The following is a 52955-nucleotide window of genomic DNA, read 5'->3' on the forward strand; positions in this document are numbered from 1 at the left end:
GCCGACGAGTTCGCCGGGCTGGCTCGCGCGATGCTCGTCGGCCCGGTTGCGCAGCGGCGGCAGGTCCACCCGGGCCGGGCAGAGCGCGGCCGCGCTGCGCACCCCGTCGGGCAGGTCGGCCTGCGGAGCGGAGGTGAGCACCACCCGGGGCTGCTCGGCGAGCCTGCGGGCCAGCCGGGCGCACAACGCGTCGGGCAGCAGCTCGATGCGCTCGACGACCAGCGCGTCGGCCGTCGCCGAGTCCAACCGCTCGGCCCACTCCCGCTCGCCCAGCACGACCAGGTCCGCTGCGTCGAGGACCGCCGCGCGACTGCCCACGACCAGGTGAGCGGCGCGGGTGCGCCCCGACCCTGGTTCACCGGCGATGAGCACCGGTTCGCCGCTGCCGCGCAGCTCCGCCAGCCGGCTGTCCGGAGTGGACCAGCGCGACCCGGTGGTGCCGCCGCGCGGAACCCGGGTGCGGGGCGTCAGCTCGACGAGCACGCCGTCCGGTGCGCTGCCAACCCTCAGCGCGCGCAGGCGGACTGGTGCGCCCGACCCCAGCACCAGGTCGCGCGCGAGTTCGCCGGACGCGGGTGCGGCCTCGGCGATGTCGCGCAGCACCGCGTGGTCCGAGGGCTCCAGCAGGTCCAGGGCCGCACGGTTGCTCAGCACGACCTCGCCGCCGAAGGCGACCACCGCCCGGCACCGCCGCTGGGTGGCGTGCTGGAAGGCCTGCAGCAGCCGCTTCTCGGACTGCCGCGCCCCCGCCCACAGGCGTTGTTCGATGTCCTCCACGGCGCGTTGCAGCAGCGGCGCGAACAGTGGGTTCGCCTCGGGGCCCACCCCGGTGATGTCCAGGACGCCCTCGATCCGCCGGGTCACCGGGTTGCGGATCGGGTGGCCGTAGCAGCTGAACGCCTTCAACGCCTCGATGAAGTGCTCCCGCCCGTGCACGGTGACACCGCGCATGACCTCCAGTGGCGTGCCCAGCGCGTTGGTGCCCGCGACCTCCTCGCTGAACTGCGCGCCCGGGACCGCGCTGACCTGGTCCAGTGCCCGCTCGGTGCGCAGGTCGGTGAACCGGCGGTCGACGATCCGGCAGGAGCTGTCGGCCAGCGCGACGCAGAAGGTGGTGCCGCTCAACCGCACCGCGAGCTCGTCCAGGACCGGGGTGGCCGCCACCCGCAGCCTGCTGCGGGGATCGAACTCGGCGACGTCCAACCGGTCCAGCGCCGACTCCGGCCGCAGCCCGCTCAGGGAGGCGCGCCGCCAGGACGACGCGATCTCGGCGCGCACCGCGCGACTGGCCTGGGCAGCGCTCGCGTTCACCCTGTCCTCCCGGCTGTGCGCGGGGGTGGGACGGGCCCACCCGTGTTGGCGGAAGTTGACGACGGATTATCTGCGGTCCCGTCACCTGGATCAAGCCCCTGCGCCCGTTCGCCCGGCGGCAGGTGCTCCGACCTGCGGTGGCGCGCCCGCCGAAGGGGTGTGGGACGAGGGCGGATCGCCAGCCCGCGCCTGTTTCCGGTCCTCTGTGGTCACTCGCCGCCATCGTGATCCGCGTGCGTGCGGCCGGGTTGGTGCGCAGGATCGGTGGGCTGGCGTTTCCAAGCGGGAGAGGTGGCCGATGTCCGAAGCAGAACTGGTCCTGGTCGGCGGCAACGTGCTCACCATGACCACCGACCAGCCACGCGCGAGCGCGCTGGCGGTCTCCGGCGGCCGGATCACCGCGGTCGGCTCGGACGAGGAGGTCCAGCGCTGGAGCGGTCCGGGCACCCAGCTGGTCCAGCTCGCTGGCCGGACCGTGCTGCCGGGCTTCGTCGAGGCGCACGGGCACCCCACGCTGGAGATGGTGATCGCCGGTCCGGACGTGCTGGACATCCGCCCGGTCACCTGCGCCACCGCCGAGGAGGTGCTGTCCTGGCTGCGCGCAGCGGTGGCCGCCGCCGATCCCGGCTGCTGGTTGGGCGCCTTCGGCTGGGATCCGCTGCTGCAGGAGGGCCTGCCGGCGATCAGCCGGGCCCTCCTGGACGAGCTCAGCCCGGACCACCCGCTGTCGGTGATGCACAACAGCGGGCACAGCGCCTGGGGCAACACCCTGGCGGTCCAGCGCGCCGGCATCACCCGGGACACCCCCGACCCGGTCGGGTCCCGGTTCGAGCGCGACGAGGCGGGAGAACCCACCGGCGCGGCCTTCGAGGCGCCCGCGACCGCGCTGGTGCTGGGCGGCGCGATCCGCCCGCCGGACGCGGACAACTTCGCCACCCTGATGCGCCACGAGCACAACCGGCTCGCGCGGGCGGGCATCACCACCGTCGCCGACCTGGGGTTCCGCCGCGACGCCCGCGAGCGCGCGCAGGACTTCTGCCGCTCGGCGCAGGCGAAGGTGCGGATGCGGGTCTATGAGGTGAGCGTGCCCGAGAAGCGCACCGACGTCGTGCCCGGCCAGGACCGCGACGACCCGATGTTCCAGCAGGTCGGGATCAAGATCTGGGCCGACGGGTCGCCGTGGGTCGGCAACATCGCCACCAGCTTCCCGTACCTGGACACCCCGCAGACCCGCGCGATGGGGCTGCCGCCCGGGCACTGCGGTGGCACCAACTACACCCGGCAGCAGCTCACCGAGGTCGTCGGGGCCTACTTCCCGCCCGGCTGGCAGATCGCCTGCCACGTGCACGGCGACGAGGCCGTCGAGATGGTGCTGGACGTGTTCGAGGAGGCACTCGCCGCGCACCCGGAGCGGGCGGACGCGCGGTTGCGGCTGGAGCACTGCGGCGCCATGACCCCCGAGCAGTACCGGCGCGCGGCGCGGCTGGGCGTCACCTGCAGCCTCTTCGTGGACCACCTGTACTACTGGGGCGACGTGCTGGTCGACGGCCTGTTCGGGGCCCGCGCCGAGTCGTGGACCTGCGCGGGGGCCGCGTTGCGGGCCGGGGTGCCGATCTCGTTCCACAACGACTCGCCCGTCACGCCGCCGGAACCGCTGCGCAACATCCAGGTCGCCGTCACCCGCGCCAGCCGCAGCGGCCGGGTCATCGGGCCGGAGCACCGGGTCACCGTCGAGCAGGCGCTGCGGGCCGAGACGATCGACGCCGCCTGGCAGCTCTTCGCCGACCACGAGGTGGGATCGCTGGCGGTCGGCAAGCGCGCGGACCTGGTCGTCCTGGACGCCGACCCGCACGCGGTGCCGCCGGGCGAGATCGGTGACATCCCGGTCCACTCGACCTACCTCGACGGTCGCCGCACCTTCCCGGGGTGAGCAGGATGGACACGCCCGTCCCGCAGCGCTGGCCCGCGAAGGTGGCCCACAGCCGCCACCGGCGCGCGTACGCGCTGGTCGGGTTGTCGCTGCTGTCCGCGCTGCAGGTGCTCGACCCGACGCTGAACTCGCTGGCACTGCCCGAGGTGGCCGAGGAGCTCGGCATGGACCCCAGCGTGCGGTCGTTCGCCTCCAGCGTCGGCACGCTGCTGCTCGCCGCGGCCATGCTGGGCATCGGGATCCTCGGCGACCTGCGCGGACGACGCCGCGTGCTGCTGGTCGGCACGCTCGGCATGGCCGTCGGCGGGGTGCTGTGCGCGACCGCCCCGGTGGCTGGCCTGTACGTGGTCGGCCGCGTGGTGATGGGGGTGAGCACAGCGGGGAGCTTCGGTATGAGCTTGGCGATCCTGCCGACGCTGTTCCGGCCCGAGGAGCTGCCGCGCGTGTTCGGCGCCTGGCTGGGAGTGCAGTCGGCGATCAGCGTGCTCGGCACGCTCGGCAGCGGTGCCCTGCAGGCCTCGCTGGGCTGGCGCGCCACCTGCCTGATCATCCCGGTGCTGGCCGTGGCGTTCACCGCGTTCGGCGCGCTGGCGGTGCCGGACAGCCGGGCGGCGCACCCGCGGCGCTTCGACGCGGTCGGCGTCGTGCTCGCCGCCGTGGCGCTGATCTGCCTGATGGGTGGGTTCACCCTGGCGGGCGAGCTCGGCTGGGGCAGTCCGGTGGTGCTGGGCGGTCTCCTGCTGGCAGTGGTGCTGCTGGCCCTGTTCGCGTTCTGGGAGGCGCGCAGCACCCGACCTGGGTTCCCGATCCGGCTGTTCGCGGTGCCCGCCTTCACCGCCGCCTGCGTGGTGGGGATCGTGTTCAACTTCGCCAACGGCGTGATCGCGATGCAGTTGCCGACCGTGCTCGAGAGCGTGCTGGGCCGCAGCGCGTTCGTCGCCTCGATCGCGCTGACCACCATGTCGGTGGGGATGCTGTTCGGCACCCTCGCGGCGGGCGAGGCGCAGAAGCGCCTGCGCCTGAGCGCCCGCACCATCTTCACCAGCGGCCTGCTCACGATCGCGTTGGGCATCCTGCTGCTCGGCCTGGTGCGCACGACCACTGGTTCCTGGTACTTCGCCGCCTGCGCGTTCGTCGTGGGCTTCGGGATCATGTGGGCGCAGAACGCCGAGTCGGCGGTGATCATGTCCGCGGCGCCCAAGGAGATGGTGGGTTCGGTCGGCGCGGTCAAACCGGCGGTCGGCCAGTTCGGTATGGGGCTCGGACTCGGCGTCGTGGTGCCGATCATCGTGGGTGTGCTGCGCTCGTCGGGGGCCACCGGGCGCGAGGCCGTCATCGCGGGGTTCACCGAGGTGATGCTCTGGATCGCGGGCTTCGTGGTGCTATGCGCGATCGGCGTGCACCTGCTCATGGTCAAGCAGGGGCGGCTGCAGAGCTTCGAAGCACCGCCGACCGGCTGACCGGGCGCGGGTCTGTTCGGTGCCAGGCTGGTTTCCGGGTCTTGACCGGGGGTGACCGGGTGCGTAGCTTGCTAGCGAGCAAGCGCTTGGTTTGCTGGGAGGTGTCGATGGCCGGGCCCGAACCGACTGCTCCCGGGGCTGATCGCGCTCGGCAGGTGCGGCGGGTGGCGGTCTCCGGCCTGCTCGGCACCGTCATCGAGTACTACGACTTTCTGCTCTACAGCACGATGGCCGCGCTGGTCTTCGGCACGCTGTACTTCCCGGCGTCGAACCCGGCGGCGTCGACGATCGCGGCCTTCGGCACCCTCGCGGCCGGGTACGTCGCCCGACCGCTCGGCGGCCTGCTGTTCGGGCACTTCGGTGACCGGTTGGGGCGCAAGTCGGCCCTGGTGACGAGCATGGTGCTGATGGGCGTGGCGAGCGCGCTCATCGGCGTCCTGCCCACCTACACGACCCTCGGGCTGGCAGCGCCGGTCCTGCTCGTGCTGCTGCGCGTCGTGCAGGGCATCGCGGTCGGCGGTGAGTACGGCGGGGCCGCGCTGATGGTCATCGAGCACGCCGACCCGCAGCGGCGCGGCGCCTGGGTGGGCATCATGCAGATGGGCTCCCCGCTCGGGTCCCTGTTGTCCAACGGCGCGGTGGCGCTGGTGACCCTGCTGCCGAGGGAACAGTTCCTGGCCTGGGGGTGGCGGATCCCGTTCCTGGCCAGCGCGGCGCTGCTCGTCCTCGGGCTCTACGTCCGGCTCAGCGTGGTGGAGAGCCCGCTGTTCCAGGAAGCCGTCGCGGCGGGGAAGGTCCGCGCGCGGCAGCCGATGCCGCTGGTGCGGGTGCTCAAGAAGCCCCGCGCGGTGCTGCTGGCCTGCGCGGCCGGCATCGGCCCGTTCGCGCTGACCGCCCTGGTCGGATCGCACAGCGTGGCCCACGCCTCCGGGCTCGGCTACGCCCTGCCGGACATCATGCGGGCCCACCTGCTGATCAGCCTCACCGGCCTGGTCGGCATCCCGCTGTTCTCGGCGCTGTCCGACCGCGTGGGGCGGCGTCGGGTGCTGCTGGCCGGGGCGGTCGGCGCGGCCGCCTTCGCCTTCCCGATGTACGCGCTGGTCGGGACCGGTTCGGTGGCGGCGATGACCGCCGCGCTGATGATCGCGCAGGTCTTCCAGAACCTGATGTACGCCCCGCTGGCCCCGATGCTGTCCGAGATGTTCGGCACCGGCGTCCGCTACACCGGGGTGTCCCTCGGCTACCAGGTGGCAAGCTTGCTCGGTGCCGGGTTCACCCCGATGGTCGCCGCCACGCTGGTGGCCACCACCGGCGGGTCCAGCCTGCCACTGAGCTGGATCATCGTGGTCGCGGTCGCGATCAGCACCACCGCCGTGCTGCTGATCGCCGAGACCCGCGGCCGCGACCTCCGGGACGAACCCGCCGAGCAGGGAGGAGAGCTGTGGGACGCAACCAGCGGTCCGAAGTCCAGATGACGCCGGAGGAGATCGCGGCCTTCGTGTCCGGCCAGCGCACGGCCACGCTGATCACGCTCGGCCGGAGCGGGCACCCGCACGCGGTCGCGATGTGGTTCGCGGTCATCGACGGGGCCCTGTGGTTCGAGACCAAGGCCAAGGCGCAGAAGGCGGTCAACCTCAGCCGCGACCCGAGGGCCACGGTGCTCATCGAGGACGGCCTGACCTACGACGCGCTGCGTGGCGTCTCGATGGAAGGGCGGGCCGAGCTCGTCGACGACGCCGAAGCGCTGTGGAACGTCGGGGTGAACATGTGGGAGCGCTACCACGGGCCGTACAGCGACGAGGTGGAGCCGCTGGTAAAGACGATGCTCCACAAGCGAGTCGCGGTGCGGCTGCACGTCGACCGCACCAGGTCCTGGGACCACCGCAAGCTCGGGCTGCCCCCGATGCCCCTCGGCGGCACGACGGCCCCTTCCCACCACGACGGCCCTGCGGCGTCGCGCTGACCTGGATCAGTTGTCGGCACCGGGTGCGACGCAGCAGGGCGCCGCTGGCCGCGGGTGGTGTTCGGCGGGTCCCTCGCCTGGGAGTCGTGCCTGGCGGTCGTGGGTCCGCAGTGGACCGGCAGCCGGGCGGCGCGGCGAGGCTAGGCGATGGGCGGTCGCCGTGCAGGCGAATCGTCGTGATGGGTGCCTTTCTGGCCGAAAGTACGAGGCGGTCTGCGTCGACCTCGGCCGATCGGTTGATCTTCGTTGGCAGTTCGGCCGATACGAGCGGGCCCGCCGGTGCATAGCGTTGGTCTGGTCGGGGGGGGGACGAGACCAGGATTGAGGCGGATCACGATGACGTCACCGGCGACTGCGCGCGCTGATCACGGCCTGGGGATCGACGCGATCCGGCGTGCTCGCGAACTCACCGAACCGGTGCTGCGCGAGCTCGTCGACCGGCTGGGCCCGTCGCTGGGCGGAATCGGCAGGTACCACTTCGGGTGGTGGGCCGGGGACTCCGGCGCGGCGGGCAAGGCCATCCGCCCGACCCTGGCCGTGCTCGCGGCGGAGGCGGTGGGGGCCGAGGCGGCGGACGCGGTGTCCGCGGCCGCGGCCGTCGAGCTCGTGCACAACTTCAGCCTGATCCACGACGACATCATCGACAACGACGAGCTGCGGCGGGGGCAGCCGACGGTGTGGAAGGAGTACGGGGTCCCGGCGGCCATCCTGATCGGTGACGCGCTGCACTCCGAGGCGTTCGGGGCCCTGCTGGGCAGCGGCCACCCCAGCGCGCCCGCGGTGGCGGTGCGGCTGTCCGCCGCCATGCGGGAGGTGGTCGTGGGCCAGGTCGACGACATCCGGTTCACCACGCGGCCGTGGACGGGGGAGCATGCGGTCGCCGTCGCCGAGTACCAGGCGATGGCGGAGGCCAAGACCGGCGCGCTGCTGGCCTTCGCCGCGGCGGGCGGGGCACTGCTGGGCGGTGCCGACGCGGCGGTCGCGGACTGCTTCGACCGCCTCGGACGCCACCTGGGCCTGGCGTTCCAGTGCACCGATGACGTGCTCGGCATCTGGGGCGACCCGGTGCGCACCGGAAAGCCGGTGTTCGGGGACCTGCGCGAGGGCAAGCGCACCCTGCCCGTTATCGCCGCGCTGGCCGCCGGGGGCTCCGCGAGCGAGCGGCTGGGGGTGCTCGTCGAGCGCGGTGTCCGCACCGACTTCGAGTTGCGGTTGGCGGCGGAGCTCGTCGAGGAGGCCGGTGGTCGCGAGTTCGCCGAGCAGGAAGCGGCCCGACACCTGGCCGAGGTCGACGGCTGCCTGGACTCGCTGTCGATGCCCGCCGGGACCCGCGCGACCTTCGACGCCCTGGCCCAGTCGCTGATCGGGAGGAGCAGATGAGAGCGTGATCACCACCGCCCGCCTGACGGCGTGGATCGCGGAGCCTGGTCGATGCCTGGGGAACGAGTCGATCCGCAGGGGGTGGGCGACCCGCCGCTGCGCTGGCTGCCGACCAGGGCCAGGGGGAGCCGCGGTCACGTGCCAGCCGGTGGATCGGCGAAGATGCCTTCCAGCATGCCGGTGGCCTGCCCGACCTCGATCAGGTAGCCGTCCGGGTCGCGCAGGTAGCAGCGGATCTCGGCCTTGCGGTCGATTGGTTCGGTGAGGAACTCGGCGCCCTTGCCGCGCGCCTCGGCGTAGAAGGTGGCGATGTCGGCGACCCGCACGTTGAGGAAGGCCGAGACCACGTCGGTGGTGCCCGGTGGCTCCAGCACCGTGCCGGGCTTGTCCGGGGTGGGGCCGCCACCGGGGTTCATGATGATCCAGCTGTTGGCGATCTTGACGATGCACGGGTTCTCCGCGAGCACCACCCGGCCGCCGAAGACCTCGGCGTAGAACTCCCGGGAGCGGGCCACATCGGACACGGTCAGGAAGTGGGTCAGCAGGAGCCCGGACTCGGGCGCCGGTAGGTCGTTGGAAGTCATCGTCGACGCCTCCTGCGGGTTCGCGGTCAGCCGGGTGGTTCTGTCCGGTCCGGGACCTCCAGGGCACGGCGGTCCCACCCGCCGGCTTCGGCGGCGGCCTCGTAGGTCGTCTGCAGGAACGCCAGCAGGGTCCCCTCCGGATCGTCGGAGGTGCGCACGGTGGCGTAGGGCAGCACGAACTCGCCGAGATCGGCGTCGTAGCCAGCGGCTTTTGGTAGCACGGGGTGCTCGGCGTAGCCGGGCGGTTCCGGGTAGGCGTAGGAGTAGAAGGTGCCCTCGCCGCTGGCCCCGGGCCAGAACCCGCAGCTGGACAGCTCGTGCGAGTAGGCCTCGACCATGACCCAGTCACCGCAGTTCGGCGCGCCCCCGGGGTGCGGCGGGGCGGTGCGCCCGGAGAACCGGGTGCAGGCCATGTCCATCGCGCCCCAGAAGAAGTGCACCGGGCTGACCTTGCCCACGAACCGGGACCGGAACTGGCTGAGCACCCGGTGCGTGGCCACCAGCTGCGCCCAGAACCGCTGGGCGTGGTCGGGGTCGTAGCTGCAGTGCTCGGTGTCCTCGGCGAACGGGATGGCGCGCTCGACCTCGACCGGGCGCGGGTCGAAGGTCACCTCGAGGTCGAGCTCGGCGAGCTTGGCCACCAGCTCGCGGTGGAACTCGGCCACCGACTTGGGTTCCAGCGCCACCCGCCGCTCACCACCGTCGCTGCAGCGCACCCGCAGCTGGTGGTCGACGAAGTCGAACTCGACGTCGAACAGCCGCCGGCCGTGCGGGATCGACGAGGTGGACAGGCCCCGCGGCGTCACGTACAGCACCACCTGCCACCAGTGCGGGGACATCGGGGCCTGGGCCAGCCGGATCTTGCCGACGACCTGGGTCCACATGTGCAGCGTGTCCCTGGTGCCGACCCAGTCGTCGACCGGGAGGCTCGGCCAGGCCTCGGTGAGACCGGACTCGGTTCGCCGGGTCATCGACGCCCCCCATCCCACCCGGTCGGAACAGTTCCCACGTGCCGCTGGGCTACCCAGGTCCGGGTGGTACCCATGCACGACCGACCAGGATGGACGAGCGCGACCTACCCGGTGAAGCGCCGAGCGACCTCCCGCACCGCGTGGAGGATGCCCGAGCCGCCACCGGCCTCGGCGGGCTCGCCGACCTCGGGCGTGGACCCGGGCCGGGGCGCGCTCCCGGCGAACTGCATGGCCCGGTACGGCCAGTTGCGCTCGGTGTTCCACTGGCTGACCACCAGGTGGAGGTCGTCCAGCGTCGAGCCGGGCACGATGTAGCCGCCGTAGAGCTGGGCGACCTGACCGCGGCCGTGGTCCTCGTGCTGCCACGACGTGCCCTGCAGCACGGTGCCGCGCGGGGCCTCGTACAGGTTCGCCGTGGGGCCGTCGAGGTCCAGCACGTCGATGCGGTAGTTGCCCGCGTCGAAGACGCACAGCAACCACCGGCCCTCGACCCGGCGCAGGCAGAGCTCCCCGAACGCGCCGGTGAGGGCGATGGTCGGCGGGTTGCCCCAGGCCCATGCCCCGTCGCGGAACCCCCACCCCTCCCACGCGTGCGGATCGCCGACCTGGTCGGCCGGAACCCGTTGCAGGACGAGCCCCTTGTCCCGCTGGAAACCGGTGGAGAAGGCGTAGACGTAGCCGTCGTCGCCCAACTCCCAGGTCAACATTTGGAACAGGCCGCCGTGGTGGTCACCGGGCCAGCTCGCCCCGGTGCGGTGCCAGGTCTCACCGTTGTCGGTGGAGCGGTGGACCTCCGTCCAGTGCACGTTGCCGAGCCCCTCGCAGACCATGACGTGCAGGTACATCTCGCTGCCGATGGTGATGACGTCGGTGGGGATCGTGGTGCTCACCCGCCGCCCGCGCACGATCGAGTCGTGCTCGTAGTCCAGCACCTGGTCGGCGTAGTGCGAGCGCGGCCCGGTGGACCCCGTCCACCGGATGCCGGTCCGGGCGGTCGTCGCGTCCCCGAAGAGCACCACGGGGGAGCGCCAGCCGGGGCCGCCCACGCCCGCCCGCTCGAAGGTGTCGCCGAACACCGACACGAGCCGCCCGTCCGGGGCGATCGTGGTCACCCCGAGGTCGGTACCACCAACACCGAAGCAGTCCGTGATCCCGGGCCCGGTCAGATCCTTCACCTTGCGCACCGGCAGCCACACCTTCCCCGCGCCGCGGCGTTCGCCGGCCGCAGCGCCGTCGACGACCGCGTCCACCAACCGATCCTAGGCGACGCGCGGACGAGTTCCGGCAACCCATTTCGACCTCGTCGGATACCGCGGCGGGCGGCGCGCGAAACCACCCGCGGCTAACTCGCGGCGAGTTCCGCTCGCACCCGGTCGGTTCCGGTGTAGACGTTCATGGACCGGCCGCGCAGGAAACCGATCAGCGTCAGGCCGGAGTCCGCGGCGAGGTCGACCGCGAGCGAGGACGGGGCCGACACCGCGGCCAGCACCGGGACGCCCGCCACCACCGCCTTCTGGACGAGCTCGAAGGAAGCCCGCCCACTGACCACCATGATGGTGTCCCGCAGCGGCAGCCGGTTGGCGCGCAAGGCGTCGCCGATGACCTTGTCCACCGCGTTGTGCCGCCCGACGTCCTCGCGCAGGCAGGTCAGCTCGCCGTCGGTGGTGAACAGCCCGGCGGCGTGCAGGCCGCCGGTGCTGTCGAACACCCGCTGGGCCTCCCGCAGCCGGTCGGGGAGGGCCGCCACGGTCTCGAGGTCGATGCCGGGCGAGTCATCGTCGAGGGGCCAGGTCGCCTTCGTGCGCACCGCATCCAGGCTGGCCTTGCCGCACAGGCCGCATGAGGACGTGGTGTAGAAGTTGCGCTCCAGCGAGGCCTCGGGCAGCGGCACACCAGGGGCCAGGGCGACGTCGACGACGTTGTAGGTGTTGCTGCCATCAGCGGTGGCACCCGCGCAGTAGCGGATCCCGACCACGTCCTCGGCAGCGCGCACGACGCCTTCGCCGACCAGGAACCCGGCCGCGAGGTCGAAGTCGTGGCCCGGGGTGCGCATGGTGATGGTCAGCGGGCGACCACCGACCCGGATCTCCAGCGGTTCCTCGACGGCGAGGGTGTCCGGGCGGTGCGACGGCACCCCGTCGCGGATGCGCAGCACCCGCCGCCGCGCGGTGACTCGTCCCATGGCTCGTCCTCTCAGGCGGTCGCTGGTTCCAACCGCACCACGATCCCCTTCGACGTGGGGGTGTTGCTGATGTCGGCCACGCTGTCCAGCGGTACCAGCACGTTGGTCTCCGGGTAGTAGGCGGCCGCCGAACCCCGCGCCGTCGGGTAGCTGACCAGCCGGAAGTTGCGCGCCCGGCGCTCCACCCCGTCGTGCCACACGCTCACCAGGTCCACCTCGGCGCGGTCGGCGAACCCGAGCTCGGCCAGGTCGTCGGGGTTGACCAGCACGATCCGGCGCGCGTTGCGGATCCCCCGGTACCGGTCGTTCGGGGCGTAGGGGATGGTGTTCCACTGGTCGTGCGAGCGCAGCGACTGCAGCACGAGGTGGCCCGGGGGCGCGGTGAGCATCTCGAAGTCGTTCCCGGTGAACATCGCCTTGCCGGTCGCGGTGCGGAAGACGCCGCTGTTCACCGGGTTCGGCAGCACGAAGCCGCCTGGTTCGGCCACCCGCGCGTTGAAGTCCTCGAAGCCCGGCACCACGCGCGAGATCCGGTCCCGGACGGTGCTGTAGTCCGCCTCGAACTCCTCCCACGGGATGGCGGGTTCGGTGCCCAAGGTCCGGCGCGCGAGGCGGCTGATGATGGCGACCTCGCTGAGCAGCGCGTCCGACGCGGGGTCCAGGCGGCCGCGGGAGGCGTGCACGGCGCTCATCGAGTCCTCGACGGTGATGAACTGCTCACCGGTGGCCTGGACGTCTCGGTCGCTGCGGCCGAGTGTCGGCAGGACCAGGGCGGTTTCACCGCAGACGGTGTGCGAGCGGTTGAGCTTGGTGGAGATGTGCGCGGTGAGCCGGCAGCGGCGCATCGCGCGCTCGGTGAGGTCGCTGTCCGGTGCGGCCCGCACGAAGTTCCCCGCCACGCCGAGGAAGAACTTCGCGCGGCCGTCGAGCATGGCGCGGATCGAGTCCACCGAGTCCCAGCCGTGCTTGCTCGGCGGGGTGAAGCCGAACTCGCGCTCCAGCGCGTCCAGGAAGGACTGCGGCACCCGCTCCCAGATGCCCATCGTGCGGTCGCCCTGCACGTTGCTGTGCCCGCGCACCGGGCAGGCGCCCGCGCCGGGCTTGCCGAAGTTCCCGCGCAGCAGCAGGAAGTTGATGACCTCGCGGATGGTGGGCACGCCGTGCTTCTGCTGCGTCAGGCCCATCGCCCAGCAGACGACGACGCTCCGGCTGGCCAGCACCCGGTCGCGGACCTGCTCGATCTCCTCGCGGGTCAACCCGGTGGCGGCGCGCACCTGGTCCCAGGACAGCTCGCGGGCGCGCTCTGCGAACTCGGCGAAACCGCTGGTGTTGGCCTGGATGTAGGAGTGGTCGAGCACGGTGCCGGGTGCGGCGTCCTCGGCCTCGAGCAGCAGCAGGTTCAGCGCCTTGAACAGCGCGAGGTCGCCGCCGGGGCGGATCTGCAGGAACTGGTCGGCGATGGCGGTGCCGCGGCCGAGCACGCCGCGGACCTTCTGCGGGTTCTTGAACCGCAGCAACCCGGCCTCCGGCAGCGGGTTCACGGCCACGACCTGGCCGCCGTTGCGCTTGGTCTGCTCCAGCGCGGACAGCATCCGGGGGTGGTTGGTGCCGGGGTTCTGCCCGACGACGAAGACCAGGTCGGCGCGGTGGAGGTCGTCGAGGCTCACCGTGCCCTTGCCGACCCCCAGTGCCTCCTGCATCGCCGAACCGCTGGACTCGTGGCACATGTTGCTGCAGTCGGGCAGGTTGTTGGTGCCGAAGGCCCGCGCGAACAGCTGCAGCAGGAAGGCGGCCTCGTTGTTGAGCCGACCCGAGGTGTAGAACAGCGCTTCGTCCGGCGAGTCCAGCGCCTGGAGCTCGGCGGCGAGCAGGTCGAGGGCCGCATCCCAGCTGATCGGCTCGTAGTGGTCCGAACCCGGGCGCTTGACCACCGGTTCGGTGAGCCGCCCCTGCTGGTTGAGCCACTGGTCGGACTTCCCGGCCAGCTCGGAGATGGGGTGCTCGCGGAAGAAGTCGGCGGTGACCCGGCGCGTGGTCGCCTCGTCGTTGATGTGCTTGGCGCCGTTCTCGCAGTACTCGTTGAGCGGCCGCTGGTCGGGCCCGGCCTCCGGCCAGGCGCACCCGGGGCAGTCGATCCCCTTTGCCTGGTTGACGTTCAGCAGCGTCAACATGGTCCGACGCGGTGAGGTCTGCTTCAGCGAGTACTCCAGCGCGTGGGCCACGGCGGGCACCCCAGCGGCCCAGGTCTTGGGCGCACTGACCGAGAGATCCTCCCCGCCGGAACCGTCGTTCTCGCTCATGCCGCGTCAGCCCTCCTCCACGCACCGGCCCCACGGTCGGCGACCACCGCTCCCACCCAAGACCCCGCGGCGAATCGAAGTCAAAGAACCACTCCCGATCACCCGATAACCACCACCTATCAACCCAAGCCCCAGACCCAGAACCCGTGGGGGGAGTGCCCCTCATCACAACCATGACCAGGCACTCCCGCCGACTCCCCGCGCGACTTCGGCCCACCGCATCGACCTCAGGCCCCACCGCGAAGAACTGCCTCACGCACGAAGGACTGCGCCGCGCGCTCACTTCCGGTATGCGGTCACGATCGTCCGGGGTGGTGACCAACGCGATTTCGATGGAATCGGCCGTCTGATCTCCAGGAAATCGCGTCGCACCACCGGCGTGTCGGGCGCCCGACACGCCGGAAATCCGCAGTTTCAATTGAAACTGCGGATCCTCTGGTGGCTCGCCCGAGCGGGCTCCGGTGAGATCACCTCATCGAGGTCGCGCCACCCCAGGCGACCGACCGTCACCTGGGGCCTGTGCGCCCGTCCACCAGCAGTGAAAGGGACCACCTATCGACCGGTAGGTACTACCGCTTGACCGGGCATCCGGGGTGGGGTGAACCTGAAACCCCGTCAGGCCATGCTCCCCCGATCCAGTGTGGACCGACCACACCGCACCGCCCGACACCCCGAACCGAAGCCCGGCCCGAGGAATCCGATGCACCTGGCAAGCGCCGCCACCGGCACCCCGACCGCGGTGGAACTCCCGCCGGTGCTGACTTGGGCGCAGGCTCGGGAAATCGCCCGGGCCGCGGCACCTCGCGCCCTGCCGCCGGTCCTGCGGGACATCCCCGACGCCCTCGGCCACGTCCTGGCTGAAACCCTGGCGGCCCGCACCGACCTCCCGGCCTTCGACACGTCCGCGATGGACGGTTGGGCGGTGGCGGGGCCCGGGCCGTGGGAGCTGCGCGAGGGCCGGGTGCTCGCGGGCAGCCAAGCCGAACCGCTCGCGCTGGGCAGTGCGCTGGGCATCGCCACCGGAGCTCAGCTCCCACCTGGGGCGACGGCCGTGCTGCGCCGGGAGCACGGTCACGTCGACGCCTCGGGCCGCATCCTGTTCGACCGCGCGCCGAACCGCTTGGCCCCGGGTCGGGACATCCGGCCGCGCGGCCAGGAATGCCGCGAAGGGCAACGCCTGGTCCCAGTCGGCACCGCGGCCACCCCTGCGGTGCTGGGCCTGGCCGCAGCAGCCGGGTACGACCGGCTCGCAGTGCACCGGCGTCCGGCGGTGGAGCTGCTGGTGCTCGGTGACGAGCTCCTCGACTCCGGGCCACCCCGCGGCGGCCGGGTGCGCGACGCCCTGACCCCGCTGCTGTCCCCGTGGCTACGGCGCCACGGGGAGCTGATCGGCAGCCGCCGCCTCGCCGACGACTTCGACCTGCTGCGCGCCGCGATCAGCGACTCCCCGGCCGACGTCGTGATCACGACGGGTGGCACCGCCGCCGGGCCGGCCGACTTCCTGCACCGGGTGCTGGCCGACCTCGATGCCCGGCTGCTGGTCGACTCGGTGGCAGTCCGCCCCGGCCACCCCGTGCTGCTCGCCGCACTCCCACCCGAGGGCGGCCGCCACCGTTGGCTCGTCGGGCTGCCGGGCAACCCGCTGGCGGCGGTCGCCGGAACCGCGACGCTGGTCGAGCCGCTGCTGAGCAGCCTCGACGGCAGCGGGCGAGGCGTGCCGCACCGGGTCACCGCTGCCGTTGACCTGCCAGGACATCCGCGCAGCACCAGGTTGCTGCCGGTCGCGCTCCGGGAGAACACCGCCACCGCGCTGCCCTTCGACGGTCCCGCGATGCTGCGTGGTCTGGCGCTCTCCGACGGCCTCGCCGTGGTCCCGCCTGGCGGAGCCCCCGCCGGTTCGACCGCCGAGTTCCTCGAAGCGCCGCGTTCCTGGTAGTCACTGCGCCAGCGGTTGGTCGCGCTGCCGGATCGCTACGTCCTGCGAGCGGGGGAGGGTTCCGCGCACGATGGGCCAGGGGCGCGGCCATCGAGGAGGAGCGGACATGACCGAGGACCACACCCGCAGTCGGTCGGAGGAGGCACGGGCGAGGTCGTCGCACGCTGGCTGTCGCGATGCACGAGCAGGGGAGCGGAATCGGGGGACGCCCGAGCGGTCCACGTCCCGGACGCGTGCGGTGACCTACTGGTCAAGGGGAGCGACTCGTGGAGTCCGAAGTGGATGGTGACGCGGGACCGTTGCGGGTGCTGACGTTCGGACATGGCACCGCCGACGCGGGCGGCGTGACCGAGCTGCTGCACGGCGCGGGCATCCGCCAGCTGGTCGACGTGCGCACCGCACCCGGCAGCCGGCGCAACCCCGACGCCGCCCGGGCGGCGATGTCGCGCTGGTTGCCCGAGGCTGGCATCGGCTACCGCTGGGAGTCGCGGCTCGGTGGCTGGCGCCGGGCGCACCCGGACGGCCCCGACACCGCGCTGCGCAACAAGTCGTTCCGCGGCTACGCCGAGCACATGCGCTCCGCCGAGTTCCGGGCCGCCGTCGACGACCTGCTCGCCGCCGCGGCCACCGAGCTGCACGCGGTGATGTGCGCCGAGTCGCTGTGGTGGCGCTGCCACCGCAAGCTGATCTCCGACCACCTGGTCCTGGTCCGCGGGGTGGAGGTCGGCCACCTGATGCACGACGGGAAGGTGCGGTCGCACCGCCCCAGCCCCGAAGCGCGCGTGGTCGCCGAGCGGGGCGTGCTCATCTACGACGCAGGCCAACCCCCGCTCGACGCCGACTGACCGGCGCGGTGCGACGCCGTTCCTGCAGGTCAACCGCTGGGTGTGGGCCGACTCGAACGGCGGGGCCCCGGTCATCAAGTCGAGCTCGAGGGCCAGACGGGCGGGCGCGGCGTGGTCGAATGGGGCATGCTCTTCCGCCAGCTCGAGTACTTCGTGGCACTCGCGCGCGAGCGCCACTTCGCCCGCGCGGCAGCCGCCTGCTACGTGTCCCAGCCAGCGCTGTCCGAAGCCATCCGCAAGCTCGAGCAGGAGCTGAAGGTGCCGCTGGTGCGGCGCGGGCGCAGCTTCGAGGGACTCACCCCGGAGGGCGAGCGGCTCGTGCTGTGGGCGCGGCGCATCCTGGCCGACCACGACGCCCTCAAGCAGGAGGTCACGGCCCTGCAGACCGGTCTCACCGGCGAGCTCCGGATGGGCGTGATCCCGGCCGCGGCGAGCACCGCCGCCCTGCTGACCGACCCGTTCTGCGCCGAACACCCGCTGGTGCGCGTGCAGCTGGAGACGAGCCTGCGGTCCTCGGAGGTCGTCGAGCGCATCCGCCGCTTCGAGTTGGACGCCGGGGTGATCTACCCGCACGGGCTGAACACCGCCGAGCTGGTGGTCACGCCGCTGTACGAGGAGCAGCACGTGCTCATCGCCAGCGGCGAGCTGCTCACCGGCCAGGCCGACACGATCAGCTGGTCGGATGTGCTGGGGCTGCCGATGTGCCTGCTCACCGAGGGGATGCGCGGGCGTCAGCTGATCGACGAGGCGCTGGCCACCCGCGGGCTGGCGGTGACCCCGCGCCTCGAGGCGGACTCCGTGGTGGCGCTGCTCGCGCACGTCGGCACCGGGCGGTGGGCGAGCATCGTGCCGCACACCTGGATCCGGACCCTGCGGGTTCCGGCCGGTGCCCGCGTGCTGAAGCTGCGCGATCCGTCGGTGACCGCCGAGATCGCGCTGGTCACCAGCGCGGTGGAGCCAGAGCCGGTGCTGGCCCGGGCCTTGGTGCAGGTCGCTCGGGCAGCCCGCGCGGCCGGTGGGCTCGACGTCAGCCCGACCGCCTCGACCAGCTAGGTGAGCCGCAGTGCACCGCACTGCGGCTCGACCTGGCTGGCTGGTCGCGGTCAGTGCAGGCGCTCGATGACCGCCTTGCTGAACGGGGTGAGCTCGGTGGCGCGGTCGGCGAGGACCTTCTCCACCCACTGCGGGTCGGCGAGCAGGGCTCGGCCGACCGCGACCAGGTCGAACTCGTCCTGCTCCAAGCGGTCGAGGAGCCGTTCGATGCTCTCCGCGGCCGCCTCCGCCCCCCGGAGCGAGTCGGGTTCGAAGATCTTGTTCAGGCCGACCGAGCCGACGGTGATGACCGGCTTGCCGGTGAGCTTCTTCGTCCAGCCGGCGAGGTTGAGCTCGGAGCCGGACTCGGGGAACTCCGGCGTCCAGTAGCGGCGGACGGAGGCGTGGAAGGCGTCGACCCCGGCATCGGCCAGCGGCGTCAGCACGGCCTCCAGCTCGCCCGGGTTCTCGGCCAGCCGGGCGTCGTAGTAGTGGCCCTTCCACTGGGAGAAGCGCAGCACCACCGGGAAGTCGGGGGCGACCCGCTCGCGGATGGCGCGCACGATGTCCGCGGCGAACTTGGTGCGGGCGGACGGGTCGCCGCCGTGGGCGTCTGTGCGCTTGTTGGTGCGCTCCCACAGGAACTGGTCGATGAGGTAACCGTGCGCGCCGTGCAGCTCGACGCCGTCGAAACCGATGCGCTCGGCCGCCTGCGCGGCGTCGGCGAAGGCGCGGACGACGTCGTCGATGTCGGCCAGCGTCATCGCCTGTCCCGCGGGGGTGCCGTCCAGCCCGAGCCCGGACGGGCCGACGCTGGGGGCGCCGGGGACCGGCGGGGCGCCCGCGGGGCGCTGGATGCCCACGTGCCAGAGCTGGGACATGATCTTGCCGCCGTTGGCGTGCACGGCCTCCACGACCCGGGCCCACCCGGCGAGCTGCTCCTCGCCGTGGAAGCGGGGGATGTCGTCGCTGAACCCGGCGGAGGGGTGGTCGACGGTGGTGCCCTCGGTGATGATCAGGCCGGTACCCGCTGCGGCGCGCCGCGCGTAGTACACGGCCACGTCGTCACCGGGGATGCCACCCGGGGAGAACTGGCGGGTCATGGGGGCCATCACGATCCGGTTCGGCAGCTTGGCCGATCCCAGCTCGAACGGGCGGGACAGTAGTTGAGCGGCGCGGGTGCTCACCGTGGCGGTCTCCTGTCAGACGGTGCCGGGAAGAAAATGTACAAGTCAAGAGTACAGTTTCTGTCGAGCTGGCGGAGCCCGGTGCCCCCGAACCCGACCAGGCCGCTTCGAGCAGCAGCCCGGCGAGCTCGGCGGGCATGGTGATCGTGCGGTCGTGGCCGCTCGGCAGCTCCGGCACTCGCTCACCTGCTCAGACCGGACGCCGGTCGATGCTCGCTGGCCGAGCTCCGACGCGGTGGATGCGCGCCACCAGGTCGTTCACCCGGTCCGGCTGCTGGAGGCCACACCTGCTGGCCGACAGCATCGAGCGCGACCAGGCGTGTCGCGCATCGACGCCGCCCGCGCGGCGTGCGACAACCGCGAGGTAACCGGGCTCTAATCAGCGCCCACCGGTTCCTGGTGCGTCGTTCCCCAACCGCCGGAGTCGCTACTGTGGGGAGGGTAGGATCATCGTCAGCCTGCGGCAGGGAGGTGGCGGCCGTGCTGGACATCCGGTTCTCCCGGGCGCTGAAGCTGATGCTGACCTTGGCGGTCGCCGAGGAGCACGACTCGCCTGCGTTGAGCTCGGCCCAGCTGGCCGGGAAGCTCGACGCCAACCCCAGCTTGGTCCGCAAGCTCCTGCTGCCGCTGGTCGACGCCGGGCTGGTCGTGTGCGCGAAGGGCCGGACCGGTGGGGCGAGGCTGGGACGCCCGGCGGAGCAGATCACCCTCGCGGAGGTCTACCGGTGCGCGGTCGGTGACAAGCCGCTGTGGGCCTGCTCGCCGCTCGGTGAACAGGTGTGCCTGGTGACCGAGCACGCCAGCGAGTACTTCGCGAAGCTCACCGCGGAGGCGGAGGAGGCGGTGCTCGCCTCCCTCGGGGACCGCACGCTCGCCGACAGCGTCCGCGAGCTCCGCACCCTGCGCGAGGAGCGCGGAACCGCTATTTCGCAGTGATGTCCTGGCGGTACTGGAGGTGCCTCCGCGCACCTGCGCGGTATACGCGATGTGCCTGTGGCACAGGAAATTCCGTACTTGTGCGGCTCCGGCGCGGCAGACGACGATCCCGGGGTGAACATCGAGAGCACGCCCCGCGCGGGGGGTTGGCGGTGGGCCCGGAACGGATGACGTCGGCACGGCGCGGCACAGGTGGTTGGTGCTCGCGGTCCTGAGCTCGACGCTGCTGCTGGTCGGCATGGACATGACGATCCTGCACGTCGCTGTTCCGACGCTGTCCCAGCACCTGCTGCCCAGCGCGTCGCAACTGCTGTGGGTGGTCGACAGCTACCCGCTGACCGTGGCGGCCCTGCTGGTCACCTGCGGGACGCTGAGCGACCGCATCGGCCGGAAGAAGGTGCTGCTCGGCGGCTTCGGTGTGTTCGGCGTGGCATCCTTGGGAGCGGCGTTGGCCGCCACGCCCACGGTGCTGATCTGCGCCCGGGTCGCGCTCGGGGTCGCCGCGGCGATGATCGCGGCCGCCACGGTGGCCACCATCCGCGTCGTCTTCCCCGATGCGCGGGAACGCGCGTTCGCCATCGGTGTGGTCGGCGTGCCACAGCGTGGGCACTGCCATCGGGCCGATCGCGGCCGGGCTGCTGCTGGAGCGCTTCTGGTGGGGGTCGGTGTTCCTGGTGAACGTGCCGGTGGTGGTCGCCGCGCTGGTCGTCGGCGCGGTCGTCGTCCCGGAATCCAGGGACGGGGCGCACCGCCGCTGGGACGCGCTCAGCGCTGCGCTGTCGATCTTCGGGCTCGGCGGCGTGGTGTACGCGCTGAAGCAGGTCGGCGAGCACGGTTCGATCTCCACACCGCACCTGCTCATCAGCGCGGTGGAGGTGGCACTGCTCGTCGCGTTCGTGCTTCGGCAGCGCCGGATCCGGGAACCCCTCCTGGAGCTGTCGTTGTTCGCCGACCGGAGGTTCTCCGTCGCCACGGGGGCGATACTGGCCAGCTTCGCGGCCTACATCGCGCTGATGTTCTTCAGCACGCAGCACTTCCAGCTCATCTCGGGCTACTCGCCACTGCTGGCCGGGGCGGCGCTGCTGCCGATGGCGGTCGCCAACGCCGTCGGCGCGATCTTCGCCCCGCACCTGCGGGCGGGGCTGACCAACCGGGCCGCCAGCGGATGCTGACCCGCCAGCTCCGCGAGCTCGAGGCCGACGGCATCGTGCTGTGCACGGTGCACCCGCAGGCCCCGCCGAAGGTCGAGTACAGCCTGACCGAGGTCGGCCGGAGCCTGGAGGACATCGTCCACCGCCTGTCGGAGTGGGGTGCCTGGTACCGCGACCAGCTGCGGTGACCGGCGGCCTCCGCGCGGTCAGGCGCCAGGTTCGCCGCGGATGAACCGCTCCACCGCTTCGCGCGCGGTCGCGTCGTCGTACTGCTCCGGTGGGGACTTCATGAAGTAGGCCGACACGGACCGGATGGGACCGCCGACCCCCCGGTCCAGCGCGATCTTCGCGGCCCGCACCGCGTCGATGATGACACCCGCCGAGTTGGGCGAGTCCCAGACCTCCAGCTTGTACTCCATGCTGAGCGGGACGTCGCCGAACGCCCTGCCCTCCAGCCGGACGTAGGCCCACTTGCGGTCGTCCAGCCACGACACGAAGTCGGACGGTCCGATGTGCACGTCGCGGTTGCTGAGCTCGCGGGCCAGCTGCGAGGTCACGGCCTGCGTCTTGGAGACCTTCTTCGACTCCAGGCGCTCGGCCTCCTTCATGTTCAGGAAGTCCATGTTTCCGCCGACGTTGAGCTGCAGGGTGCGGTCCAACCGCACCCCGCGGTCCTCGAAGAGCTTGGCCAGCACCCGATGCGTGATGGTGGCGCCGAGCTGGGACTTGATGTCGTCGCCGATGATCGGCAGGTTCCGCGCGGTGAACCTGGCCGCCCACTCCGGGTCCGATGCGATGAACACCGGCAGGGCGTTGACGAACGCCGTGCCCGCGTCGAGGGCTGCCTGCGCGTAGAACCGGGTGGCCTGCTCGGAGCCCACCGGGAGGTAGCAGACCAGCACGTCGACCTCGGCTTCGCGGAGCGCGGCGACCACGTCGACCGGCGGTTCGGCGGATTCCTCGATGGTCCGCCGGTAGAAGTGGCCGAGCCCGTCGAAGGTGTGGCCGCGGCGCACGGTGACGCCGAGCGGCGGCACTTCGGTGATCTTCACCGTGTTGTTCTCACTGGCCGCGATCGCCTCGCTCAGGTCGCGTCCGACCTTCTTGTCGTCCACGTCGAACGCGGCGACGAACTCCAGGTCTCGGACGTGGTACGGCCCGAAGCGCACGTGCATCAACCCCGGCACGCGGGAATCCGCGGCCGCGTCGCGGTAGTACTGCACGCCCTGCACCAGTGATGCGGCGCAGTTCCCGACTCCGACCACGGCCACCCGAACGCTGCGGTGGTCGTGTTCCCTGCTGGCAGCAGCCATGCGGTCACCGGCTTTCGACACCATGAACTCATCCCGGAACGCGTTGTCGCGCGACGACGCGAAGAATGACGAATCGGCCGTCTGGATTCGTGTGCTCTCCGTGGATTGTGCGGTGCACCGGAAACCGCGGCAAGGTACCGGTCGAACGCCGCGACCCAATGTGGTTGGCAGTGGCGGAGTTCCGTGGAATGTTTGACTGCGTACCTTCCGCAGTCGAACGGTGCGGACGAATTCGCCATTCCGATGTCGACCCAAACGGAGCACTGCAGATGGTTGCTGAGGCGGTGGGGACCCCACGACGTGCGAGGTGCGTCGTGGTGGGTGGCGGGCTGGCCGGGCTGGAACTCGCGAAGGAGCTGACCGGCCAGGACATCGACGTGCGAGTGCTGGAGGCCGGACCGTCCGACGGCATCGAGCACGTCAACCAGGAGCACGGTGCAGCCGGGGCGCTGGAGCTGTCCTTCGACCCGGTGCGGGACAAGCACTTCCACCGTCCATGGCGCTCCGAGTCGGCTCCGCACTACACCGCGAACTCCGGGTTGCGCCGCAGGCTCGGCGGCCGGTCGCTGTACTGGCACGGAGTCGCCCTGCCGATCGAGGAGTGGGCGCTGCGCGAGCCCTGGTGGCCGCGGGAGGTCGTCGACGACCTCACCTCGTCCTGGCGTGGTGGCCCGCCGCTGTACCAGCGGCTGGCCGAGCAGCTCGGGCTGCCGGAAGTCGGGTTGCCGACGGATGACCGGCAACGGGCGGGCGCGGTGGCGGTCGGGGGCGTGGACTTCCACCGGACGCCCCGGGCGTGCGTGGTGGAGCCCGGAGGGGGTCGGAGGTGGCGCGCGTACTCCCCGCTGACCTCCTGGCCCGGCGGCGGGCAGCTGCTGAGCAGCTCCGAAGTGCTGAGGGTGGAGCTCCGCGACGGGGCGGTGTCCGGGGTGCTCTGGCGCCCCACCGGAACGGACCGCCCCGAGCGGATCGCCGCGGACGCGGTGGTCCTCTGCGCGGGGACGATCGAGAACAACCGGTTGGCGATCCAGGCGCTGGTCGAGGTGGGCCGGTTGCCGGAGCCGAAGTTGACCGGCCTCAACGACCACCTCGTGCAGGGGTTCGCGGTCAAGGTGCCCGCGCGCGTCACCGAACGCGCGGAGTTCGGCGTCGAGCCCGGTTCGTACGTGGCCCGCGCGGATGTCGGAGCGCGCTCCTACCTGCGCTTCGACGTGCACCCGACGGCGACCGGGCTGCTCCTCGACGTGCGGATGACCGGCGAGCAACTGCCGCACGAGGACAGCTACGTGCGGTGTCGACCTGAGCCGCGCTACCCGTGGCGGACCTGGGTGCGCTCTGGCCTCTCGGCAGCAGACCGCGAGGTGGTCGACGGGCAGCGCGCCGCGCTGGACGCCTTCTGGGCGGAGCTGGCGCACCAGCTGGGACTGCCCGCGGCAGCGCTGGAGTTCGGCGACTTCGACCGGCCGGAGCGGGACAACACGTTCCTGCTGCCCCAGACCTTCGACCCCGTCCCGGAGCTGGCCCCGGTGACGTGGACGAGCCTGCTGGGCACCGAGGACCACGAAGGCGGTGGCCTGGCGATCGGCGAGGTGCTGGACCCCTCGCACGAATTCCGCGCGGTGCCCGGGCTCTACGCCGCCGGGCCAGCAACGTTCCCGCGCGCCGGCGCGGCGAACCCGTCGTTGACCACGCTGGCGCTCGCGCACCGGTTGGCCGGTGTGCTCGCCGAGCGGTACGGCTGAGGGGACTTGTCATGCTCACCAGGAACTCGTCGGTCCACCCCGCCGAACTGCTCGCCCTGGCGGCCGAGCAGTTCGGCGTCCGGGCCCCGGCCGCGGAGTTCGTCCCGCGCGGCGAGGACAGCTGGGCCTACCGGATCGGCCCGCTGTGGGTCAGCGTCCGCCGTGACCTCGACGGGCACCACCCGGCGGCCTACGAGGCGGCCTGGCAGCTGCACCAGGCGGGCCTCGAGTTCGTCGTGGCACCGCTGGCCGGGGCGGACGGTCGGGTGGTCCACCACGTGGGCGGCCACCCCGTGGTCGTCTTCCCGCACCTGGATGCCGTCGCGCTGCCCACCAGTGCCGCCGACCTCGACGGCCACCGGAGCCAGGTGCAGGACATGGTGGGACTGCTGCACCGGAGCACGGTCGACGCCGATCTGCCGTTGCCCCGCGAGGACTTCACGCTGCCCTTCGCCGAGCGGATGGACCGGGCTCTCCGCGCGGCCACCGGCGAAATGCCCTCGCGAGGTCCTTACGGCAATGCCGTGCGCGAGGTGGTGCTGCGCAATCACCACGCCCTCGAATCGGTCCGCCGCACCGTCACCGAGGTCGGGGAGAGCTGCGCCGGGGCGGGGGTGGCTCCGGTGCTGACGCACGGGGATCCCAGCCCGGACAACGTCATCGTGCACCGCGGCCGGTTGTTCGTGGTGGACTGGGGAGGTCTGACGTGGGCCCCGCCGGAACGGGACTGGTACAACGTGGCGCGCACCTTCGGTTCGGCACCGCCCGGACGGGACGACGTCGTTGATTTCTACCGCATCCGCCGGATACTGTCCGAAATCACGGAGTACGTGGGAAGATTCGCACACCCGCATTCTGGCGACGCCGACGACCAGGCCATGTGGCGGCGGCTGTCGCACAACATCGTCCTCCTGCAGCGCGAAGTGGGCGCGGCAGTCGGGTAGGCCTGGAATTCCTGTCGACCGCGCGGAGAAGGAATTGCGGTACGTCGTGGAACGGTACTGAAAACATGTGCTAGCGGGGAAATCATGGGACGTCTCGAGGAAGACGAACAGCGCTTCGTGATCGCACGCGCGCCGCTGCGCATTTCCCTGGCGGGCGGCGGCACCGATGTGCTCAGCTACGCGCGCCGGTGGGGCGGCCTGGTGCTCGGCGCCGCGATCGACCGATACGTCGGCGTCGCGGTCTACCCGCGCGAGTTCCACCGGCGGGTGCGGATCGCCACGGACACCTGCGTGCTCTGCGAGCACCCGAGCGACCACCTCGATCCGATGATCGGCGCCTGCCTGGCGGAGGTCGGCACGGACCAGGGCCTGCAGTTCGCCACCTTCGGGGACGCACCGAGCGGCCGCGGACTGGGCGGGTCGGGTGCTTTCACGGTCGCGGCCGTGCACGCCACCGGGCACGGGGAAGGGCTCAGCGCCGCCGAACTCGCCGAACGGGCGAGTGCCATCGAGATCTCCGGCCTCGGCAGGTCGGTGGGCAAGCAGGACCACTACCTGGCGGCCTACGGTGGCCTGCGCGTCCTGCACTTCCCGCCCGACGGGCACACCGTCGTCGAGACCCCGTCCTTCGAACCCGGCGTCGTCGCGGAACTGGAGCACCGGCTGCTGCTCTTCGACTCGGGAACGGCGCGCGACGCCGGTGAGGTGCTCGCCGAGCAGAACCTGGGGACCATCCGCGGCGACGCGGCCGTCATCAGCCACCTGCACGGGATCCGCCGCATCGCGACCGAGGCCATCGACTGCCTGAACCGCGGTGACGTGGCCGCCATCGGTGAGCTCATCGCCGAGCACTGGTCGTTGAAGGCCAAGCTCGGCGCACGAGTCTCCACGGCCCGAGCCGAACAACTGCTGCGCACCGCCCAGGACGCCGGTGGTGGGGGCGGGAAGCTGCTCGGCTCGGGTGGCGGTGGGTTCCTGCTCATCTACTGCGAACCCGCGCACCACCAGGAACTCCGGCGCGCCATGGCCGAGGCGGGCAGCACGGAACTCACCTTCCGGTTCACCACCTCCGGCAGCCAGGTCGCCGAACTCCCGCTCTGAAACGGAGGAGCTCCCCCATGCTGGTCACCGTCGTCACCATCACCCGGACCCGGCCCGAGCTGCTGGCACGGGCGATGGAGTCGGTGCAGGAGCAGGACCTGGACCGCCCCTTCGAGCACCTGGTCGTCGTCGACGCCTGCCCGGACAGCTACCGGATGCTGGCCGCCCGGTCGTGGCCGGACCGCACCAGGTGGCTGGTGGTGTCGCGGACCAGCACCGAGCGCTCCGGACCGGGGCGGTCCTCGGTGCTGCGGAACATGGCGGTGCGCATCAGCGACGCCCGGTGGATCGCCTTCATCGACGACGACAACGAGTGGGAACCCGACCACCTGAGCAGCCTCGTGGCGTGCGCGGAGCGCACCGGCTCCCGCGCCGTGCACTCGCACCTGCAGATGCGGTACCGCGACGGCCGCCCGTACCTGGAGCAGCGCGATCCCTGGATCCGCGACCCGGCCGCGGCCGCGGCCCACCACGCCGACCTCGTGCGCAAGGGCGTCGTGGTCCCCGGCTCGTGCGTCTGGCGCGACCGGCTCGACCCGCCGGGGACCGCCGACCCCGTGGTCTCGGTGGACACCGGCGAGTGGCTGCTCGCCCGCGACCTGCTGCTCGAGGTCCCCTTCTGCGAGACGTTCACCGCCCGCGACGCGGCCAACGCGATCGGCGAGGACGACAAGCTGGCCGCGGCGCTGCACGAGCGCGGCGAACCGGTCGCCAGCAGTGGTCGGCCCACGCTGATCTACCACCTGGGCGGCTACTCCAACGATGTGTCCGAGCCCTTTGATCCGACGTTCTCGTGGTCGACGGAAGGTGACGCGTGATGGCTTATGACGTGATCGGCGGGAAGGTGGTCACCCCGGAGGGGATCGAGCTCAACGTGACCTACCACTGCAACCTGGGCTGCGCTTCGTGCAGCCACCTGTCGCCGCTGTTCCGGCGCACCAACGCCGACCCGGCGGCCGCGGCCGCCGACCTCGCGCTGCTGAGCCGCTCCTTCCAGGCGCAGTTCGTCAAGGTGCTCGGCGGTGAGCCGCTGCTGCACCCGGAGCTGCTCACCATCCTGGCCGCGGTGCGCGAGTCCGGGATCGCGCCGAAGATCCTGCTGTGCACCAACGGGATCCTGCTGCCTCGGATGTCCGAGGAGTTCTGGGCGGCGGTCGACGAGGTCGAGGTCTCGGTCTACCCCGGCCGGGAGCTCTCCCCGGACGACGCGCGGCTGGTCCGGCAGCGGGCCGAGCGGTCGGGGACCGAGCTGCGGGTCGAGCACTACTCCTACTTCCGGTACTCCTACTCCGAGGTCGGCACCGACGACCCGGAACTGGTCTCGGAGATCTACTCGACCTGCCAGATCGCCCACGTCTGGCGGTGCCACACCGTGTTCGAGGGGTACTTCTTCAAGTGCCCGCAGTCGGTCTTCCTGCCGCGCGCGATCGGGAGCCCGGCCGACCCCTGGGCGGACGGGCTGGAGATCGAGCAGGGCCCGGGGTTCGTCGACCGGCTGCTGGCCTACCTGCGCTCCAGCGAACCCCTCGCGGCGTGCCGGAACTGCCTGGGCAGCGCCGGGCTGCGGACCCAGCACCGGCAGCTCAAGCGCAAGGAGTTCCGCGAACCCCAGAACCGGTCCACTGAGGACCTGGTCGACCGGGAGTTCCTCGCGCTGCTCGGGCGGCGGCCCGACGCCGACGACGGCTGCACCTCCACCGACCTGTTCAGCGGGCACCGCCCGCTGCTGCCCACCTCGCGAGAGGAGAACTGATGCGCTGCCTGGTCACCGGGGGCTCCGGCTTCATCGGCGGACACGTCGCCCAGCGCTTCCGCGACGAGGGCTGGGAAGTCCTGGTCCTCGACAGCCAGTGGAGCCCGGCTGACGCCTTCCCCGGCGTGGCGGTGGACATCACCGACGAAGCGGCCGTGGCGGCGGTCTTCGCCGACTGGCGGCCCGACGTGGTGGCGCACCTGGCCGGGGTGGCCGATGCCCGGTCGGTGCTCGCGGAACCGGTCCCGGCGATGCACGTCAACGTCACCGGGACGACCGCGGTGCTGGCGGCGGCCACCCGCGCCCGGACCTCGCGGGTGGTCATCGCGGGCAGCTGCTGGGTCTACAACGCGATGCCGGTCGATGCCGTCGACGAGGACGAGCCGTTCCTGCCGTCCGGTGCCGGGCACCCCTACACCACGTCGATGATCACCAAGGAGTTCCTGGCCAGGGATTTCGCCCGCCTCCACGGGCTGGAGTCCACAGTGCTCCGGTACAGCCCCATCTACGGGCCCGGCATGTGGCCGGGGCTGGTGGTCTCGGCGTTCCTGCGCGCGGCGGCGAGTGGTGGGCCGCTGGTGGTCTACGGCGACGGGACCGAGCGGCGGGCGTTCCTGCACACCGCGGACCTCGCCGACGCGTTCTTCAGAGCGGTCCGACCGGCGGCGGCGAACCAGGTGTTCAACCTGGAGGGTCCCGAGATCGTCACGACCGGGGAACTGGCGCAACGGGTTTCGGCGCTGTTCGGCGGCGTCCCGATCGAGCACCGGGAGGAACCGGCGCGGCGCGGCGAACTGGTCTACTCGCAGCGCTTCGTCTCGACGGAGAAGGCCCGGCGACTGCTCGGCTGGGAGCCGCGGATCACCTTGGCCGACGGGCTGCGCGCCGAGCTCGCCGCGATGCGCGGAGCGGGGGAGGAGGTCGGATGAGAAGGGTTGACCCGGTCCAGCTCGACTTCACCGCCCAGGACATCGACGGGATCCTCACCGCGATCCGGTCCTCACTGTCCACCGGCCAGCTCGCCCAGGGCGAGCAGGTGGCGGCGTTCGAGGCGGAGTTCGCGGCGTGCACCGGCGCGCGCAACGCGGTCGCGGTCGCTTCCGGCACCGCTGCCCTGGTGTGCGGGCTGCGCGCGATCGCTGGCCAGCAGGAGGGTGAAGTCCTCGTCGCCGCCAACACCTTCTACGCCTCGGCCGCCGCTCCACTGCTCGCCGGGCTGCGCACCCGCCTGGTGGACGTCGACGCGGCGACCTTCGCGCCGTCAGTGGCCGATCTGGACGCCGCGCTGACGTCGGAGACGATCGGGGTGATGCTGGTGCACACCGGGGGCATCATCTCGCCGGCCACCCCCGAGATCGCCCAGTGGTGCGACCGGCACGGGCTGTGGCTGCTGGAGGACTGCGCCCACGCGCACGGGAGCCGGATGGGTGGCCAGCACGCTGGCACCTTCGGTGCCGCCGGGGCGTTCTCCTTCTTCGCCACGAAGGTGATCACCTCGGCCGAGGGCGGCATGGTGATCACCGACGACGACGAGCTGGCCCAGCGGCTGCGCGTGCACCGGAACCTGGGCAAGCCGGAGCTCTGGCGGAGCTACCACACGGTGCTGGGTGAGAACGCCCGGATGAGCGAGCTGCACGCCGCGGTCGGCAGGGCGCAACTGGCCCGGCTCGACGAGTTCGTGGCCACCCGGGCACGGCTCGCCCGACGCTACACCAGCGCGCTCGCCGAGCTGCCCGCGGTCAGCCCCGTCCTGCCGGACCACGACCCGGCGAGCTGGTACAAGTACATCGTCCTGCTCGATCCCCACGTGGACAGGCGCGCGCTCAAGGCGGCTCTGGCCGAGCGCGGGGTGCGCCTCGGCGGCGAGGTCTACGAGCTGCCGCTGCACCGGCAGCCGGTGTTCGCCGAGCGGCTTCCAGCAGGGGAGTTTCCGGTGTCCGAGCAGGTGTGCGGACGGCACGTGTGCCTGCCGCTGCACACCGGGATGGGGGACGACGACGTCGACTTCGTGGTGGCGCAACTCGCGAGGACTTCGGCGGAGATGAGCCGGTAAGCAGCCGAGGACGTGCGCGTCCGAGCAGGGAGGCAGGGTGACATGTCAGCGTTGACCGACGAACAGCTCTACATCTTCGACACCACGGGCTTCTACGTCTTCCGGAACCTCTTCTCCGCGGCGGAGGTGGCGCGGATGCGGGCGGAGCTGGACCGGCTCTCGGCGGGGAGCAGCGGTTTCACCAACACCGACCGCTACCAGGACCTCTGCGGGGACAGCGAGCTCTTCTACGACCTGGCCCGCGACGAGCGGCTGGTGGGAAAGGTGCGCGCAGTCGTGAACCAGCCGCTGCGCATCCTGGAGGGCTACGGCCTGCGGCGCGGGCCGGACAGCGTGCTCTACATGCACGGGGGCTACGGCGAGCTGCTCGACCTCGACGGCGGGAGCGTGGGCCGAGACCTGTCCATCATGCACACCTACCACGACGGGAAGCTGCACTGCAGCTACGTGAAGGCGCTGGTCTACCTCAGCGACATCAGGCAGCAGGACGACGGTTCGTTCTGCTACGTGCAGGGCTCGCACAAGGCGAACTTCCCGCTGCTGCGCTCGCGCTTCGCCAACGGCAACCGGTCCTCGATCATCGACGAGGGCTTCCCGACGTTGGCCGACGTGCACGTCCAAGCCGGGGACGTCCTGCTGCTCAACGAGGCGCTGATGCACGGGACCCGGCGCAAGCGCACCGGGGGTGACCGGGTGCTGCTCGCCTTCGGCTACGGGCCGACCTACCTGGCGGACTGGCAGGAGCTGGACGGCGAGACCCACGATCTGCGCGGCCTCGGCTACGTCGATCACGATGTCGAGGAGGATTTCATCGGATGAACCGGACCGGCGTCAGCGACCTGCGGGATTCGTGGGAGGAGTACGTCCAGGCCTCGGCGGGCTGCCTGCCCAGGATGTCCGGCCAGATCGAGCAGCTGGTCCTCGAACTCGACGACCTGCGCCACCGGGGGGCCACGCTCTACCTGGCCGGCAACGGCGGGAGCGCGTCGGCGGCCTCGCACCTGGCGCAGGACTTGTTGAAGGGCACGGCAGCCCCGGGCAATCCGCCGATTCGCGCGCTCTCGCTCACCGACAACCTCTCCATGCTCACCGCCTACGCGAACGACCTCGGCTACGACCGGGTGTTCGTCGAACCGCTCAAGGTGATGGCGAAGTTCGGCGACCGGCTGCTGGTGATCAGCTGCTCGGGCAGCAGTCCCAACGTGGTGGCCGCGGTGCGGTACGCGCGGGATGTCGGCCTGGGGGTCATCGCGGTCACCGCCGGTGACGGCGGGAGCCTCCGGGCGATGGCCGACATCGAGGTCAACGTGCCGACCAAGGACGTGGGCCTGGCCGAGGCGGTGCACGCGGTGGTGTTCCACTTCGTCACCCAGGCCCTGCACGACCGCCCGGGCTTGCGGTGACCGATGCCCGGGTGCGGCGAGCGGATGACCGGCCGAGGTGCCCGCCATCCGCTCGTCGTGCCAACCGGGCTGCCGGGTCAGGGCACCAGCGCGGCGAGCTGCTGCACGAGCAGCGCGATGGGTTCCGGGGGGATCTGCGTGCGGACCTGCTGCGCCGCCCGCCGGCCGATCTGCTGCCACTCGTCCCGCCGCGCCCACGCGCGTTCCATGGCTTCGTCGAGGCACGCCGCCACCGGGGCCGCCGCGACGAACCCCGTTTCGCCGTCGGTGAGCAGTTCGGCGTTGCCGGCCACATCGCTGACGATCACCGGGCGACCGCAGAGCATCGCTTCGATGATGACCGTGGGCAGGCCCTCGGCCCGCGAGCACAGCACGAGCGCGTGGTGGTCGCGCCAGATGCCCTCGACATCGGTGGTGTAGCCGGCGAACTCGACGTTGGCCAGCCCGAGCTCCGCGCGCAGCGCCCGAAGGACCCGCTCGTGCGGACCCGCGCCGAACAGCGACACCGACAGCTCGCGACCGCGCCACTTGGGATCGGCGAGCACCTCGAACAGGACGTCCTGGCCCTTGCAGGTCGGGTCCAGCCTCGCCGGGCACGCCAACCGGAACGGGGGCCCCGCGGCGGGCCATTCCGGATTAGCGTCGTAGGGGACCTTGAAGTGGCAGCGCACGACCCGGCTGTTGGCGATGCGACCACCCACCTGCCGCTCGGTGAGCCGCCGGTTCCCCTCCGAGACGAAGAACGAGGCCAGGGCGCCGTCGTAAGCCGCCGCCAACCGTTCGGCGACGCTGTCGACGCACCATTCGAAGTCGGCTGCTGAATTGCTGTAGGCGACGTACGGGAAACCCTGCCGGCGGCATTCCTCCATCCAACCGAGGCCTTCGTAGTTGTCACCCTGGGAAACGACGACCAGGTCCGGCTGGACCGATTTCAGGGTGCTCTCCTCGTATTCGGTCCACGGCAGTTCGTACGGTTCCCGGTGCGGCGCATCCGGGGCTTCCCAGCGCCGGTGCACGATGCACCCGGCCTTCTCCGCGGCGGCCAGTTCACCCGGCACCGGATCCCAACCCTTGACGCTGGCGTGCAATTCCGCCCCGAGCGAGATCCAGTGCTGAACCGCCAGTGCCCAGTTGGTCTCGCTCGGACCCCAGGGCGCGGATTCGTTGGCTGACACGAACAGGATTACCGGACTCATGTGGCGAGCCTCCGTGGTCGGATCGTGTTCCGCTGAAAGCTAACCCATCCGGTGTTGCGGGCGCTATTGCGGTTTCGAACGTGGGCGCACTGGTCCATTCCCGCACCGGGGTGGTTCAATTCAAACCCGCCAGCGGTCCCCTTTCGGAATCGAGGATGTGCCGTGGCTCGCATGCGCACCGTTTTCGTCGACCGGGACGGCACGCTCAACCGGAAAGCCCCGCCCGGGCAGTACGTGACCCGCTGGCAGGACCTGGTCCTGCTGCCCGGGGTCGCGCAGGCGGTCCGCCGCCTCAACCGCTCGGGGCGGCAGGTGATCGTGGTGACCAACCAGCGCGGGGTGGCCCGCGGGCTGATGTCGCAGGCCAGCCTGGACGCCGTCCACCACCGGTTGCGGGAGCTGGTCGGGCAGCAGGGGGCGAGGTTGGACGCCATCTACTGCTGCGCGCACGCGGCGGGGCGGTGCGGCTGCCGCAAGCCGCAGCCCGGGATGCTGCTGGCCGCTGCCGCGGACCGCCCGGGCGTGGACCTGGCCGACGCGGTGCTCATCGGTGATGCCGAAACGGATGTCGCGGCGGGTCGAGCCGCCGGGGTGCGGACGGTGCGGCTGGCGGCGGCGGGCACCCGCTCGGCGGCGGACCACGTGGTCCGGGACCTGCCGCAGGCAGTGGAGTGGATCTTGTGCGGAGGTGCGGGGTGAAGTTGCTGATCACCGGCGGTGCCGGGTACATCGGGAGCGTGGTCGCCGACCGGCTGCTGGCCGACGGCCACCAGGTCGTCGTCGTGGACGACCTCTCCAGCGGTCACTGGGACGCGGTGCCCGCCGCGGCGGAGCTGGTCGTCGGCGGCATGGCCGCGGCGGCGGAACTGCTGGTCGACGACGAGCGGTTCGACGGGGTGGTCCACCTGGCCGCCAGGTCGTTGATCGACCACTCGGTCAGCTCGCCGGAGACCTACTGGCAGGGCAACACCGTGGAGACGCTCCACCTGCTGGGTGCGATGCGGGTGGCCGAGGTCCCACGCCTGGTCTTCTCGTCCACGGCGGCGACCTACGGTCAGCCCGAGCAGCTCCCGATCGCCGAGCACGCGCCCACCACGCCGACGAATCCCTACGGTGCCTCCAAGCTCGCCGCCGACCTGGCGATCAGCGCCTACGCCCGGGCCTACTCGATCGGCGCCGTCAGCCTGCGGTACTTCAACGTCGCTGGCGCGGTGGGCAGGTTCGGTGAACGGCACGATCCCGAGACGCACCTGATCCCGCTCGCCCTGGACGCGGCGCTCGGGCTGCGGCCCGAAATCGAGGTGTTCGGCGCCGACTACGCCACGGCGGACGGCAGCTGCGTGCGCGACTTCATCCACGTGGCCGACATCGCGGACGCGCACGTGGCCGCGCTGGCCTCGGCCGAACCCGGCACGCACCAGATCTACAACCTGGGCAACGGAACCGGTTTCACGGTGCTGGAGGTTTTGGGCGCGGTGGAGGAGGTCACCGGGCGCGCGGTGCCGAGGAGGATCGGTGCCCGGCGCCCAGGCGACCCCGAGACGCTGATCGCGTCGAACCAGCTGGTCCGCACGGCGCTCGGCTGGTCACCGGCGCGGTCGACGCTGCAGGAGATGATCGAGGACGCCTACCGCTTCCGGACCGAGCAGTGCCGGTGACCAGTTCACCGCTCGACGGCCCACAGCCGGTCGGCGAGTTCGGCCAGGTCGTCGACACCGGTCAGGTCGACCGGCGTCTCCTCGAACACCTCGAAGTCGTGCAGGAAGGTGAACGCCAGCATCTCTCGCGGGAACGTGGGCGAGACCCGCCAGCCCGCGCCGTCCAGCGCTGCCGCGAGCAGCTCCCGGTCGGCGCCGAAGGTGTTGAGATGCAGCTGGACCAGGCCGTAGCGGAAGTCCCCGGCGTAGACGTCGTTGAAGTCGACCAGTCCGGTGACCGCTTCGCGTTCCGGGCTGACGAAGATGTTGTTGGCGTGCAGGTCCCCGTGCACGAATTCGGGTGTTCCGCTGTTGAGGAGGTCGGCGATGTCGGGTAGGAATGCGTCGACGGCGTCGATGAGCCGGGGGGACAGGTACTTCCACTCGCGGTGGTCGGCGACCGTGGCCGCTTTTCGCTCGAGCAGCAGTTCGCTGAACACGGTCGAGGAGGGGTGCAGTACCTCACCACCGATGAGGGGGACCCGCCGCAGTTGCCCCATCAGTTCCCCGATCTGCCGGGCCAGCGCGAGTTCGGTGTCCCGGTCGATTTCCGCGGTGGCCCGTCGCCAGGGTTCGCCCTCGGCGGCCGACAACACCAGGAACGGCCACGTCCAGCCGGTGGCGTCCGGCAGGAGTTCGCCCCGACCGAGCAGCGCCGGAACGGGGAGGCCGTGCCCGTCGAGAACCCGGTAGGCTTCGAGCTCGTATCCGAGGCTGCTCGGTCCGCACCAGAATTCCGCGTACAACTTCACCACGAGACCGTTGTCCCCGACGAACACGGGATTGGTGCTCTCGCCGGGACTACGCAGCGATTTCGGCTGCGGGAACCCGAGCGAATCCAGACCACGCCGCACCCATGGTTCCCAGAATTCGAGGTCATTTCGCCGAGCGGCATATGACTCGTCCGAGGTGATTTCTCCGAGGCTGGGGAACATGACCCGAGCATAGTGGAATTCCGCGTTATCGTCGTGCTCCGACCACCGCGTGCGCGGCCGTGCTGGCGGCCCACGCCAGCCGCCGCACCCATCGAGATCACGAGAGGACCTCCTGCCATGAGCTCCGATGTCGGGTCCCGCGCGCGGCGCTCGACCGCTCGCACCGCCAGGCGGCTCGCGCCGTACCTGCGGCCAGTTCGGTGGTCGGCGATCGCGGCCGTGCTGGCCACCGTCGGCGCGATGCTGAGCGGGTTGACGATCCCGCTGGTCATCCAGCAGATCATCGACGGGCCGCTGGCCAGTGGCGAACCCACCGCGCTGCCGTGGCTGCTCGGGCTGCTGGCCGCGCTCGGGTGCGCGGAAGCAGTGATGTTCTTCCTCCGGAGGAAGCTGACCGCGGGATCCACCGCGCTGGTGGAGGCGGACCTGCGCGCCGACTTCTACCACCACCTGCAGCGGTTGCCGGTGACGTTCCACGACCGCCAGCAGACCGGGCAGCTGCTGTCGCGGGCCGTCGACGACCTGGTCCTGCTGCGCAAGTACCTGGCCTTCGCGGCGGTCTTCCTGCTGGTCAACTCGATCACCCTGGTGGTTGGGCTGGTGGTCCTGTGGTTCCTGTCCACCGCCATGGCCCTGGTGGCGCTGTGCGTGGCGGTGCCGGTGCTGGCGTCGTCGTTCCTCTACGAGGTGAAGTACAAGGCGGTGGCGCTGGAAGTCCAGCAGCGGTCGGGTGATCTGACCACCACGATCGAGGAATCGATGCTGGGCATCAAAGCGGTCAAGGCCTTCGGCCAGTCCCGGCACCGGGTGGCGCTGTTCACCCGGCAGGCCGCGCAGTTGCGGGGCAGCGAGATCCGGGCACTGCGGATCGTCGGTGCGGTGTCCACGGTCCTGCTGCTGCTGCCCGAACTGGGCATCGCCGGGCAGCTGGCCGTCGGCGCGGTCGGACTGTCCCAGGGCGAGCTGACCATCGGGGCGCTGGTCGCCTGCATCACGGTGTCGACCTACCTGCGGTGGCCCACCGAATGCATCGGCTGGGCGCTGGCGGAGACCAGCGTCGCCGCTGCCGCCTGCGAGCGGCACTTCGAGGTCCGGGACGTCCCGGCGGCCCTGACCGAAGCCGCGCGGCCGAGTCGGTTGCCGCAGCCGGTGCGCGGGCACCTCCGCTTCGAGGGCGTGACCCTGGAGTCCGGCGACGGGGCGGCGCCGCTGCTGCGCGGCGTGGACCTGGAGGTGCAGTCTGGCGAGACCCTCGCGCTGCTCGGTGCCGCCGGATCGGGCAAGACCACGCTCGCCGCGTTGGTGCCCAGGCTGCTCGACCCCACCGCGGGACGGGTGCTGCTCGACGGGGTGGACATCCGCGAGCTCGCGCTGGACGAGTTGCGGACGGCGGTGGCGATCGCCTTCGACGAACCGATGCTGCGCTCGGGCACGGTCCGGGACAACGTCTCGCTCGGCGCCGCCGGGGTGTCCGATCAGGACGTCAGCCGAGCGCTGCGCACCGCGCAGGCCGCCGGGTTCGTCGAGGCGCTCCCGCGCGGTCTGGACACCGAGATCGGTGAGCAGGGCATGAGCCTGTCCGGCGGGCAGCGGCAGCGGATCGCCCTGGCCCGCGCCATCGTCCGGCGACCGGCGGTGCTCGTGCTCGACGACCCGATGTCGGCACTGGACGTGCGGACGGCGAACCTGCTCGAGGACTCGCTGCGGGCGGACCTGCCCGGTGTCACCAAGCTCATCGTGGTCCGGCGGCCCAACTCGGTGCGCCGCTCCGAACGCGTCGCGCTGCTGGTCGACGGCCGCATCGACGCCGTCGGCCCGCACGAGGAACTGCTCGCGTCGAGCGCGCGCTACCGGTCCACCCTGCAGGCCCTGGAACGGCCGGGTGCATCCCGGCTCGGTCTCGTGGAGAAGGAGCGAAGCCGGTCATGAGCGATCCCGGTTGGACCCAAACCCGGTTGCTGGTCTCGTTGCTGCGGCCGCGCGCGGTGCTGTCGCTGGTGGCCCTGCTGATCCTGCTGGCGGAGAACGCCGCGCAGCTGGCCGGGCCGCTGCTGATCGCGACGGCGATCGACCGGGGCCTGCCCGCCGCGCTGTCCGGCCAGCCGGCGGTGATGGTCTGGTGCGTGGTGGGCTACTTCGGCTGCGGTGCGCTGTCCGCGCTGGCCAGGTACTGCTTCTTCCGGCTGTCCGGCCGGATCGGCCAGGACGTCGTCATGGACCTGCGGACCAGGATCTTCCGGCACGCCCACGTGCTGTCGGTCTCCGCGCACGAGCGCCGCGGGTCCGGATCGGTGATCACCCGCCTGACCTCGGACGTGCACGCGGTGAACGACCTGATCGAAACCGGTCTGGACGGCCTGCTGACCTCGCTGCTGTCGGTCGCCGCCATCGGGTTCCTCATGCTGTGGCTGGACCTGCCGCTCGGGCTGGTCGTCTTCGCGGGATTCGTGCCGATCGCCCTGCTGACCCGCTGGTACCGGCACCGCTCGCAGCACGCGTACCGGACGGCCCGCACGACGGTCGCGTCGATCGTCGGGCACGTCGCCGAGACGATGAACACCATGCGCGTCATGCAGGCCTGCCGCAGCGAACGGGCCGACGCGGCGAAGCTGGGCGAGCTCAACGGCGAGCTCCGCCGCAAGAACACTGCGGCGCTGGACATTGTGGCCAGGTACATGTCGGCGGTGCGCCTGTGCGGCAACCTCTCGCTCTGCGTGGTGCTGGCACTGGGCGCGTGGCGGGTCATGGACGGCAGCCTGCAGCTGGGCGTGCTGGCGGCCTTCGTGCTGTACCTGCGCCGGTTCTACGACCCGCTGGACGAGCTGGCGACCTTCACCGACCGCTACTCGACGGCGAGCGTGGCGCTGGAGCGGATCACCGAGTTCCTGCGGGAACGACCCGAGGTTCCGGAACCGCGCGCACCGCAGGACTGGCAGCCGAACCCGGCTGCGGGTGCGGAGATCTCGCTGCGGCACGTCAGCTTCCGCTACGCGGCGGACGCGCCGGAGGTCTTCGACGACCTGACGCTCGTGGTACCGGCCGGTCAGACGGTTGCGCTGGTCGGCAGCACGGGGGCCGGCAAGTCCACGCTGGCCAAGCTGATCGCCCGCTTCTACGACCCGGTGGCGGGCGTGGTCGCGGTGGACGGGGTGGATCTGCGCCAGGTGCGCGACGCGGACCTGCGCAAGCACCTGATCATGGTGCCGCAGGAGAACTTCCTGTTCACCGGGACCGTCGCGGACAACATCGCGCTGGGCCGACCGGAGGCCGGTCGCGCGGAGGTCGAGCATGCCGCTCGGTGCGTGGGCGCGCACGAGTTCATCGCCGAGCTGCCCTCCGGCTACGACACGCAGGTCCAGCGCGGGGGCAGTCGGCTCTCCGCCGGGCAGCGGCAGCTGGTGGCCATCGCCAGGGTGTTCCTCGCGGACCCGGCGGTGCTGGTGCTCGACGAAGCGACGTCGCAGGTCGACCTCGTGTCCGAGCAACGGGTGCAGGAGGCCCTGCGCAGGTTGCTCCGCGACCGCACCGCGGTGGTGATCGCGCACCGCCTGTCGACGGTGATGAGCGCCGACCGCGTGCTCGTGCTGGACAAGGGCAGGATCGTCGAGGACACCACCCCGGAGGCCGCGCTCACCGGCAGCGGTCACTTCGCCGACCTGCACCGGATGTGGGAGCGCCCGCAGCTCTGACCAGGGCGCCGAACAGCAACGCCGCCGCGCACTCGGACGTGCGCGGCGGCGTGTTCCTGCTGCGGCTCACCGCATCATGACCGGCTCGCGACCGGGGCGCCGGTGCCGAGCACCGCGGCGCGCAGCTGCTCGCCCAGCGCGGCCGGGTCGGTCACGTGCAACGTGCGCATGCCGAGGTCGGCCGCGACCTGCAACACGGTGCTGCGATCGTCGACGAGCAGCGTTTCGGCAGGCGGCACGGGGCACTGCCCGGCCAGCTCGGTGAAGTACGACGCGGTCGGCTTGACCTCGCCCAGCTGCCACGAGGAGAAGCGGCGGTCGAACAGCCCGAAGTGGCCGAACCTGCCGTCCTTGAGCCGGTCCCAGTGCTCCGGCTCGTTGTTCGTCATCGCGACCAGCAGCCGCGGCCGCACCCGCCGGAGCTGCTCTACCGCGGTGAAGCTCGCCCGGTGGCAGCGCACGCTCCCGAGGAAGGTGGTGTCCAGCCACCGGGCGTCGAACTCCTGGGCCGCCGGGGCAGCTCCGCCCTGGAGGATCTCGCGGAAGACCTCGTGCACGTGGCACCGGCCGCTCTCGTAGTCCGGCGCGCGCCGGAGGATCCGCGCGACCAGCTCGGCGCAGTCCAGGCCGTGCCGCCGGGCCAGTTCGGCCGCGAAGCCCGAGTCCTCGATGACGTTGTTGAACAGCACGCCACCGGCGTCGACGAACACTGCGCTGATCATGGTGGCCTCCCGGCCCGGCGTCAGGGCCGGTAGGTCTCCAGCACCCCGGTCCGGCGGATGTCCAGGGTGGCGCAGTGGAACCCGCCGCCGAGCGTGCGCGCGTGCGTCAGCTGCAGCGGCAGGACGTCGATCCCGTTGCGCTCCAGCAGCCGGATGAGCGGGACCTGGCGCTTGTCGACCACCGCGAGGCCGGGCCGCACGACGAGCAGGTTCATGCCGATCCAGATCGAGCAGTGCGGGTGCTCGCCGGTGAAGCCGATGTCGACCAGTTCCGGGCAGATGAGCTGCTTCCAGCCCCGGAGGAAGCCGGGCAGGTTGTCGTCGTTGACCCGCTCCGGGTTGAGCAGCACCACGCCCGGGGCCAGCGCGACGATGGTGGAGTCCACGTGGGTCGAGGCGTAGAGGTCCCGGCAGGGGTGCACCGCGTAGGAGTCGCCGAGGGCGGCCTGCAGCCAGCGCCAGCCGAGCTCGTTGCCGCTGTCGGAGACCAGGTACAGCACATCGGTCCCGAACCGCAGGACGTTCGCCGCGTCGAAGACGGGCTCGTGGTTGCGCAGCCGCTGCCCGGCCGGGGCCGCCGGGTCGTACATCTCGTCGGTGAGCCTCGGCTTGGGCGCCGAAATCCACTTGCTGCCGCTGGCGAAGTACTCCAGCAGCAGGTCCTTGTAGGCGAGGGATTCCAGGAACCGCGCGCGCAGCGCCATCGGTGTTTCGATCACGGTCTGCCCGATGGCCAGCAGCCCGTCGCGCGGGCAGTAGTCGTGGAAGCCGTCGGTCTGCCAGTCGGGGGTGGCGATCACGGAGGTGTGGTCGCGCTCGGCGGGGCGCCGGACGACCACGCCCAGCTTGCGTAGCTCCTCGGCGAGGATGTCGAGCTCCTCGGCGGTCTCCTCGAGGACGCGGTCCGGGTACTGGCCGGACGGCACCAGGTCCTGGCTGCCGCGCTCGGCGTACTCGACGGCGAACACGCTCCGGTCGGCCACCGGAACACGGGCCCCGGTGGCGGTTCCGATGATGATCTCCTCGAGCGGATCCCATTCGTTGTGCACATCGACCAGGCTCATCGTTCCCCTTTTTTCGGTGGGGGTTCATCGGTGCACCGCGCGCCTGTTCGGCGATTTCGCGGGAAAGTGGTTCTGGTCAGGTCCTTCAGCGGTGTTAACGGATCGGAAGGTACGGTTGCCCCGACTACCCGTCAAGCGCGAACTCGAATTCGTCGCGGGCGGCGGTCGGAAACCGGTTGTCGGTTATCGTCCGGGCATGTCGAAAATGGCGGACCTCGAGTTGGCGCACCACCTCGCCGACGTTGCCTCCGACATCGCGCTTGGCTGGTGGGGCAGCGGTGTCCCGGCCCTCGCCAAACCGGACGGCAGCCCGGTGTCGGAAGCCGACCTCGCGGTCGAGGCGGCGCTGCTCGACGTGCTGGCGGTCGAGCGCCCGGGCGATTCGGTGCTGACCGAGGAGAGCGGCGAGCACCCGGGGTCCGGCCGCAGGTGGATCCTGGACCCGATCGACGGGACGGCTCCGTTCCTGGCGCACGGGCGCGCGTGGGGCACGCACATCGCGCTCGAGGTGGATTCGGTGCTCACCATCGGGATCATCACGCGACCGACCGAGCGGAAGCGGTGGTGGGCCTCGCGCGGCAACGGGGCCCACGTCTCAGCGGCCGGGTCCCGGTGGCCTCGGACGCGCGCCGTGCGGGTGTCCGAGGCGGCGTCGTTGGGTGCGGCCAGGATCGGCGGGTTCCTGGAGCCGCGGTCGGCGGTCGCGCCTGCGGTGGCCGGTGCCGCGGAATGGGTGGCCGACGCGGTGTGCCTGCTCGGCGACCTGGCCGAGGCCCGCGTCGAGGCGGCGGTGGACGAGGGCGGTTCGCTCTGGGACCGCGCCCCCGGCGTGCTGATCGTCCAGGAGGCCGGTGGCCGGGTCACCGACCTGTCCGGCGGGCGGGAGTGGGCGGACCCGGTCCTGGTGTACTCGAACGGGCTGGTCCATGACGAGCTGCTCGAACTGCTGCGCGCGGCTCGCGTCCCGCGGGCCGGGACGCGACCAACCGGCCCGTTCGACTGACGAATCGCGGCAGTCGAACGAGGACGGACCCGGGCTAGCCCCCGGTCACCGCCGCGACGAAGGTGTCCGCCGCGACCTCGATCTCGGCCGCGCTGCTGCGGAGGGCAACACCGAAGCCAGCACCGAGGTAGCTGTCCGAAACCCCGGTGGACACGGCGATCGCGCGGCTCAGGATGTCGTCGGTCCGCGGGAGGGCTCCGGCGGCGAACCGCTGCGCACCCGCCGCGCCGTCGCGGGTGCGGAACGGTGCGGTGGAGAGGTCTCCGCGCCCGAATGCGGTCAGCGCCGGGATGCCGCCGTAGTAGTGCCTCGGGGAGTTGATCAGCGTCTTGGTGCCGAGGCGTCCAGCGACGTCCGCGGCGTGCTGCGGGCTGTCGAAGAGGTAGACCGCGACTGTGCCGCAGGCCCCTTCGTCGTCGTGCAGCCTGCGCTGCTGCACTCCTGGCAGGGAGCCGATCCGGCGCACGAGCGTGCGGTTGATGGTGCGCACCCGGTCCAGGATCAGGTCCAGCTTGTGCAGCTGCGCGAGGGCCACGGCGGCGTTGAGCTCGCTGAGCCCGAGGTTCAGGCCGAGCAGGAGGTCGCCGTCGCCATCGTCGTCGCGGTAGGGGAACCAGCCCTGGTCGTGGTAGGAGTAGGCGCGCTGGAAGGTGCGCTGGTCGTCGGTGAGCAGGAAACCCCCGTCCAGCGCGGTGAACACCTTGAAGTGGTTCAGCGAGAACGTCCCGACCTCGCCGAGGGTGCCGAGCGGTCGGCCCCGGTAGGTCGCGCCCGCGCTCTGCGCGCAGTCCTCCAGCAGGTGCAGCCCGTGCCGCTCGGCGAGTGCACCGAGCGCTGCCATGTCCGAGGGCGCCCCGAGCATGTGCACCGGCATGATCGCCTTCGTCCGGGGGGTGATGCGCCGCTCGACATCGTTCGGGTCGAGGGTCAGCGACTCGTCGACCTCGGCGAGCACCGGGTCCGCCCCGCTGTGCACGACGGCGGCGATCGAAGCCACGAACATGTAGCCGGGCACGATGACCTCGTCGCCGGGGCCGATGCCGAGCGCGGCGAGCGCGGTGAGCAGCGCCGAGGTACCGCTGTTGACCGCGAGGCAGTGCCGGGATCCGAACCGGTCGGCCACCGCGCTCTCGAAGCTGCGCACCATCCGCCCCTCGCCGGGGTCGTCGAAGGTGTTCCGGCGGTCGTGCCAGTCGTCGAGCACACGGAGCACGTTCTCGCGTTCTTCGGTTCCGATGAACCCGAAACCCGGACCAGGCATCGTCACTCCTCCAGGATTTTGGAATTTCGTGCGGTTCGGCGACCATCCCATTAACGCACCGCTGATCGTGGTGGCGTCAAGCTGTCGCGCACGACCTCGATCAGTCCTCGAGGTCCTGCTAATTTCCTCCCGGAATGGTTTTCCTTCCTTCTCCGGTCGTGCGCGGAATTGTGGTCGGGAGTGGAGTGGACATGATTGCGAGACTGGCCATCCATGGCGGGGAACCCGTGGCGCGGCGAGCGTGGCCCCGCTGGCCCGCGCCGGGGCGCCGGGCCCTGCGGGAGCTGGCGCAGGTGCTGCACAGCGGGAGGTGGACGATCAGCACGCCCTACCGCGGCCGGGAGTCCGTCGAGCAGCGCTTCGCGCACGCTTTCGCGGCGTACTGCGGTGCCGAGCACTGCGTGCCCACGGCGACCGGGACCGCCAGCCTGAGCATCGCGCTGGAGGCCTGCGGGGTGGGTGCCGGGGACGAGGTGATCGTCCCCGGGCTGAGCTGGGTGGCCTCGGCGTCGGCGGTCCTGGGCGTCGGCGCCGTGCCGGTGCTCGTCGACGTCGACCCCGGTTCGTTCTGCCTGGACCCGGCAGCTGCCGAAGCGGCGATCACCGACCGGACCCGGGCGATCAGCGTGGTGCACGTCTACTCGGCGATCGCGGAGGTGGCGGCACTGGCCGCGATCGCCGACCGCCACGGCATCCCGCTGGTGGAGGACTGCGCGCACGCGCACGGCGCCAGGTACCGCGGGCGCTCGGTCGGCCTGTCCGGCAGCGCGGGCACTTTCAGCATGCAGGGGAGCAAGTTGCTGACCTCGGGCGAGGGCGGCGCGCTGATCACCCGGGACGCCGGGATCGCGCGCCGCGCCGAGCACCTGCGCGCCGACGGGCGGGTGCTCAGCCGCGAACCGGTCGGCACCGGCGACATGGAGCTGGTCGAGACGGCGGAGGTCATGGGGGCCAACGCGTGCCTGTCGGAGTTCCACGCCGCGGTCCTGCTGGACCAGCTGGAGTTGTTGGAGGCGCACAACGAGGTGCGCAGGCGAGCCGCGGACCACCTCGACGACCGGCTGACCGGGTTGGGGTGCACCGTGCAGTCGACGGCACCGGGAACGACGGCGCGCACCTACTACCGCTACGCGGTGCGGGTCCCGGGGGAGCTGCTGGCCATCGCGCCGCTCGACCGGATCGCCGAGGCCCTCACCGCGGAGCTCGGGTTCCCGGTCCAGCGGACGTACCGGCCGCTCAACGACAACCCGTTGCACCGGCCGAGCTCGCGTCGGCGGTTCGCGGCCGACGCGAGCTACCTGGAGCGGGTGGAACCGTCGAGGTTCCCGCTGCCGGTTACCCGGCTCGTGCACGACAGCACGCTGACCTTCGGGCACGAAGTGCTGCTGTCCGACGTCGACGGGGCTGAGCACATCGCCCGGGCCTTCGAGAAGGTGGTGGCCAACGTTCGGCTCCTGGGGGAGTGAGCCGCGGCTCAGCGCGGCGCGGGCAGGCCGCTGGCGGTGTCCGGCAGCACCCGGGACTTCGCCTGCTCGGCGAGGTGCTGCCAGTGCCGCACGCAGTCCTCCGCCAGGTGGGCGATCACGTTCGCCTGGTGCGCGGGGATCGTCTCGGCCACCGTTGGCCACTCCACATCGGACGCCAGGGTGAGGTGGAAGAGGCGCAGCAGCAACCGGCCCGGTCCGGAGAACCGCAGCGACGGGTCGTTCTGCAGATTGCGCAGGATCGTCGCCGCGCTCATCCGCGGCCTGTCGTCGGCCTCCTCCGGCGCCCGCCCGGGCCGGGGCTCAGCGGGTGGTGCGGCGGCGGAGCCCTGCCAGCTGGTGCAGCTGGTGCGCTGGCTGGGCAGGACCGGGTCCTCGCCGCACTTGAGGCGCCTGCGCACGTCCAGCACGGTGCTCACGGAGATGCCGGCGGCCTGGGCGACCTGGCGGAGGGAGAGGCCGGGGTGCTGCCGGATGAACTCGGCGGCCCGCCTACGGCCCTCGGCGGTGTTGAGCGGTCGCTCGCGCCCGTCCAGCCCGACGCGGTGCGCGAGCTGCCGCCCGCCCGGCGTCTTGGCCCGGATGGAGGCCACGCTCTTGGCGGAGATCCCGGTGACCCGGCCCACCGCGCGATCGGACCAGTGCGGGTGCGAGGACATGATGCGCCGCGCGGCGGCGGCGCGTTCGGCGAAGGACAGCGGCAGGCCGTGGCTGATGTTGGCCTGCACGGCGAGGACGAAGGCGTCGTGCGCGTTGCCGGTGAAGAACCGGACGTCGATCTCCCGCTGGCCGCGGGCGCGCGCGGCGTGCAGCCGGTGCATCCCGTCGATGACCCGCATGGTCTCGCGGTGCACGATTATGGGGGGCAGTTCTTCCTCCGATTCGGCGAGCAGGTTCACGTGCTCGGCGTTCTCCCCGGCCAGTCGCGGTGAATCCGCCGGGACGAGGTTGGAAATTGCTATTCTGGTGACTTCGGTCGAGTGGTGGTCCGCGGAATCCCAGTTCCGATCGGTTTCCCCGCGGGTCGCGGATGGGTGGTGTTCCCGGGTCATCGTCGAGCGCTCCCTGGGTCTCGATGAATCAGGTGGTGTCCGCCCCTGCCGAGCAGTGCCGAGAAGTCGACCGAATGCGCCGCTGGGTCTCGGCGCTCCGGGGTCGAGGGTGCGAGGCGGCCATCCGGTCCCGGGGCGAGCTGACCTGACGCGCCTGGTCACCGGGCGATCGGGAGGCTTGGCGACGGGGCCCGGGCCTCCTTCCAGCGTCGGGACGTCGCACCCGGCCGGGGCTGCCTTGATCAAGATGGCACAGCCGGTCCCGCTACTGCAACTGATTGGCAATTGCAGCATTCGGAATACCCGGTTGGAGCAGGGTTCGCCGGTGCGAAGTTCGATTGTTCAACTTTCGGCGGCAGGGGAGGAGCTGGTGCGGAACTGCGTGCGACGTCGGTTCTCCCGATCCGGTCGGCGATTCCGCGGCAATGCTTTGACGCTTTCCGGAAATTGCCAGCGATGAACCTTGACACGCGTTCCCAGGCCCGTGGAAAGTGGCTCATCGCCGAGCGGTGCGCAACGCCGCTCCCACCGTCCACCGCTGCCGGGCCCGGCTGGTCCGAGGTGCCGCCGCCCGGGACCGGGGTGGTGCGAACCGCAGGAGGATTCCGATGGATGGCCAGCAGCTCCGGGTCGGCGTCGTCGGCGTCGGGCGGATGGGAGCCGACCACGCGCTGCGCGTCCACGAGCGGACCAGTGGCGCCCGGCTGGTCGCCGTCGCCGACCCGGACCTCGCCCGGGCGCAGCGGATCGCCGCGAGCACCGGCGCCCGCGCGTGCCAGGACCCCTTCGACGTCGTGGCCGCATCCGATGTGGACGCACTGGTGATCGCCGCGCCGGGGGCGGCGCACGAGCAGCTGCTGCTGGCGGCGATCGAGCGCGGGGTCCCGGTGCTCTGCGAGAAACCACTGGCCCCGGATGCGGGCTCCGCGCTGCGGATCGTGGAAGCCGAGGTGGCCCGGGGCCGGCACCTGGTCCAGGTCGGGTTCATGCGCCGCTTCGACCCGGAGCACGTTGAGCTCAAGAGGGTGCTGGACGCCCAGGAACTCGGTCGCGCGCTGCTGCTGCACTGCCAGCACCGCAACGCTTCGTCACCGCCCGGTTTCACCACCGAGATGCTGATCCAGGACTCGGTGGTGCACGAGTTCGACGCGATCCGCTGGCTGCTGGACGCGGAGATCAGCGCGGTGACCGTGCAGTGGCCGCGGTCGTCGGCGAACGCACCCGCGCACCTGGTCGACCCCCAGGTGGTGGCGGTCGAGACCACCACCGGCGTGCTCGCCGACGTCGAGATCTTCGTCAACGCCGGTTTCGGCTACCAGGTGCGCTGCGAGGCGGTGGGGGAGCAGGGCACCGCCGTGATCGGTGCCGGTGCGGGGGTGGTGACCCGCCGTGGTGGCCGCCGCTGCACCGCGGTCGCGGCCGACTTCCGGGACCGCTTCGGCGCGGCCTTCGACCGGGAGCTCCAGCACTGGGTGCACACTGCTCGGGGCGGCCCGGTGCGGGGAGCCGCCAGCGCCTGGGACGGCTACGCCGCCGCGGCGGCCTGCGAAGCCGGTGTCCAGGCGCAGCGGACCGGCCGCCGGAGCGAGGTCAGGCTGGTCGACCGGCCGGACTTCTACGCCTGACCGCACCAGGCCCGCGGGTCCCGCGTGCGCGTGCGGTGTCCGGGTGCTCGCGGTCCGTGGTGAACGGATGCGGCGCGCGGGCCGCTGCTGCCGGTGGCGGGCTCGGGGCCCGTGCTTTTGGCGGAACCCTACAAATCTCGGTCTCGAATGCTGGCGCGTTGCTCCTCTCGCAACCGATCGCCATCAGGCAGGGTTGAGGTCAAGTTCGGCGACGTTCCCGACCGGGGAGCCGTCGCCTTTCTCGTGCTGTCGGAGATGTGAGGCTCGGTGTTCAGTCGTATTGCCATCGTGAACAGGGGAGAGGCCGCGGTGCGGCTGATCCACGCCGTCCGGGAGGTCAACGCCGAGGGCTCGGCGCGGATCCGGACGATCGCGCTCCACACCGATGTGGACGCCACCTCCACCTTCGTCCGCGAGGCCGACATCGGGTACTGCCTGGGCCCGGCCTCCGCGCGTCCCTACCTGAACCTCGAGGTGCTGGAACGCGCCCTGGTCGAGACCGGCGCCGACGCGGTGTGGGTCGGGTGGGGCTTCGTGGCCGAGGACCCCGCCTTCGCCGAGCTCTGCGAGAAGCTGGGCGTGACCTTCATCGGCCCGAGCCCGGAGGCCATGCGCCGCCTCGGTGACAAGATCGGGGCGAAGCTGCTCGCGGAGGAGGCCGGGGTGCCGGTGGCGCCCTGGAGCCGTGGCGCGGTCGAGGACCTCGAGGGCGCGCTGCGCGCGGCGAAGGACATCGGCTACCCCCTGATGCTCAAGGCGACCGCCGGTGGTGGCGGCCGCGGCATCCGAGTCATCCACTCCGAGGATGAGTTGGCGGAAGCCTACGAGCGCACCAGCCTGGAGGCCGAGCGCGCCTTCGGCAGCGGGGTGCTGTTCCTGGAGCGGCTGGTCACCGGCGCCCGCCACGTCGAGGTCCAGGTGATCGCCGACGGGCAGGGCACGGCCTGGGCGCTGGGGGTCCGGGACTGCTCGGTGCAGCGCCGCAACCAGAAGATCATCGAGGAGTCGGCCTCGCCGGTGCTGGGCGCCGAGCAGGTGCGCGAGCTCAAGGCCGCCGCCGAGCGGCTGGCGCTGGCCGCCGACTACCGCGGTGCCGGGACGGTGGAGTTCCTCTACCAGCCCACCGAGCAGCTGTTCGCCTTCCTCGAGGTCAACACCCGGCTGCAGGTGGAGCACCCGATCACCGAGGCCACCACCGGCATGGACCTGGTCAAGGCCCAGCTGCACGTCGCGGCGGGCGGCAAGCTCGAAGGCGGGGCACCGGCCGAGGTCGGGCACGCGGTCGAGGCCCGGCTCAACGCCGAGGACCCGGACCGCGACTTCGCGCCCGCCCCGGGCCGGATCGCCCTGCTCGACCTGCCCGCCGGGCCCGGCATCCGCGTCGACACCGGGGTCAGCGAGGGCGACACCATCCCCGCCGACTTCGACTCGATGATCGCCAAGATCATCGCCTACGGGCGGAACCGGGACGAGGCGCTCGGCCGCCTGCGGCGGGCGCTGTCCCAGACCACCGTGATCATCGAGGGCGGCACCACCAACAAGAGCTTCCTGCTCGACCTGCTCGACGAGCCCGAGGTGGTCGACGGCAGCGCCGACACCGGCTGGATCGACCGCGTCCGCGAGCAGGGCCGCCTGGTCTGCGACAGCGGCTCCGGGATCGCGCTGGCCGCGGCGGCGATCGAGGCCTACGAGGACGAGGCGCAGGTCGAGCTGCAGCGACTGCTGTCCACCGCGCACGGCGGTCGGCCGCAGGTCCAGCACGAGGGGGGCCGCGCGATCGACCTCAAGCTGCGCGGCGCCAGCTACCGCGTGCTGGTCGCCCAGGTGGGCCCGCAGCGCTACCGGGTCGGCTTCGCCAACGGCGACGACGTGCGCATGGTCGACGCCGAGCTTGAGCGCTTCGACGCCGCCACCGGCCAGCTGCTGGTCAACGGTCAGCGGTTCCGGCTGGTCACCGGCACGCACGGCCCGATCCACCTGGTCGAGGTGGACGGCGTGACGCACCGGATCAGCCGCGACGAGGGCGGCGTGCTGCGCTCCCAGTCACCGGCGCTCGTGGTCGCCACCCCGCTGGAGGTCGGCGCCGAGGTCGAGGCCGGGGCACCGGTGCTGGTCCTGGAGAGCATGAAGATGGAGACGGTGCTGCGCGCGCCGTTCCGCGCCCGGTTGCGGGAGTGCCTGGTCTCGGTCGGCAGCCAGGTGGAGACCGGTGCTCCGCTGCTGCGCCTGGAACCGATCGGCGAGGACGGCGACGAGGCCGCGAGCGCGGAGAACACCGCCGAGGTCGTGCTGCCCGAGGAGCCCACCGGGGTGTCCGCGCGGGACCGCGTGCAGCGCGGGCTGCAGGACCTGCGCAGCCGCCTGCTCGGGTTCGACGCCGACCCGCACGACCAGCAGCGCGTGCTCGCCGACTACCTCGCCGCCCGCGCCGAGCTGGTGGACTCCGGACAGCGGCCGCTGACCGGCGAGGTCGACCTGCTGTGGGTCTTCGCCGACCTGTCGGAGCTGAGCCGGAACAAGCCGGTCGCGCAGGAGTCCACCGCCGACGACCAGGTGCACAGCCCGCGCGAGTTCTTCCACGCCTACCTGCAGAGCCTGGACGTCGAGCGGGCCGGACTCCCGGCCTCCTTCCAGGACCGGCTCACCCGCGTCGTCGGGCACTACGGCGTCGACGGCCTGGACCGGACCCCCGCCCTGGAGGAAGCGGTCTTCCGCATCTTCCTGGCCCAGCAGCGGGCCGCATCGGACGTGGTCGTGGTGACCACGCTGCTCAAGCAGTGGCTGACCGAGCCGCTGCCCCCGGCCGCGGTGCGCGAGACTGTCGGCCACGCCCTCGAACACCTCATCGTGGCGACCCAGGTGCGTTTCCCGGTGGTCGGCGACCTCGCGCGCAGCCTGGTGTTCCGCTGGTTCGCGCAGCCGATGCTGCGGCGCACCCGCGCCGAGGTCTACACCGACGTGCGCAGGCACCTGCGCCACCTCGACGAGCACCCCGACGCGCCGGACCGCGCCGAGCGCATCGCCGCCATGGTGGCCAGCCCGGAACCGCTGGTGCGGCTGCTCGGCCAGCGGATCGGGCGCGACGGCTCCGACCACGGGCCGCTGCTGGAGGTGCTCAGCAGGCGCTACTACCGGGACCGGGCGCTGGAGGACCTGCAGTGCCTGCGCAGCGGCGAGCGCTCGCTGGTCACCGCCGAGTACGACCTGGACGGGAGCCGCCTGCGGCTGGTCGCCACGGCCGCCGAGTTCGGCGAGCTCGCCGACGCGGTCCGGGCGGTCACCGAGGCGGCCAGCCCGTCCGCCGAGCTGGTCGCGGACATCTACCTGACCTGGAACGACCAGCCGGAGGACGCCGACGCCGCCGCGGCCGCGCTGCGCGAGGTGCTGGCCGACCTGCCGCTGCCGGACCGGCTGCGACGCGTGACCACCACGGTCGCGGGTCGTCGCGGCGCGGTGCTGCACCACCACTTCACCTTCCGCCCGGGCGAGGGCGGCCTGGTCGAGGAGCGCATCATCCGCGGTCTGCACCCGCTGGTCGCCCAGCGGCTGCAGCTGCACCGGCTGGAGAACTTCGACATCACCCGCCTGCCGTCGGCCGACGAGGACGTCCACCTGCTGCGCTGCGTCGCCCCGGAGAACCCGGCCGACGAGCGGCTGGTCGCGATGGCGCAGATCCGCGACCTGACGCCGCTGCGCGACTCCGACGGCCGGGTGGTGGCGCTGCCCGCGGCCGAGGCGGTGCTGGACGCCTGCCTGGACGCGATCCGCCGGGTCCAGGCCCAGCGCCCGGCCCGGAAGCGGCTCGACGCCAACCGGATCGTGCTCTACGTGTGGCCCTCCAGCGACATCACCGAGCAAGCCCTCAACGCGGTCGTCGCGCGGGTCGCGCCGCGAACCGCGGGGGCCGGGCTGGAGGAGGTCCTGTACCTCGGTCGGCACCGGGACGAGGAGACCGGTGAGCTCAGCGACGTCGCGCTGCGGCTGGCCTACGGGGCCGGGTCCGGGCTGACCGTCGAGCTCACCGAGCCGCCGACCGAGCCGATCCAGCCGCTGGACGACTACGGCCAGCAGGTGCTGCGCGCCCGGCGGCGCGGCAACGTCTACCCGTACGAGCTGATCGACGTGGTGGCCGGGACCAACGGGACCTTCGTCGAGCACGACCTGGACGGCACCGGCGCGCTGGTCCCGGTGGACCGGCCGAAGGGCCTGAACACCGCAGGCATCGTGGCGGGCGTGGCCAGCACGCCGACCGAGCGCTACCCGGAGGGCGTCAAGCGCGTGGTGCTGCTGGGCGATCCGACCAAGGCGCTCGGCGCGCTCTCCGAGCCGGAGTGCGCGCGGGTGATCGCCGCCCTGGACCTCGCCGAGCGCGAGCAGGTCCCGGTGGAGTGGTACGCGCTGTCGGCCGGGGCCCGCATCTCGATGGACTCCGGCACCGAGAACATGGACTGGGTGGCTGCCGCGCTGAAGCGGATCGTGCACTTCACCCAGGACGGCGGCGAGATCAACGTCGTGGTGGCCGGCATCAACGTGGGCGCCCAGCCGTACTGGAACGCCGAGGCCACGATGCTGATGCACACCAAGGGCGTGCTGGTGATGACGCCGGACTCGGCGATGGTGCTCACCGGCAAGCAGTCGCTGGACTTCTCCGGCGGCGTGTCGGCCGAGGACAACTTCGGCATCGGCGGCTACGACCGGGTGATGGGCCCGAACGGGCAGGCCCAGTACTGGGCGCCCGACCTGGCCGGTGCCCGGCGGGTGCTCATGGGGCACTACGACCACACCTACGTCGTGCCGGGCGAGACCGCGCCGCGCCGGGCCCGCACCTCCGACCCGGTGGACCGCGACATCTCCGACTACCCGCACGCGGTGGAGGGCAGCGACTTCAGCACGGTCGGGGAGGTCTTCTCGGCGGCCACCAACCCGGACCGCAAGAAGCCCTTCGACATCCGCACCGTGCTGCGCGCCATCGCCGACCAGGACCACCCGGTGCTGGAGCGCTGGGCGGGCATGGCCGACGCGGAGACCGCGGTGGTGCAGGACGCGCACCTCGGCGGGTTGCCGGTCTGCCTGGTCGGGATCGAGTCGCGGTCGGTTCCGCGCCGCGGCTTCCCGCCCACCGACGGCCCGGACACCTACACCTCCGGCACGCTGTTCCCGCGGTCGTCGAAGAAGGTGGCGCGGGCGATCAACGCGGCCAGCGGCAACCGCCCGCTGGTGGTGCTGGCGAACCTGTCCGGCTTCGACGGCTCGCCGGAGTCGATGCGCAAGCTGCAGCTGGAGTACGGCGCCGAGATCGGCCGCGCGGTGGTGAACTTCGAGGGCCCGATCGTGTTCTGCGTGATCTCGCGGTACCACGGCGGGGCGTTCGTGGTCTTCTCCAAGGCGCTGAACCCGAACATGACCGTGCTGGCCGTGGACGGCTCGTTCGCCTCGGTCATCGGTGGTGCCCCGGCGGCGGCCGTGGTCTTCGCCGGTGAGGTCAACGCGCGCACCGCGAAGGACCCGCGGGTGCAGGAGCTGGAGGCCCGGGTGGCCGCGGCCGCCGACGTCGAGCGCGCCACGCTGGCCACCGAGCTGGCCGAGCTGCGCTCGTCGGTGCGGGCCGAAAAGCTCGGCGCGGTGGCCGCGGAGTTCGACGCGGTGCACAGCATCCAGCGCGCGGTGGAGGTCGGTTCGGTGGACGTCCTTCCTCGACAACGTCAAGGCGGGCCACCTCGACCGCTGACACCGTGCGAGCAGCGGCCCCA

Annotated in this window: 41 protein-coding genes and 2 pseudogenes; 28 read left to right on the forward strand and 15 right to left on the reverse strand. The window is 71.7% G+C overall.

All coding sequences use genetic code 11. From position 1 onward, the window contains the following. Together ABT324_RS33430 and ABT324_RS33435 are read right to left on the reverse strand one after the other, a co-directional pair. Positions 1-777, reverse strand: a 777-nt coding sequence (locus tag ABT324_RS33430; RefSeq protein ID WP_502949799.1) for a sigma-54-dependent transcriptional regulator family protein, incomplete at its 3' end; no start/stop codon positions are given. Next, a pseudogene (locus tag ABT324_RS33435) lies at positions 775-1323 on the reverse strand (sigma-54-dependent Fis family transcriptional regulator); the annotation flags it as partial. The pseudogene ABT324_RS33435 and the gene ABT324_RS33430, both read right to left, overlap by 3 nt. Positions 1324-1609: 286 nt before the next feature. Here ABT324_RS33435 and ABT324_RS26400 point away from each other — a divergent pair. The 5 genes from ABT324_RS26400 (at position 1610) to ABT324_RS26420 (ending at position 8044) form a co-directional block, all read left to right on the forward strand. Next, complete coding sequence (locus ABT324_RS26400; protein WP_351182893.1) at positions 1610-3241, forward strand: amidohydrolase; 1632 nt, start codon at positions 1610-1612, stop codon at positions 3239-3241. 5 nt (positions 3242-3246) lie between these two features. After that, the gene (locus tag ABT324_RS26405; protein ID WP_351182895.1) at positions 3247-4701 is read left to right on the forward strand and encodes an MFS transporter; all 1455 of its coding nucleotides are present in this window, start codon (positions 3247-3249) and stop codon (positions 4699-4701) included. A gap of 107 nt (positions 4702-4808) precedes the next feature. Then, on the forward strand, positions 4809-6176 hold the full coding sequence (locus ABT324_RS26410; RefSeq protein ID WP_351182897.1) for an MFS transporter: 1368 nt from the start codon (positions 4809-4811) through the stop codon (positions 6174-6176). Beyond that, entirely contained in the window at positions 6143-6664 is a 522-nt protein-coding gene (locus ABT324_RS26415; RefSeq protein ID WP_351182899.1) for a pyridoxamine 5'-phosphate oxidase family protein, read from the forward strand. Before ABT324_RS26410 ends, ABT324_RS26415 begins: the two co-directional genes overlap by 34 nt. 336 nt (positions 6665-7000) lie before the next feature. Continuing rightward, positions 7001-8044 (forward strand): polyprenyl synthetase family protein, encoded by a 1044-nt coding sequence (locus ABT324_RS26420; RefSeq protein ID WP_351182901.1) that lies wholly within the window; start codon positions 7001-7003, stop codon positions 8042-8044. Between the two features lie 134 nt (positions 8045-8178). Here ABT324_RS26420 and ABT324_RS26425 read toward each other — a convergent pair whose 3' ends face one another. The 5 genes from ABT324_RS26425 to ABT324_RS26445 form a co-directional block, all read right to left on the reverse strand. Beyond that, on the reverse strand, positions 8179-8628 hold the full coding sequence (locus ABT324_RS26425) for a VOC family protein (RefSeq protein WP_351182903.1): 450 nt from the start codon (positions 8626-8628) through the stop codon (positions 8179-8181). A gap of 26 nt (positions 8629-8654) precedes the next feature. After that, a complete protein-coding gene (locus ABT324_RS26430; RefSeq protein WP_351182905.1) occupies positions 8655-9599 on the reverse strand; it encodes a DUF5996 family protein in 945 nt (314 codons plus the stop codon). A gap of 104 nt (positions 9600-9703) precedes the next feature. After that, complete coding sequence (locus ABT324_RS26435) at positions 9704-10849, reverse strand: glycoside hydrolase family 183 protein (RefSeq protein ID WP_351182907.1); 1146 nt, start codon at positions 10847-10849, stop codon at positions 9704-9706. 92 nt (positions 10850-10941) lie between these two features. Continuing rightward, positions 10942-11781 (reverse strand): formate dehydrogenase accessory sulfurtransferase FdhD, encoded by an 840-nt coding sequence (gene fdhD, locus ABT324_RS26440; RefSeq protein ID WP_351182909.1) that lies wholly within the window; start codon positions 11779-11781, stop codon positions 10942-10944. An 11-nt stretch (positions 11782-11792) separates the two neighbouring features. Further along, on the reverse strand, positions 11793-14081 hold the full coding sequence (locus ABT324_RS26445) for an FdhF/YdeP family oxidoreductase (RefSeq protein ID WP_351182911.1): 2289 nt from the start codon (positions 14079-14081) through the stop codon (positions 11793-11795). A 700-nt stretch (positions 14082-14781) separates the two neighbouring features. Here ABT324_RS26445 and ABT324_RS26450 point away from each other — a divergent pair. From ABT324_RS26450 to ABT324_RS26460, 3 genes are all read left to right on the forward strand, one after another. After that, positions 14782-16017: a molybdopterin molybdotransferase MoeA gene (locus ABT324_RS26450; RefSeq protein WP_351182913.1), complete on the forward strand. Its 1236-nt coding sequence runs from the start codon at positions 14782-14784 to the stop codon at positions 16015-16017. 278 nt (positions 16018-16295) lie between these two features. Next, positions 16296-16862 carry a DUF488 domain-containing protein gene (locus ABT324_RS26455; protein ID WP_351182915.1) on the forward strand — a complete coding sequence of 189 codons (567 nt, stop codon included), beginning with the start codon at positions 16296-16298 and terminating at the stop codon, positions 16860-16862. A gap of 126 nt (positions 16863-16988) precedes the next feature. After that, positions 16989-17915 carry a LysR family transcriptional regulator gene (locus ABT324_RS26460; RefSeq protein WP_351182917.1) on the forward strand — a complete coding sequence of 309 codons (927 nt, stop codon included), beginning with the start codon at positions 16989-16991 and terminating at the stop codon, positions 17913-17915. 50 nt (positions 17916-17965) lie between these two features. Here ABT324_RS26460 and ABT324_RS26465 read toward each other — a convergent pair whose 3' ends face one another. Continuing rightward, positions 17966-19081, reverse strand: a complete 1116-nt coding sequence (locus tag ABT324_RS26465) for an NADH:flavin oxidoreductase (protein WP_351182919.1) — start codon at positions 19079-19081, stop codon at positions 17966-17968. A gap of 480 nt (positions 19082-19561) precedes the next feature. On the opposite strand from ABT324_RS26465, the gene ABT324_RS26470 reads away from it, so the two are divergent. The 3 genes and pseudogenes from ABT324_RS26470 (at position 19562) to ABT324_RS26480 (ending at position 21356) form a co-directional block, all read left to right on the forward strand. Then, entirely contained in the window at positions 19562-20017 is a 456-nt protein-coding gene (locus ABT324_RS26470) for an RrF2 family transcriptional regulator (RefSeq protein WP_351182921.1), read from the forward strand. A gap of 244 nt (positions 20018-20261) precedes the next feature. Continuing rightward, a pseudogene (locus ABT324_RS26475) lies at positions 20262-21189 on the forward strand (MFS transporter). Then, positions 21183-21356: a winged helix-turn-helix transcriptional regulator gene (locus ABT324_RS26480; protein WP_351182923.1), complete on the forward strand. Its 174-nt coding sequence runs from the start codon at positions 21183-21185 to the stop codon at positions 21354-21356. Before ABT324_RS26475 ends, ABT324_RS26480 begins: the two are co-directional and overlap by 7 nt. Before the next feature lie 18 nt (positions 21357-21374). Here the strand turns inward: ABT324_RS26480 and ABT324_RS26485 are convergent, their stop codons facing one another. Then, positions 21375-22481, reverse strand: coding sequence for an inositol-3-phosphate synthase (locus tag ABT324_RS26485; protein ID WP_351182925.1), 1107 nt, complete (start codon positions 22479-22481; stop codon positions 21375-21377). A gap of 269 nt (positions 22482-22750) precedes the next feature. Here ABT324_RS26485 and ABT324_RS26490 point away from each other — a divergent pair, with 269 nt between their 5' ends. The 9 genes from ABT324_RS26490 (at position 22751) to ABT324_RS26530 (ending at position 31477) form a co-directional block, all read left to right on the forward strand. After that, the gene (locus ABT324_RS26490) at positions 22751-24223 is read left to right on the forward strand and encodes a GMC oxidoreductase (RefSeq protein ID WP_351182927.1); all 1473 of its coding nucleotides are present in this window, start codon (positions 22751-22753) and stop codon (positions 24221-24223) included. An 11-nt stretch (positions 24224-24234) separates the two neighbouring features. Then, positions 24235-25167: a phosphotransferase gene (locus ABT324_RS26495; RefSeq protein ID WP_351182929.1), complete on the forward strand. Its 933-nt coding sequence runs from the start codon at positions 24235-24237 to the stop codon at positions 25165-25167. 84 nt (positions 25168-25251) lie between these two features. Then, on the forward strand, positions 25252-26268 hold the full coding sequence (locus tag ABT324_RS26500) for a GHMP family kinase ATP-binding protein (protein WP_351182931.1): 1017 nt from the start codon (positions 25252-25254) through the stop codon (positions 26266-26268). A 17-nt stretch (positions 26269-26285) separates the two neighbouring features. Continuing rightward, positions 26286-27086 carry a glycosyltransferase family 2 protein gene (locus ABT324_RS26505; protein ID WP_351182933.1) on the forward strand — a complete coding sequence of 267 codons (801 nt, stop codon included), beginning with the start codon at positions 26286-26288 and terminating at the stop codon, positions 27084-27086. Next, positions 27086-28021: a radical SAM protein gene (locus ABT324_RS26510; protein ID WP_351182934.1), complete on the forward strand. Its 936-nt coding sequence runs from the start codon at positions 27086-27088 to the stop codon at positions 28019-28021. The genes ABT324_RS26505 and ABT324_RS26510 overlap by 1 nt, the downstream gene beginning before the upstream one ends. Continuing rightward, positions 28021-28950 carry an NAD-dependent epimerase/dehydratase family protein gene (locus ABT324_RS26515; protein ID WP_351182935.1) on the forward strand — a complete coding sequence of 310 codons (930 nt, stop codon included), beginning with the start codon at positions 28021-28023 and terminating at the stop codon, positions 28948-28950. The genes ABT324_RS26510 and ABT324_RS26515 overlap by 1 nt, the downstream gene beginning before the upstream one ends. Then, positions 28947-30074: a DegT/DnrJ/EryC1/StrS family aminotransferase gene (locus ABT324_RS26520; RefSeq protein WP_351182937.1), complete on the forward strand. Its 1128-nt coding sequence runs from the start codon at positions 28947-28949 to the stop codon at positions 30072-30074. Before ABT324_RS26515 ends, ABT324_RS26520 begins: the two co-directional genes overlap by 4 nt. Positions 30075-30116: 42 nt before the next feature. After that, positions 30117-30893 (forward strand): phytanoyl-CoA dioxygenase family protein, encoded by a 777-nt coding sequence (locus ABT324_RS26525; protein ID WP_351182939.1) that lies wholly within the window; start codon positions 30117-30119, stop codon positions 30891-30893. After that, entirely contained in the window at positions 30890-31477 is a 588-nt protein-coding gene (locus ABT324_RS26530; protein WP_351182941.1) for an SIS domain-containing protein, read from the forward strand. Before ABT324_RS26525 ends, ABT324_RS26530 begins: the two co-directional genes overlap by 4 nt. Positions 31478-31554: 77 nt before the next feature. Here the strand turns inward: ABT324_RS26530 and ABT324_RS26535 are convergent, their stop codons facing one another. Further along, on the reverse strand, positions 31555-32673 hold the full coding sequence (locus ABT324_RS26535) for a glycosyltransferase family 4 protein (RefSeq protein ID WP_351182943.1): 1119 nt from the start codon (positions 32671-32673) through the stop codon (positions 31555-31557). Positions 32674-32844: 171 nt separating this feature from the next. Between ABT324_RS26535 and ABT324_RS26540 the strand changes: the two genes are divergently transcribed. Further along, positions 32845-33372: a D-glycero-alpha-D-manno-heptose-1,7-bisphosphate 7-phosphatase gene (locus ABT324_RS26540; RefSeq protein WP_351182945.1), complete on the forward strand. Its 528-nt coding sequence runs from the start codon at positions 32845-32847 to the stop codon at positions 33370-33372. Further along, positions 33369-34331 (forward strand): UDP-glucose 4-epimerase GalE, encoded by a 963-nt coding sequence (gene galE / locus ABT324_RS26545; protein WP_351182947.1) that lies wholly within the window; start codon positions 33369-33371, stop codon positions 34329-34331. Before ABT324_RS26540 ends, galE begins: the two co-directional genes overlap by 4 nt. A gap of 5 nt (positions 34332-34336) precedes the next feature. Here galE and ABT324_RS26550 read toward each other — a convergent pair whose 3' ends face one another. Continuing rightward, positions 34337-35305, reverse strand: a complete 969-nt coding sequence (locus ABT324_RS26550) for a phosphotransferase family protein (protein ID WP_351182949.1) — start codon at positions 35303-35305, stop codon at positions 34337-34339. Positions 35306-35422: 117 nt separating this feature from the next. Between ABT324_RS26550 and ABT324_RS26555 the strand changes: the two genes are divergently transcribed. Beyond that, complete coding sequence (locus tag ABT324_RS26555; protein ID WP_351182951.1) at positions 35423-37234, forward strand: ABC transporter ATP-binding protein; 1812 nt, start codon at positions 35423-35425, stop codon at positions 37232-37234. Further along, positions 37231-38994 carry an ABC transporter ATP-binding protein gene (locus ABT324_RS26560; RefSeq protein ID WP_351182953.1) on the forward strand — a complete coding sequence of 588 codons (1764 nt, stop codon included), beginning with the start codon at positions 37231-37233 and terminating at the stop codon, positions 38992-38994. The genes ABT324_RS26555 and ABT324_RS26560 overlap by 4 nt, the downstream gene beginning before the upstream one ends. Before the next feature lie 74 nt (positions 38995-39068). On the opposite strand, the gene ABT324_RS26565 is transcribed toward ABT324_RS26560, so the two are convergent. Both ABT324_RS26565 and ABT324_RS26570 read right to left on the reverse strand, forming a co-directional pair. Continuing rightward, positions 39069-39716 carry an HAD family hydrolase gene (locus tag ABT324_RS26565; protein ID WP_351182955.1) on the reverse strand — a complete coding sequence of 216 codons (648 nt, stop codon included), beginning with the start codon at positions 39714-39716 and terminating at the stop codon, positions 39069-39071. Between the two features lie 20 nt (positions 39717-39736). Next, entirely contained in the window at positions 39737-40780 is a 1044-nt protein-coding gene (locus ABT324_RS26570) for an inosamine-phosphate amidinotransferase 1 (protein WP_351182957.1), read from the reverse strand. 196 nt (positions 40781-40976) lie between these two features. On the opposite strand from ABT324_RS26570, the gene ABT324_RS26575 reads away from it, so the two are divergent. Next, complete coding sequence (locus tag ABT324_RS26575; RefSeq protein ID WP_351182959.1) at positions 40977-41783, forward strand: inositol monophosphatase family protein; 807 nt, start codon at positions 40977-40979, stop codon at positions 41781-41783. Between the two features lie 34 nt (positions 41784-41817). Here the strand turns inward: ABT324_RS26575 and ABT324_RS26580 are convergent, their stop codons facing one another. After that, positions 41818-43044 carry an aminotransferase class I/II-fold pyridoxal phosphate-dependent enzyme gene (locus tag ABT324_RS26580; protein WP_351182961.1) on the reverse strand — a complete coding sequence of 409 codons (1227 nt, stop codon included), beginning with the start codon at positions 43042-43044 and terminating at the stop codon, positions 41818-41820. A gap of 191 nt (positions 43045-43235) precedes the next feature. On the opposite strand from ABT324_RS26580, the gene ABT324_RS26585 reads away from it, so the two are divergent. After that, positions 43236-44510 (forward strand): DegT/DnrJ/EryC1/StrS aminotransferase family protein, encoded by a 1275-nt coding sequence (locus tag ABT324_RS26585; protein WP_351182963.1) that lies wholly within the window; start codon positions 43236-43238, stop codon positions 44508-44510. A gap of 8 nt (positions 44511-44518) precedes the next feature. On the opposite strand, the gene ABT324_RS26590 is transcribed toward ABT324_RS26585, so the two are convergent. Continuing rightward, positions 44519-45580 carry a ParB/RepB/Spo0J family partition protein gene (locus ABT324_RS26590; RefSeq protein ID WP_351182965.1) on the reverse strand — a complete coding sequence of 354 codons (1062 nt, stop codon included), beginning with the start codon at positions 45578-45580 and terminating at the stop codon, positions 44519-44521. Between the two features lie 608 nt (positions 45581-46188). Between ABT324_RS26590 and ABT324_RS26595 the strand changes: the two genes are divergently transcribed. Both ABT324_RS26595 and ABT324_RS26600 read left to right on the forward strand, forming a co-directional pair. After that, on the forward strand, positions 46189-47205 hold the full coding sequence (locus ABT324_RS26595) for a Gfo/Idh/MocA family protein (protein ID WP_351182967.1): 1017 nt from the start codon (positions 46189-46191) through the stop codon (positions 47203-47205). Between the two features lie 267 nt (positions 47206-47472). Next, positions 47473-52955, forward strand: a 5483-nt coding sequence (locus ABT324_RS26600) for an ATP-binding protein (RefSeq protein ID WP_351182968.1), incomplete at its 3' end; no start/stop codon positions are given.

Source organism: Saccharopolyspora sp. NPDC000359, assembly GCF_040300525.1.
GTDB lineage: Bacteria > Actinomycetota > Actinomycetes > Mycobacteriales > Pseudonocardiaceae > Saccharopolyspora.

Bases quoted from the DNA above. Each gene is read 5' to 3' on its own strand.
- ABT324_RS26500 (WP_351182931.1), top strand. From the start codon at position 25,252: ATGGGACGTCTCGAGGAAGACGAACAGCGCTTCGTGATCGCACGCGCG.
- ABT324_RS26595 (WP_351182967.1), top strand. From the start codon at position 46,189: ATGGATGGCCAGCAGCTCCGGGTCGGCGTCGTCGGCGTCGGGCGGATG.
- ABT324_RS26485 (WP_351182925.1), bottom strand. From the start codon at position 22,481: ATGGCTGCTGCCAGCAGGGAACACGACCACCGCAGCGTTCGGGTGGCC.
- ABT324_RS26405 (WP_351182895.1), top strand. From the start codon at position 3,247: ATGGACACGCCCGTCCCGCAGCGCTGGCCCGCGAAGGTGGCCCACAGC.
- ABT324_RS26450 (WP_351182913.1), top strand. From the start codon at position 14,782: ATGCACCTGGCAAGCGCCGCCACCGGCACCCCGACCGCGGTGGAACTC.
- ABT324_RS26520 (WP_351182937.1), top strand. From the start codon at position 28,947: ATGAGAAGGGTTGACCCGGTCCAGCTCGACTTCACCGCCCAGGACATC.
- ABT324_RS26565 (WP_351182955.1), bottom strand. From the start codon at position 39,716: ATGATCAGCGCAGTGTTCGTCGACGCCGGTGGCGTGCTGTTCAACAAC.
- ABT324_RS26535 (WP_351182943.1), bottom strand. From the start codon at position 32,673: ATGAGTCCGGTAATCCTGTTCGTGTCAGCCAACGAATCCGCGCCCTGG.
- ABT324_RS26540 (WP_351182945.1), top strand. From the start codon at position 32,845: ATGCGCACCGTTTTCGTCGACCGGGACGGCACGCTCAACCGGAAAGCC.
- ABT324_RS26525 (WP_351182939.1), top strand. From the start codon at position 30,117: ATGTCAGCGTTGACCGACGAACAGCTCTACATCTTCGACACCACGGGC.
- ABT324_RS26490 (WP_351182927.1), top strand. From the start codon at position 22,751: ATGGTTGCTGAGGCGGTGGGGACCCCACGACGTGCGAGGTGCGTCGTG.
- ABT324_RS26430 (WP_351182905.1), bottom strand. From the start codon at position 9,599: ATGACCCGGCGAACCGAGTCCGGTCTCACCGAGGCCTGGCCGAGCCTC.
- ABT324_RS26425 (WP_351182903.1), bottom strand. From the start codon at position 8,628: ATGACTTCCAACGACCTACCGGCGCCCGAGTCCGGGCTCCTGCTGACC.
- fdhD (WP_351182909.1), bottom strand. From the start codon at position 11,781: ATGGGACGAGTCACCGCGCGGCGGCGGGTGCTGCGCATCCGCGACGGG.
- ABT324_RS26585 (WP_351182963.1), top strand. From the start codon at position 43,236: ATGATTGCGAGACTGGCCATCCATGGCGGGGAACCCGTGGCGCGGCGA.
- ABT324_RS26410 (WP_351182897.1), top strand. From the start codon at position 4,809: ATGGCCGGGCCCGAACCGACTGCTCCCGGGGCTGATCGCGCTCGGCAG.
- ABT324_RS26530 (WP_351182941.1), top strand. From the start codon at position 30,890: ATGAACCGGACCGGCGTCAGCGACCTGCGGGATTCGTGGGAGGAGTAC.
- ABT324_RS26460 (WP_351182917.1), top strand. From the start codon at position 16,989: ATGCTCTTCCGCCAGCTCGAGTACTTCGTGGCACTCGCGCGCGAGCGC.
- ABT324_RS26495 (WP_351182929.1), top strand. From the start codon at position 24,235: ATGCTCACCAGGAACTCGTCGGTCCACCCCGCCGAACTGCTCGCCCTG.
- ABT324_RS26515 (WP_351182935.1), top strand. From the start codon at position 28,021: ATGCGCTGCCTGGTCACCGGGGGCTCCGGCTTCATCGGCGGACACGTC.
- ABT324_RS26575 (WP_351182959.1), top strand. From the start codon at position 40,977: ATGTCGAAAATGGCGGACCTCGAGTTGGCGCACCACCTCGCCGACGTT.
- ABT324_RS26505 (WP_351182933.1), top strand. From the start codon at position 26,286: ATGCTGGTCACCGTCGTCACCATCACCCGGACCCGGCCCGAGCTGCTG.
- ABT324_RS26590 (WP_351182965.1), bottom strand. From the start codon at position 45,580: ATGACCCGGGAACACCACCCATCCGCGACCCGCGGGGAAACCGATCGG.
- ABT324_RS26480 (WP_351182923.1), top strand. From the start codon at position 21,183: ATGCTGACCCGCCAGCTCCGCGAGCTCGAGGCCGACGGCATCGTGCTG.
- ABT324_RS26550 (WP_351182949.1), bottom strand. From the start codon at position 35,305: ATGTTCCCCAGCCTCGGAGAAATCACCTCGGACGAGTCATATGCCGCT.
- ABT324_RS26445 (WP_351182911.1), bottom strand. From the start codon at position 14,081: ATGAGCGAGAACGACGGTTCCGGCGGGGAGGATCTCTCGGTCAGTGCG.
- ABT324_RS26400 (WP_351182893.1), top strand. From the start codon at position 1,610: ATGTCCGAAGCAGAACTGGTCCTGGTCGGCGGCAACGTGCTCACCATG.
- ABT324_RS26560 (WP_351182953.1), top strand. From the start codon at position 37,231: ATGAGCGATCCCGGTTGGACCCAAACCCGGTTGCTGGTCTCGTTGCTG.
- ABT324_RS26555 (WP_351182951.1), top strand. From the start codon at position 35,423: ATGAGCTCCGATGTCGGGTCCCGCGCGCGGCGCTCGACCGCTCGCACC.
- ABT324_RS26570 (WP_351182957.1), bottom strand. From the start codon at position 40,780: ATGAGCCTGGTCGATGTGCACAACGAATGGGATCCGCTCGAGGAGATC.
- ABT324_RS26580 (WP_351182961.1), bottom strand. From the start codon at position 43,044: ATGCCTGGTCCGGGTTTCGGGTTCATCGGAACCGAAGAACGCGAGAAC.
- ABT324_RS26510 (WP_351182934.1), top strand. From the start codon at position 27,086: ATGGCTTATGACGTGATCGGCGGGAAGGTGGTCACCCCGGAGGGGATC.
- ABT324_RS26420 (WP_351182901.1), top strand. From the start codon at position 7,001: ATGACGTCACCGGCGACTGCGCGCGCTGATCACGGCCTGGGGATCGAC.